General features: G+C 51.3%; 50 protein-coding genes (1 of these 50 running past the window's edge). 20 read left to right on the top strand and 30 right to left on the bottom strand.

The window, feature by feature from the left end:
* The first annotated feature begins 81 nt into the window (after positions 1–81).
* Complete coding sequence (locus tag CCY32_RS06080; RefSeq protein WP_088330118.1) at positions 82–459, top strand: DUF393 domain-containing protein; 378 nt, start codon at positions 82–84, stop codon at positions 457–459.
* A 53-nt stretch (positions 460–512) separates the two neighbouring features.
* On the opposite strand, the gene CCY32_RS06085 is transcribed toward CCY32_RS06080, so the two are convergent.
* Together CCY32_RS06085 and CCY32_RS06090 are read right to left on the bottom strand one after the other, a co-directional pair.
* Positions 513–1,463, bottom strand: a complete 951-nt coding sequence (locus CCY32_RS06085; protein ID WP_088329724.1) for a chemotaxis protein CheV — start codon at positions 1,461–1,463, stop codon at positions 513–515.
* 128 nt (positions 1,464–1,591) lie between these two features.
* The gene (locus tag CCY32_RS06090) at positions 1,592–3,187 is read right to left on the bottom strand and encodes an isocitrate lyase (RefSeq protein WP_088329725.1); all 1,596 of its coding nucleotides are present in this window, start codon (positions 3,185–3,187) and stop codon (positions 1,592–1,594) included.
* Between the two features lie 171 nt (positions 3,188–3,358).
* On the opposite strand from CCY32_RS06090, the gene CCY32_RS06095 reads away from it, so the two are divergent.
* Positions 3,359–4,297 carry a LysR family transcriptional regulator gene (locus tag CCY32_RS06095; protein ID WP_088329726.1) on the top strand — a complete coding sequence of 313 codons (939 nt, stop codon included), beginning with the start codon at positions 3,359–3,361 and terminating at the stop codon, positions 4,295–4,297.
* Here the strand turns inward: CCY32_RS06095 and CCY32_RS06100 are convergent.
* Positions 4,294–5,058 carry a hypothetical protein gene (locus CCY32_RS06100; RefSeq protein ID WP_088329727.1) on the bottom strand — a complete coding sequence of 255 codons (765 nt, stop codon included), beginning with the start codon at positions 5,056–5,058 and terminating at the stop codon, positions 4,294–4,296. The two genes, CCY32_RS06095 and CCY32_RS06100, sit on opposite strands and share 4 nt — an antisense overlap.
* 209 nt (positions 5,059–5,267) lie before the next feature.
* Between CCY32_RS06100 and CCY32_RS06105 the strand changes: the two genes are divergently transcribed.
* Positions 5,268–7,439, top strand: a complete 2,172-nt coding sequence (locus CCY32_RS06105) for a malate synthase G (RefSeq protein ID WP_088329728.1) — start codon at positions 5,268–5,270, stop codon at positions 7,437–7,439.
* Positions 7,440–7,723: 284 nt separating this feature from the next.
* On the opposite strand, the gene CCY32_RS06110 is transcribed toward CCY32_RS06105, so the two are convergent.
* The 3 genes from CCY32_RS06110 to CCY32_RS06120 form a co-directional block, all read right to left on the bottom strand.
* On the bottom strand, positions 7,724–8,155 hold the full coding sequence (locus CCY32_RS06110; RefSeq protein WP_088329729.1) for a universal stress protein: 432 nt from the start codon (positions 8,153–8,155) through the stop codon (positions 7,724–7,726).
* 335 nt (positions 8,156–8,490) lie between these two features.
* Positions 8,491–9,498 carry an AraC family transcriptional regulator gene (locus CCY32_RS06115; RefSeq protein ID WP_168171440.1) on the bottom strand — a complete coding sequence of 336 codons (1,008 nt, stop codon included), beginning with the start codon at positions 9,496–9,498 and terminating at the stop codon, positions 8,491–8,493.
* Positions 9,470–10,405 carry a GGDEF domain-containing protein gene (locus CCY32_RS06120; RefSeq protein WP_088329731.1) on the bottom strand — a complete coding sequence of 312 codons (936 nt, stop codon included), beginning with the start codon at positions 10,403–10,405 and terminating at the stop codon, positions 9,470–9,472. The genes CCY32_RS06115 and CCY32_RS06120 overlap by 29 nt, the downstream gene beginning before the upstream one ends.
* Positions 10,406–10,714: 309 nt before the next feature.
* On the opposite strand from CCY32_RS06120, the gene CCY32_RS06125 reads away from it, so the two are divergent.
* The 3 genes from CCY32_RS06125 to CCY32_RS06135 all read left to right on the top strand — a co-directional run bounded on the left by CCY32_RS06125 (position 10,715) and on the right by CCY32_RS06135 (position 16,410).
* The gene (locus CCY32_RS06125; RefSeq protein WP_088329732.1) at positions 10,715–13,423 is read left to right on the top strand and encodes a TonB-dependent receptor; all 2,709 of its coding nucleotides are present in this window, start codon (positions 10,715–10,717) and stop codon (positions 13,421–13,423) included.
* Positions 13,424–13,569: 146 nt separating this feature from the next.
* Positions 13,570–15,492 (top strand): phytase, encoded by a 1,923-nt coding sequence (locus CCY32_RS06130; RefSeq protein ID WP_088329733.1) that lies wholly within the window; start codon positions 13,570–13,572, stop codon positions 15,490–15,492.
* Positions 15,493–15,546: 54 nt separating this feature from the next.
* The gene (locus CCY32_RS06135; RefSeq protein WP_088329734.1) at positions 15,547–16,410 is read left to right on the top strand and encodes a metallophosphoesterase; all 864 of its coding nucleotides are present in this window, start codon (positions 15,547–15,549) and stop codon (positions 16,408–16,410) included.
* Positions 16,411–16,459: 49 nt separating this feature from the next.
* Here the strand turns inward: CCY32_RS06135 and CCY32_RS06140 are convergent, their stop codons facing one another.
* From CCY32_RS06140 to CCY32_RS06190, 11 genes are all read right to left on the bottom strand, one after another.
* Positions 16,460–17,587: a beta-ketoacyl-ACP synthase III gene (locus CCY32_RS06140; protein WP_088329735.1), complete on the bottom strand. Its 1,128-nt coding sequence runs from the start codon at positions 17,585–17,587 to the stop codon at positions 16,460–16,462.
* Between the two features lie 155 nt (positions 17,588–17,742).
* Positions 17,743–18,669: a hypothetical protein gene (locus CCY32_RS06145; protein ID WP_088329736.1), complete on the bottom strand. Its 927-nt coding sequence runs from the start codon at positions 18,667–18,669 to the stop codon at positions 17,743–17,745.
* A gap of 4 nt (positions 18,670–18,673) precedes the next feature.
* Complete coding sequence (locus CCY32_RS06150; protein ID WP_088329737.1) at positions 18,674–19,333, bottom strand: hypothetical protein; 660 nt, start codon at positions 19,331–19,333, stop codon at positions 18,674–18,676.
* Positions 19,326–19,868: a sigma-70 family RNA polymerase sigma factor gene (locus CCY32_RS06155; RefSeq protein ID WP_088329738.1), complete on the bottom strand. Its 543-nt coding sequence runs from the start codon at positions 19,866–19,868 to the stop codon at positions 19,326–19,328. Before CCY32_RS06155 ends, CCY32_RS06150 begins: the two co-directional genes overlap by 8 nt.
* A gap of 326 nt (positions 19,869–20,194) precedes the next feature.
* A complete protein-coding gene (locus CCY32_RS06160; RefSeq protein ID WP_088329739.1) occupies positions 20,195–21,100 on the bottom strand; it encodes a hydrogen peroxide-inducible genes activator in 906 nt (301 codons plus the stop codon).
* Positions 21,101–21,261: 161 nt separating this feature from the next.
* Positions 21,262–22,527, bottom strand: coding sequence for an inorganic phosphate transporter (locus CCY32_RS06165; protein ID WP_088329740.1), 1,266 nt, complete (start codon positions 22,525–22,527; stop codon positions 21,262–21,264).
* Between the two features lie 11 nt (positions 22,528–22,538).
* Entirely contained in the window at positions 22,539–23,216 is a 678-nt protein-coding gene (locus tag CCY32_RS06170; protein ID WP_088329741.1) for a TIGR00153 family protein, read from the bottom strand.
* Between the two features lie 123 nt (positions 23,217–23,339).
* Positions 23,340–24,062 carry a phosphate signaling complex protein PhoU gene (gene phoU / locus CCY32_RS06175; protein ID WP_088329742.1) on the bottom strand — a complete coding sequence of 241 codons (723 nt, stop codon included), beginning with the start codon at positions 24,060–24,062 and terminating at the stop codon, positions 23,340–23,342.
* 137 nt (positions 24,063–24,199) lie between these two features.
* Positions 24,200–25,012: a phosphate ABC transporter ATP-binding protein PstB gene (pstB, locus tag CCY32_RS06180; RefSeq protein ID WP_088329743.1), complete on the bottom strand. Its 813-nt coding sequence runs from the start codon at positions 25,010–25,012 to the stop codon at positions 24,200–24,202.
* A 28-nt stretch (positions 25,013–25,040) separates the two neighbouring features.
* The gene (gene pstA / locus CCY32_RS06185; RefSeq protein ID WP_246840543.1) at positions 25,041–26,618 is read right to left on the bottom strand and encodes a phosphate ABC transporter permease PstA; all 1,578 of its coding nucleotides are present in this window, start codon (positions 26,616–26,618) and stop codon (positions 25,041–25,043) included.
* Entirely contained in the window at positions 26,611–28,713 is a 2,103-nt protein-coding gene (locus CCY32_RS06190) for an ABC transporter permease subunit (RefSeq protein WP_088329744.1), read from the bottom strand. Before CCY32_RS06190 ends, pstA begins: the two co-directional genes overlap by 8 nt.
* A gap of 317 nt (positions 28,714–29,030) precedes the next feature.
* Here CCY32_RS06190 and CCY32_RS06195 point away from each other — a divergent pair, with 317 nt between their 5' ends.
* The 4 genes from CCY32_RS06195 (at position 29,031) to CCY32_RS06210 (ending at position 33,806) form a co-directional block, all read left to right on the top strand.
* Positions 29,031–29,534 carry an ACT domain-containing protein gene (locus tag CCY32_RS06195; RefSeq protein ID WP_088329745.1) on the top strand — a complete coding sequence of 168 codons (504 nt, stop codon included), beginning with the start codon at positions 29,031–29,033 and terminating at the stop codon, positions 29,532–29,534.
* 132 nt (positions 29,535–29,666) lie between these two features.
* The gene (ppk1, locus tag CCY32_RS06200; RefSeq protein ID WP_088329746.1) at positions 29,667–31,751 is read left to right on the top strand and encodes a polyphosphate kinase 1; all 2,085 of its coding nucleotides are present in this window, start codon (positions 29,667–29,669) and stop codon (positions 31,749–31,751) included.
* On the top strand, positions 31,748–33,277 hold the full coding sequence (gene ppx, locus CCY32_RS06205; RefSeq protein ID WP_088329747.1) for an exopolyphosphatase: 1,530 nt from the start codon (positions 31,748–31,750) through the stop codon (positions 33,275–33,277). Before ppk1 ends, ppx begins: the two co-directional genes overlap by 4 nt.
* A 256-nt stretch (positions 33,278–33,533) precedes the next feature.
* A complete protein-coding gene (locus tag CCY32_RS06210; protein WP_062481643.1) occupies positions 33,534–33,806 on the top strand; it encodes an HU family DNA-binding protein in 273 nt (90 codons plus the stop codon).
* A 69-nt stretch (positions 33,807–33,875) separates the two neighbouring features.
* On the opposite strand, the gene CCY32_RS06215 is transcribed toward CCY32_RS06210, so the two are convergent.
* Entirely contained in the window at positions 33,876–34,985 is a 1,110-nt protein-coding gene (locus CCY32_RS06215; protein ID WP_210401692.1) for a PQQ-dependent sugar dehydrogenase, read from the bottom strand.
* Between the two features lie 48 nt (positions 34,986–35,033).
* Between CCY32_RS06215 and CCY32_RS06220 the strand changes: the two genes are divergently transcribed.
* Positions 35,034–35,528, top strand: coding sequence for a hypothetical protein (locus tag CCY32_RS06220; protein ID WP_088329748.1), 495 nt, complete (start codon positions 35,034–35,036; stop codon positions 35,526–35,528).
* Positions 35,529–35,727: 199 nt separating this feature from the next.
* Complete coding sequence (locus CCY32_RS06225; RefSeq protein WP_088329749.1) at positions 35,728–36,468, top strand: MipA/OmpV family protein; 741 nt, start codon at positions 35,728–35,730, stop codon at positions 36,466–36,468.
* A 16-nt stretch (positions 36,469–36,484) separates the two neighbouring features.
* Here the strand turns inward: CCY32_RS06225 and CCY32_RS06230 are convergent, their stop codons facing one another.
* From CCY32_RS06230 to CCY32_RS06250, 5 genes are all read right to left on the bottom strand, one after another.
* On the bottom strand, positions 36,485–37,384 hold the full coding sequence (locus CCY32_RS06230; RefSeq protein ID WP_088329750.1) for a hypothetical protein: 900 nt from the start codon (positions 37,382–37,384) through the stop codon (positions 36,485–36,487).
* Between the two features lie 80 nt (positions 37,385–37,464).
* Positions 37,465–39,474, bottom strand: a complete 2,010-nt coding sequence (gene asnB, locus CCY32_RS06235) for an asparagine synthase (glutamine-hydrolyzing) (RefSeq protein ID WP_088329751.1) — start codon at positions 39,472–39,474, stop codon at positions 37,465–37,467.
* Positions 39,475–39,538: 64 nt separating this feature from the next.
* Complete coding sequence (locus CCY32_RS06240; protein WP_088329752.1) at positions 39,539–40,612, bottom strand: aspartate carbamoyltransferase; 1,074 nt, start codon at positions 40,610–40,612, stop codon at positions 39,539–39,541.
* Positions 40,613–40,714: 102 nt separating this feature from the next.
* Complete coding sequence (locus CCY32_RS06245) at positions 40,715–42,148, bottom strand: sodium:solute symporter family protein (protein ID WP_246840544.1); 1,434 nt, start codon at positions 42,146–42,148, stop codon at positions 40,715–40,717.
* Entirely contained in the window at positions 42,138–42,566 is a 429-nt protein-coding gene (locus tag CCY32_RS06250) for a hypothetical protein (protein ID WP_088329754.1), read from the bottom strand. Before CCY32_RS06250 ends, CCY32_RS06245 begins: the two co-directional genes overlap by 11 nt.
* Positions 42,567–42,743: 177 nt before the next feature.
* On the opposite strand from CCY32_RS06250, the gene CCY32_RS06255 reads away from it, so the two are divergent.
* From CCY32_RS06255 to CCY32_RS06275, 6 genes are all read left to right on the top strand, one after another.
* The gene (locus tag CCY32_RS06255) at positions 42,744–44,012 is read left to right on the top strand and encodes a Zn-dependent hydrolase (protein WP_088329755.1); all 1,269 of its coding nucleotides are present in this window, start codon (positions 42,744–42,746) and stop codon (positions 44,010–44,012) included.
* 37 nt (positions 44,013–44,049) lie between these two features.
* A complete protein-coding gene (locus CCY32_RS06260) occupies positions 44,050–44,811 on the top strand; it encodes an ABC transporter ATP-binding protein (RefSeq protein ID WP_246840545.1) in 762 nt (253 codons plus the stop codon).
* 3 nt (positions 44,812–44,814) lie between these two features.
* The gene (locus CCY32_RS06265; protein ID WP_088329757.1) at positions 44,815–47,181 is read left to right on the top strand and encodes an ABC transporter permease; all 2,367 of its coding nucleotides are present in this window, start codon (positions 44,815–44,817) and stop codon (positions 47,179–47,181) included.
* Positions 47,182–47,184: 3 nt separating this feature from the next.
* Positions 47,185–48,402 (top strand): HlyD family efflux transporter periplasmic adaptor subunit, encoded by a 1,218-nt coding sequence (locus CCY32_RS06270; RefSeq protein WP_088329758.1) that lies wholly within the window; start codon positions 47,185–47,187, stop codon positions 48,400–48,402.
* Positions 48,403–48,465: 63 nt separating this feature from the next.
* On the top strand, positions 48,466–48,639 hold the full coding sequence (locus CCY32_RS17185; protein ID WP_168171441.1) for a hypothetical protein: 174 nt from the start codon (positions 48,466–48,468) through the stop codon (positions 48,637–48,639).
* Between the two features lie 380 nt (positions 48,640–49,019).
* Positions 49,020–50,309, top strand: a complete 1,290-nt coding sequence (locus CCY32_RS06275) for an NAD(P)/FAD-dependent oxidoreductase (RefSeq protein ID WP_088329759.1) — start codon at positions 49,020–49,022, stop codon at positions 50,307–50,309.
* A 46-nt stretch (positions 50,310–50,355) separates the two neighbouring features.
* Here CCY32_RS06275 and CCY32_RS06280 read toward each other — a convergent pair whose 3' ends face one another.
* A complete protein-coding gene (locus CCY32_RS06280; protein WP_088329760.1) occupies positions 50,356–51,162 on the bottom strand; it encodes a transporter substrate-binding domain-containing protein in 807 nt (268 codons plus the stop codon).
* 247 nt (positions 51,163–51,409) lie between these two features.
* Here CCY32_RS06280 and CCY32_RS06285 point away from each other — a divergent pair, with 247 nt between their 5' ends.
* The gene (locus CCY32_RS06285; RefSeq protein ID WP_210401693.1) at positions 51,410–51,847 is read left to right on the top strand and encodes a CBS domain-containing protein; all 438 of its coding nucleotides are present in this window, start codon (positions 51,410–51,412) and stop codon (positions 51,845–51,847) included.
* Between the two features lie 89 nt (positions 51,848–51,936).
* Here the strand turns inward: CCY32_RS06285 and CCY32_RS06290 are convergent, their stop codons facing one another.
* The gene (locus tag CCY32_RS06290) at positions 51,937–52,548 is read right to left on the bottom strand and encodes a 2-hydroxychromene-2-carboxylate isomerase (RefSeq protein ID WP_088329762.1); all 612 of its coding nucleotides are present in this window, start codon (positions 52,546–52,548) and stop codon (positions 51,937–51,939) included.
* Between the two features lie 470 nt (positions 52,549–53,018).
* Between CCY32_RS06290 and CCY32_RS06300 the strand changes: the two genes are divergently transcribed.
* The gene (locus CCY32_RS06300) at positions 53,019–53,888 is read left to right on the top strand and encodes a transporter substrate-binding domain-containing protein (RefSeq protein WP_088329764.1); all 870 of its coding nucleotides are present in this window, start codon (positions 53,019–53,021) and stop codon (positions 53,886–53,888) included.
* A gap of 180 nt (positions 53,889–54,068) precedes the next feature.
* On the opposite strand, the gene CCY32_RS06305 is transcribed toward CCY32_RS06300, so the two are convergent.
* The 5 genes from CCY32_RS06305 to CCY32_RS06325 all read right to left on the bottom strand — a co-directional run.
* Entirely contained in the window at positions 54,069–55,376 is a 1,308-nt protein-coding gene (locus tag CCY32_RS06305; RefSeq protein ID WP_246840562.1) for a hypothetical protein, read from the bottom strand.
* Positions 55,377–55,391: 15 nt separating this feature from the next.
* On the bottom strand, positions 55,392–56,003 hold the full coding sequence (locus CCY32_RS06310) for an energy transducer TonB (RefSeq protein ID WP_088330122.1): 612 nt from the start codon (positions 56,001–56,003) through the stop codon (positions 55,392–55,394).
* 74 nt (positions 56,004–56,077) lie between these two features.
* Positions 56,078–56,482 carry a biopolymer transporter ExbD gene (locus CCY32_RS06315; RefSeq protein WP_088329765.1) on the bottom strand — a complete coding sequence of 135 codons (405 nt, stop codon included), beginning with the start codon at positions 56,480–56,482 and terminating at the stop codon, positions 56,078–56,080.
* 84 nt (positions 56,483–56,566) lie between these two features.
* Complete coding sequence (locus CCY32_RS06320) at positions 56,567–57,091, bottom strand: MotA/TolQ/ExbB proton channel family protein (protein ID WP_088329766.1); 525 nt, start codon at positions 57,089–57,091, stop codon at positions 56,567–56,569.
* A gap of 4 nt (positions 57,092–57,095) precedes the next feature.
* Positions 57,096–57,671, bottom strand: the end of a protein-coding gene (locus CCY32_RS06325; protein ID WP_088329767.1) for a MotA/TolQ/ExbB proton channel family protein. 786 nt of this gene lie beyond the right edge of the window; only the last 576 of its 1,362 coding nucleotides appear in the window; its start codon lies off the right edge, out of view; its stop codon occupies positions 57,096–57,098.

Here is a 57,671-nt window from a genome sequence, read left to right on the forward strand (position 1 = left end):
ACACAAAGCAGACATTGATTAGCTGCGTTGAGAGTCGTGTTTACCATGAACCGTCAGTCACATTCAGCTATGCTGACGGGTATGGATACCAAACAAACCAATGAAACAGTGCGGGTTTTCTATGACGCGGCCTGCCCGGGCTGTGTCAAAGACCGGGCCTGGTATGAAAAACGTGTTGGTCAGGGTGAACAGCTTGAGTGGGTAGATATTAATACCCACGAGCAGTCGCTTAAAGCCTGTGGCATCGACCCACAGCGGGCACTGCTTGAGCTGCATGTGCAGGATGAACAGGGGAACATCCTCTCAGAAATACCGGCTTATCAGTTGCTGCTACGAAGATTGCCCGGGTATCGCTGGCTGGCCTGGATAATTGGTTTGCCCATTATCCGCCCAATACTCTCATGGCTTTATCGGGTATGGGTGCGCCGACGCCTCAAACTCGAGGGCCGGTTGCCGTAGCATTCTGAGTAACCTAATTGAAGGTGCATTCCTATGATGCATGTGCTCTCGAATCAGCCCTCTTCCATTTTCTGGCGCATCCGCTCCTGCGCCGCGACCACCAGCAAATCTGGCTGGAATTTGGAAATAAACTTGTTGCAGCCTACTTTCTCCACCATCGCATTATTAAAGCTGCCACTGAGTGACGTGTTAAGAGTAATAAAAAGGTCGCTCATGCGCGGATCGGCGCGTACTTCGGCGGTTAAACGGTAACCGTCCATTTCCGGCATTTCGGCATCGGTAAACATCATCAGGATCTCATCGGTAACCTTTTTACCCTCGTCCGCCCAGCTTTTAAGCAGGTTAAGGGCCTGCAAGCCATCCCGACATTCCAGGATTTCCAGATCAAGCTGCTTTAAGGTATCGCGAATTTGTGCCCTGGCAGTGGAGGAGTCATCCACAATCAGTACCTTGTGCCCTCTAAGCCTCTCGGTCACCTCATCTTCAAGCAGTTCTTCTGAGATTTTCACGTCGTAGAAAATGATCTCCGCCAGCACTTTTTCTACGTCTACAATCTCAACGATTTCGCGTACACCATCTTCTTCGTGGTGAGTAATGGCAGTGAGATAATTATTGCGGCCGGCGCTGGAAGGCGGAGGCAGAATATCTCCCCAGGAGGTATTCACGATGTTCATCACTTCGCCAATTAAAAAGCCCTGCACCGAACGGTTATACTCGGTGATAATCACGTTCAGGTCGCACTTATCGGGCTGACGCTTACGAATACCAATGGCCTGGGCCAGATCGATGACAGGAACCGACTTACCGCGGTAATTGGTCACACCGCGCAAATTGTGGTGGCTACCCGGCATCTTGTTCATATCCGGAACCGGGATCACTTCCTTAACTTTAAACACGTTGATCGCGAAGATTTGCCTGGAGCCAAGACGGAACATCAGCAACTCCAGACGGTTCTCACCTACCAGTTTGGTGCGTTGGTCAACAGAGGCAAGTATTTTGGACATAGCTACAGCTCCCCACGATGCGTAAAGCTAGCATAGCAAATGCTTACCATTCTCTCATCCATATTGGTAAGACAAAAAAGCCAGTCAGAAAAACTGACTGGCTTTGGGGTGTAAACCGCGTTCAGGGTTTAGCCAAACTGGTTCATGGTGTTGTTTTCACCTGAGGCCTTCAGGGCCTGTTCGCCGCTGAAGTATTCTTTGTGATCATCACCCAGGTTAGAGCCCGCCATGTCCTGGTGTTTGACACAGGCCAGACCTTCGCGGATCTCACGGCGCTGCACACCTTCAACGTAAGCCAGCATCCCCTGGTCACCGAAGTACCCTTTAGCCAGATTGTCCGTAGACAAGGCTGCCGTGTGATAAGTTGGCAGAGTAATCAGGTGATGGAAGATACCCGCTTCTTTGGCCGCATCGGCCTGGAAGCTGCGGATCTTGGCATCGGCTTCCTGTGCCAGCTCCGACAAGTCATATTCCACACTCATCAGGTTGGCCCGATCGTAGTTGCTCACATCTTTACCCTGCTCGCTCCAGGCATCAAAAATTTGCTGGCGGAAGCTCAGGGTCCAGTTAAATGACGGTGAGTTGTTGTATACCAGCTTGGCATTCGGCACGGCTTCACGAATGCGGTTAACCATACCCGCAATCTGACCAATATGCGGTTTTTCGGTCTCAATCCACAGCAGATCCGCGCCGTTTTGCAAACTGGTAATGCAGTCCAGTACCACACGGTCTTCACCGCTACCGGCTTTAAACTTATACAGGCCATTGGGCAGACGCACGGGCTTCACCAGCTTGCCGCCGATCTTCATGGCCGTATCGCCCTCTGCCAGGTCTTCTACCGAGTTAACCGGTGTGGTTTCTAAAAAGGCCGTGTACTGAGAAGCCAGATCGCCCGGCTCCTGCGACACCGGTACTTTTTGTGTCAGGCCAGCGCCCAGTGAATCGGTACGGGCCACAATCACCCCTTCGTCCACACCCAGTTCTAAGAAGGCATAACGTACGGCGTTGATCTTGGCCAGGAAGTCTTCATGAGGCACGGTCACTTTACCGTCCTGGTGACCACACTGTTTGGCATCGGATACCTGGTTTTCAATCTGAATACAGCAGGCACCGGCTTCAATCATCTTCTTCGCCAGCAAGTAGGTGGCTTCTTCGTTACCAAAACCTGCGTCAATATCGGCAATAATCGGCACCACGTGGGTCTGATAGTTATCAATTTCTTTCTGAATGCCCTGGGCTTTGACCATATCGCCCTTTGCATTGGCATCATCCAGCGCGCCAAACAGATGGCCTAACTCACGGGCATCGGCCTGACGTAAAAAGGTATACAGCTCTTCAATCAAAGCCGGTACCGAGGTTTTTTCGTGCATAGACTGGTCGGGCAACGGACCGAATTCACTGCGCAGCGCGGCGATCATCCAGCCAGACAGGTAAAGGTAACGCTTATCGGTATTGCCATGGTGCTTTTTAATCGACAGCATTTTCTGCTGGCCAATAAAGCCGTGCCAGCATCCCAAAGACTGGGTATAGTTTGCCGGATTGGTATCGTACTCGGCCATGTCACGGCGCATGATGCCTGCGGTGTAGCGGGCAATGTCCAGACCGGTCTTGAAGCGATTCTGAGTTTTCATTCGCGCAGCGTACTCAGGGTTGATCGCGTTCCAGCTCTGACGCTCTTTGAGTAATTGTCTGAACTGTTCGATATCCTGCTGATAAGTTGACATAGGGTTTCTCCGGTATTTAACGCCGCTGGCGTATTGCTTTCAAACTTGTTGTGTAATCAGATTTCTAACTGACCAGGGCTCACAGGCCACTGGCGAATCTGTTGCTGACAAGCATAGCCAGACACCCTATAATTCAACCAATTTATAAAATTCATACTCGGTATTTTATTTGTGAATATATCTAAGATGGACCTGAATTTACTGGTGTACTTTGACGTACTGATGCGCGAGCGCAGCGTAACCAAAGCGGCAAACCAGCTCAGTATTACTCAGCCCGCCATGAGTAATGGCCTCAAACGTCTGCGCGATCTGCTAGCAGACCCGATACTGGTGCGCACCAGTGATGGCATGACGCCAACCCAACGTGCGTTGCAATTGCAGCCTGTGGTCAGAGACGCCCTCTCCAGCCTTGAGTCGGCTATTCAGCCGCAGACTGAATTTGACCCCGCCACGTCGGAACGCACCTTCAGGATCATGGCCAGCGACTATGCGGAATCGACCCTGCTGCTGGAAGTGGTGCGCCAGCTGAATCAAAAAGCCCCCGGCATCACCCTGGATGTGATCACCCCGAGCGACGTGACCTTTCATGATGTGGAGCACGGTAAGGTAGATATGGCCATAAACCGCTTCGAGGAACTACCCCTGTCTTTTCACCAGAAGGTGCTGTGGTACGACACCTTCTCCTGTGTGGTGAACAAGCTCAATCCGGTGGTAAAAAACTTCACTCTGGAAAAATACTTATCCGCGCAGCATATCTGGGTCAGTAAGACCGGTTTTGGTGTGGGCGTGGGCATTGACCCCAATGAGGTGCAAAAACTTGGATGGGTGGATCTGGAACTATCAAAAATCGGTAAGAAGCGCCGTATTCGTGTGTTTACCCGCCACTATCATGTGGCCTTACAACTGGCGCGTGAACAGAACCTGGTGGCGACCCTGCCTACCCGCGCCGCAAGCATTCACAAAGACGATCCCAATATGGTGATCCTGGAGCCGCCTTTCGATATTCCGCCCATCGCCCTGAAAATGGCCTGGAGCGCCTTATTGCAACATGACGCCGGGCATATCTGGCTGCGCCGTTTAATTATTGAGATAGCCAAAGAGCAGGCTTAGTCTAGCCTGTTGATATCGTAAAACCAATTAAACAGCAGGTATCCCCGATCCTCTGGGTTACTGCCTACCGACCCAAGATGTGGCGTCAAGCCAAATTCATGCTCCTTATATTGACTACGTTCGATTGCTTCCGCCAAATCCCAGCGAGGGGCATCGTTACGCTGAAGGAAGGTCAGCATACAGCGCGTGTCACGGCAGAGGACAGAATAGCTTTCGATATCATAGGATGCTGCAAATGGCGCAAAATAAGCCTGAATCCGGGCTTCCAGCTCACCTAACCTGGGGTGTTCAGAGGAAAATAGCTTATGCACCTCCCGCGCAAGGTTGTCAGGCACCCCTTCAGGGAGTTGTTTCAGCCAGTTTATGATGGGCTCTGGCCAGTACTCTAGCGCTGCCTTTAAGTCGATCTGTTCACGCTCTGATGACGCTTCATCCTCTAAATCGAAAGTCGGCGCGTCCGCCTCATCATCTGCTCCAGGTTCAGACGCATGAGTCAGGCTGGTTTCGTTAGATGACATTGGCTGGTGCTTCGTCATCATTGCCTGAGAAAGATCATTGTTAAGGGTATTTTGCGCGGGCACTTGCGGCTTTTCCTGATCTGCACTTATCAGGGCAAAGGGATTATCTGTGTTTGCGGTGGGTATTGTGCCGCCTTGATCTGATGGGCGTTCAGTCGGTGTATCGGCATCAGGTGATGGCTGTTGCTGAGTAAGGAACCAAAGTCCTGTTAACATGCACGCTACCACAAACATCCATTTCATGATTTATCTCAGTATACTGATGCCGGTAGCTGAAAGTTAAACATGCTGCGGTTTGTCGGGCAAGTGGCAGCCACTATAAGCAGTATGAATATCGAAGATAGACTTCATAAACTCAACAAAAGGCACTCGGGTGTCTAGACTGGCTGGACCAGATAGAAAAATACCCGGCTGTATCAGTGATTCGGCCCGCGTAACAAGAGGATGCCCCTATGCCAGCAAGAATTGAAAAAGGCCAGCTCAGTATCGACGCCAGACTGTATGAATTTATCGACCAACAGGCGCTGCCCGGTACCCATGTTGACAAAGAAAGTTTCTGGCAGGGATTTGAAGCGATTTGTGCCGATTTGATTCCCGTCAATCAACAGTTACTGGAAAAACGCGAAAGCCTGCAACAGCAGATTGACGACTATCACCATCAACACAAACAGATTGAACCGGCCCATTATAAGGCGTTTTTGCAGGAAATTGGTTATCTGCAACCTCAGCCTCAAGACAGCACTATTAGCACCACGGATGTGGATGCTGAAATGGCGACCATGGCCGGGCCGCAACTGGTGGTGCCCATCAATAATGCCCGTTATGCCCTGAATGCTGCCAATGCGCGCTGGGGCAGCCTGTACGATGCCGCCTATGGCACCGATGTGATCCCACAAAGTGATGGTGCCGAAAAAGGCGGTGCCTATAATCCGGTGCGTGGTCAGAAAGTGATTGAATGGGCGCGCAAGTGGCTGGACACCATCGCGCCTCTGAACCAGGGTTCACATCAACAGGCGGTCGCTTATGATATTCGCAGCGGCCAGTTGCAGGTGAAAATGCAAGACGGCGGTATCAGTAACCTGAAAGAGCCCGCCACCTATGTGGGCTATCGTGGGCATATCAGCCAGCCTGCGGCGATTTTACTGCAACATCACCAATTACACGCTGAAATCCAGTTTGATAAAGAGCACCCCATCGGCAAAACCGACCCGGCGGCCATCAAAGACATACTGCTTGAGTCAGCACTCACTACTATCATGGACTGCGAAGATTCAGTGGCGGCTGTCGATGGCGAAGATAAAACCCTGGTGTATAAGAACTGGCTGGGGCTGATGCGCGGCGATCTGACCACCGAAGTCGATAAAGGCGGCGAGACCCGTATCCGCGGCATGCACCCAGACAGAGAATATATCCGCTCAACCGGGGATCGCATCAGTCTGCCCGGACGCAGCCTGATGCTGGTGCGCAATGTGGGCCACCTGATGACCAACAGTGCCATCTTGTTCAAGGGGCAGGAAATCCCCGAGGGGATTATGGATGGGGTTATTACCAGCCTGATTGCCAAACATGATCTGCTCAGCTTAGGACGCTATAAAAACAGTCGCACAGGCAGCGTTTACATCGTTAAGCCTAAGATGCACGGCCCGGAAGAAGTGGCCTTTACCAATAACCTTTTTGCACGGGTTGAAGAGTTACTGGGACTCAAAGCCAATACCCTTAAAATGGGTATTATGGATGAAGAAAGACGCACCAGTGTCAATCTTAAAGCCTGCATTGCCGAGGCCCGCGAGCGGGTTATCTTTATCAACACCGGCTTTTTAGACAGAACCGGCGATGAAATTCATACCAGTATGCTGGCCGGCGCCTTTGCGCCAAAAGCAGAACTCAAAGCAATGCCCTGGATCCAGGCCTACGAGAAAGCCAATGTGGCGGCCGGGCTGGTGTCCGGATTATCGGGCAAGGCACAAATCGGTAAAGGCATGTGGCCTATCCCTGACCATATGGCCGATATGATGAAAACCAAAATTGGCCACCCCGAAGCAGGCGCCAACACCGCTTGGGTGCCCTCACCCACTGCGGCCACGTTGCATGCGCTGCATTATCATCAGTGTGACGTGTTTGCCCGCCAGAAAACACTCGCGGCAGAGCCCTTTGAAGGCCTGGATGAGATCTTACAGATCCCACTGATGCCGCAAACCATGGAGTTAAGTGCCGAGCAGATCCAACAGGAACTGGACAACAATGTACAGGGGATCCTCGGTTACGTGGTGCGCTGGGTACATCAGGGCATAGGCTGCTCGAAAGTGCCTGACATCAACAATGTGGGCCTGATGGAAGACAGAGCCACCCTGCGCATCTCCAGTCAGCATATTGCCAACTGGCTCAAGCATGGCATTCTCACCGAAGATCAGGTGCAGGTGTCATTGGAAAAAATGGCAAGACTGGTGGATAAGCAAAATGAAGGCGATCCCGACTACATTGCTATGACGCCGGATACCAGCAACGCCATTGCCTTTCAGGCCGCTGCTGAGCTGATTTTCAAAGGCTGTGAGCAGCCAAGCGGGTATACCGAACCGGTGTTGCATAAGAAACGCCTAGAGATGAAGCAGCGTTTGGCCGGTTAACACCAAAAGACACCGCAGTATTATGGTTGCTGCGGTGTCTTTCCCGTTTTCGGGGATTGTTGCAGGCTCCACTTTCTGCTACATACCATGAAATGGCAAGGCCGAAACGGTCAATGCGCGCACTGCCAATATCGAATCTTCAATTGTTGCTTATGCTATGCCCAGCACTGACTGAATCTTTCAATAATTTGATTTGTTACACCATTTTATGAACGTGAATGGAGCCATCAATAGTACTGAGTCTTCGCCTACCATATACTGAGCATTGGGACGATAAACTGGTTTTATTTGACCACTAACACAGGGCAATCCGCTTTATTGACAATCGCTTCTGCAACACTTTCATGCAAGAAATGAGACAGGCCTGTTCTTCCATGGCTGGCAATAACTACCATACCAATGTCACCACTGTTGGCCTCGGACAAAATCTCTTCTATGGCATCACCGCGTCGAATAACTGTTTCAACCTCTAAATTAGTATTCAGCTGACCTAATAACTCGTGCATTTTATCCGCTGCAGCCTCCTCCATATTTTTAGCTAACTCTTCAGGCGTTATCGAAAGAATCATATAATTCTCATTACCCAAAGGCTGATCTACAACATGTAAAATACGAATGCCCACTTGATACAAGTTCGCCATTTCAATGGCATATCGCAAAGCATGTGACGCAGTATCAGAAAAATCCGTCGGCCATAAAATATTACGTGTTCGCATTTTGTCTTACTCCACAAGGTAAAGTATGTTTTTGCAATGACATTGCCCGCCTCACCTGAACAAACCCAGCTCAATCTCAGCAGGTTAAGCATAGTCAGTATCAGAATGTAGTTTAGTGATCATAATCAAATTTACACCAATCTCATCGTCTACAAGTCATCAAGAGGGGCAGAATCGTTGATGCTAAATTGGCTACCCACTCATACAACTCTCCCCAACCAAACTTCTCAGCCAATGTCCGCTACTCGCTCCATGCTTCCTGTCAGGTAAGGTCTGATAATTCAGGGAAGGAGTCGGTTTCGGATAACGTGTATACGATTGCATAAGCTTTTGGATTAACCCGGTGACAGCGCACGTAGCTGGCTGGGTGTGAGCCCAGTCCAACGTTTACAGGCACGGCGAAAATTAGGGATGTCATTGAATGCCAGTTTCTGTGCAACGGTCTCATTGTTGAGGCCTTTGACAGTGAGCAGGTACAGGGCTTGTTGCATATTGACGCGGTCCTGAAGCTGGGAAAAACTGACCTGATGCTCTTTCAGTCGGCGTTTCATGGTTGCGGGGCTCATGCCCAGAGAGCGTGCGACGTCCTGCAAACCGCTGTGTTGTTGCTGGCGCAGACATGCGCTTACTGCATCGATCAGGGTGTGCTGCATATCGGTTGCCGTAACCTGACGCAGCGCAAGCTGCTGGCGCAGTGCACTGGCCCGGGGTAGCGGATGTGACAGCCAGGCTTCCTGAAAACGGATACACAATGCCGGCCGGTTGAAACTGAGCTTCAATCCCAAATGCTCTTCATACTCCTGAATATGCCGGGGTCTGGGGAACGGAAACTCAAAGTACAGCGGTAGTCGCTGCCCCAGTAAATGGCGACTGGCCGAAACCAGCAAGCAGCAGTACAGTTCTGCCACAAACTGGTACTGGTGTTGCTCCAGTCCTACCGCGTCACTGAGCAACAGGTAACTGAAACCTTGATGGCGATAGCGATAAGCACTTAGCAGCGGGGCGAGCTGCAAACGAAATCGACTGAGTAAGCGCAAGGCCTGCGACAGATTGCGACTGTAGGCGACAGCACTGGCTTCAGCACTCTGATCCGGAAACAGCCGATGTCCTAACTGGAAGGCTGCATCATGACCCGGCATCAGTCTTTGAAACTGGCTGAGCAGCCGAATCAACTGTGACAGGCTAAGGTGGCAATCCGGCTGTAACAGATCTTCCCGAAAAACCCCTGTGCCGCGTAACAGTTTGTGTTGATTCACCTGTCGCTGAGCCGCCAGATCCACCAGGCAAGCTGGCAAGCCACTGGCGTGAATAAATTTATCGTCCCGCGTAACATAGGGTCGCACGTGGAGACTCCTGGCTGACATCTTTCTGTTGCTCTAAAAGCTGGTTCAGACGCGACAACATGGCCTCACAGTTTTCCTGTTGCTTAGCCTCTACCACTGCTGTCGTCAGCGTATGAAAAACTGCCTGATTGGCGGTTTTAAAAGCCAGGTGCCTGACTGCATTCGCAATCTGCTGTACCTGCTGGCTCGCTTTTTTCAGAGAAAGATCAGGCATCATTAAAATAAATCTGTCACCCGCATAGCGGCATACCAGATCCTTCATGCGCACATTCATCAGAATCAGTTCAGCCATTTCACGCAGTAGCCTGTCCCCTTCGGGGTGGCCATAACGACGGTTAAACGCATCGAAATGATCAATATCCACCACTGCCACACAGAATTGCCCAGCGGGCTGTGACAGGTGCTGAGCAATTTGTTCACGCATATAGTCTGCACGGTATAGCCGGGTCACCAAATCGACGTGAGCATGCTCTCGGATATCGCCCTCGCGACGACGTAACTGAGCATTGAGGGTTAATAATTCCTGATGCCACAAATACAGCCCCCAGGTCATCAGAATCATGCCAAAAGGCGCGGGAACCGACTCAAACAAAGGCAAAAGAGCATGCTGTGGATAGTGGATGAATTCATCCAGCGCATCCAGCAGGGTTGAGAACATAAAGCAGCATAAGCCAATGGTCAGCAAGGTAGTGACGCGGCCGGGAGGCCTGCTAATCAGCAGGAAAAATTGCCATACCACCGTCAGCAGCACGATACCGCCCTCACCCACTACATCCAGCCACTCAATCTCGGCGGCGCTTTTGCTGGTACCGATACTGAAACTAAGGACCACCGCCGCCGAGATCACACCCAGGGTCGCCATCAGCATCCGTGGATGCAGTTTTAGCAGGGAAAAACTCATACTCATTCTCTATTCTCCGGCTCAGATGGTGACGAGCATAACGACAACCCATTCATTTCTGCAGGGTCAATTTAGCTCAGCCAGATGACAGCTTGATGACCTGCGCCAGGTGCAATCTGGCCTTTCTCATCCGACACGACCGCCACAGCGCGCCCCCTTGCAGGTCGTTTCAGCTCACAACAGCTAACAATGCACGTGAATATTCACTGCTTGCATGGCCCTGTCGTTTTCGCGCCACAAATCCTTCATAAAAACGTCATCAGTGTTCTTTAGCGTGCCGTCAACCCATTACGACAATGAACAGGAAACGTACCCATGCAATACAAATTATCCAGACTTTCCTCGGCCTGTCTGGCCGCGCTCATCAGCACCGGTGTCTATGCCGAGCAAGGAAACTTTATCGGTAAGCTCAGCGACAGCGCTAAGGAGGTATATTTTCAAGGTGCACAGGTGCGGATCAAGGAGCTGAACCTGACGACTCAGACCCGCCGCGACGGCACCTTCCGTTTCTCCAATCTTCCGGCCGGTACCTATACTCTGGAGATCTCTTACCTGGGTACAAAACCGGTATTGCGTACCATCAGTATCAAAGAAAATGAAACCCTGACCGGTGATTTCACCCTCAGTGATACACGCAATCCCATGGAAGATGTGGTGGTATTTGGGCAACGGGCAGGCCAGGCCGGTGCATTAAATATGCAGCGCAGTGCTGACAGCATCAAATCCATTGTCTCCTCTGACGCCATCGGCCAGTTCCCCGATCAGAACGTCGCCGAAGCACTGCAGCGTTTACCGGGGCTGTCTATCGAACGGGATCAGGGTGAAGGACGCTTTGTGGGCATTCGTGGTCTGGATCCTAACCTCAATAATGTCTCGATAAACGGCGTGAATATTCCCTCCCCGGAAGCCGGTGTGCGCTCAGTGGCACTCGACGTTTTCCCCTCTGAACTGGTGGAAGGACTGGAAGTCACCAAATCTGTCACCCCGGATATGGATGCCGATGCTATCGGCGGCAGTATTGAAGTGAAAAGCTTAAGTGCTTTTGACCGTGCCGGACAGTCTGCCAGCATCACCGTGCAGGGCAGTCAGAATCAGCTCAGGGACGAAATCAGCCCCAAGATCTCAGCCAGCTACACTAACCGCTTTGATGTCGGTACTCAGCATGACGTTCTCGGTGTTGCCGCCGCCGTCTCCTGGTTCGACAGGGACTTTGGTTCTGACAATATTGAGTCCAATGGTGAGGATGAACTGGAACAGCGTCACTATCAGATTAATCGTGAGCGTCTTGGCGCTGCACTTAACCTGGACTATCGCCCTGATTTTAACAACCAGTATTACCTGCGCACCCTGTACAGTGAATTTGCGGATACCGAATTCAGGCAAGCCAATATTTTCACCTTTGATGGCGATGACTCTGAAATCGAGCGAGAGTCCAAGGACCGTTTCGAAGAGCAGCAAATTTTATCCGTTACCGCCGGTGCTGAGCATCAGCTTGATAGCTGGCTCCTGACCTACCAGGGCGGCTATTCAGAGTCCTCGGAAGAAGAGCCTGATGCCTTGTATTATGTTTTTAAAACCGACGGTTTTGCCATCGACTCTGACCTTCAGGGCGAGATCCCCTCTGTACAACAGGAAGCCGGTGTTGCTGAACTGGGCAATTATGAACTGGATGAAATTGAGTTTGCCAATAACCTTGCCGAAGACACCGAATACAGCTTTAAAGTTGACCTCAGTAAAGATTTTCTCATCCAGGAACATCCTGCTCAGATTAAGTTTGGCAGCAAGTATCGCAGTCGCGAAAAGCAGCAGACGACACGCGTTACCTTCTTTGATGGCGATTTCGATGACATCATGCCCCAGAGCTTTGCCACCAGCAGTGTCGATTGGGGCCTGGGTGACTTTGGACAAGGGCTGGATAAAAACGCACTGCGCAGTTTCTTTAACGCCAATCGCAGCAGTCTGGAGATTGCAGAGCTGGATTCAGAACTGGAGTCCAATGGCGAATCTTATCTGAATGAAGAAGACATTTTCGCTGCCTATATGATGGGGAAAATTGACATTGATAACCTCAGGGTCGTGGCAGGCATACGCTATGAACGCACCCAGTTCAATACCAAAGGACAGCGGGTCGAACTGGTTGAAGATGAACAAAATGATGTTGAGCAGGTGGTGAACACGCCCTGGCAGGCTGAGCAGGATTACGATTATTGGCTACCCAGTATCAACGTGCGTTATACCATGAGTGACAACCTGATCGCGCGTTTTGCTTACACCCAGACCATTGCTCGCCCCAAATTTGAAGAGTCTGCGGCATTTCAGATTATCGAGTCCAAAACCGAGGAGAACGATGAGGGCGGCTTTGACACGGAACGTGAGGCAGAAGTGGGTAACCCACTACTGAAGCCCTTTGAATCTGACAATATTGATCTCTCGGTGGAATATTACCCTGGCGGTATTGGTGTCTTGTCTGCCGGTTATTTCTATAAAGACATCAGCAATTTCGTTATTTTTGCCGACGTCGCCGACCAGCCGCAGTGGAACGGCTTTGATGAGGTCATCCAGCCGCTCAACGGTGAAGACGCCAGTCTCCATGGTCTTGAGCTGTCTTGGGTCAAAACCTTTAATAATGGTCTGTTGCTATCTGCCAACGCCACCTTCTCGGATTCAGAAGCCGTGACGCTGCTCGATGGTGAACGCTTTGAGACCTCACTGCCCAATCAATCTGACCGCGTGGGCAACCTGACCCTGGGCTACGAAGATAACCAGTGGAGCCTGCGACTGACCCTGACCCATAAAAGCGAAAACCTTCAGGAGATCGATGGTGAGCGGTTGTTGATGGAGGATAGCCATCAGCAGCTGGATTTCTCCGGTAAGTATTATATCAACCAGGATATGCACCTTTACCTGAATGCCATCAATCTGACCGATGAGCCTTTCTACAGCTACTTCGACCAGCGTAACAACAACGCACAGTACGAAGAATATGGCCGTACTCTGGAGCTCGGTTTTACCTGGAAAATGTAAGCTGAAAACCCGCTCAAATCCCCGTACCAGAAATCGGGGATGTATACAGCGGATAAGACCTGTCTCTTAAGAGGCAGGTCTGGCTTCAAAAACGCCGCCGTCACGTTGCAAATTTAAACCTGACGGCAGCTTAAGTAGGATAATCAATGAAATACATTAATCTCTCCATATTCCTGATGTTGTTGCCTTTATCGGCCAGCAACGCCACGGAGAATATGACATCAGAAACTCTGCTGAGTCAGCCCTTGTACAGCCAGGCTGCTCTGCAGGGAAAGCAGGCGGCAAGACTCAAGGGCGATACGCCAGCCTGGGTACTGACCAGTGAGCGTCAGGGCTTGATTGTTGTGGATCAGCGCGGTGAAAAGCTGTCCCAGTTTTCCGGCAATTATGAAAACCTGAGTCTGCGTCATAAAGTTACCGTGGGCGACAAGCGCTTCAGCCTCATCGCAACGGTTGATAAAGAGCAAGGCAACATCAGGCTGCTCGGTCTGGATCAGGACTATGGATTTTCGTTACTGAAGGCGCTGGCTATGCCAGAAGCGCAGGCTGAAGCCTTGTGCCTTTTCCGCCAGCCACAGGGCCACATCAGCCTGTTTATCGCCGATAATCTGGGCCAGGTGCACGAAACCATTATTTATGATGCCCATCGTAAAATCATCACTGAGCTGCCTGTTCGCAGCTTTACCGGTGTCGCCGAAGTGCAGGGCTGTGTGGTGGATGACCAGCGACAATGGCTATATCTGGCAGAGGGCAATATCGGTGTCTGGCGTTATCAGGCCAGTGCAGAGTCTGATCCCATCCGCGAGATCGTCGATTTGGTTTCTCCCTATGGTGCACTGAATGGCGAGATAACCGGTTTATCGGTCAGTGAAGATGGCTCTGTGTGGGTCACGAATCCTGAGCATCAACAGCTGAATCTGATTCAGCCTGACAATAATATTCGCATGACGTTTAGGTTTGAAGAACTGCAAGAACCCGAAACCATCGCCGTTACTCTGCACCAGGGACGCTTTCATGCAGTGGTTTTTGATGCCGCTACAGATAGCTACCAACAGCTGAGAATAACGCAGGGGGTCCCGCAGGCGGATGTTCCTCAACACGACAATCCAACCCTGTTGGCCAGAGTACAGACTCAGCCCATGCAGCGTTTTGCCGATGCGGCAGATGATCCCGCCTTTTGGCTGAACAAAAAAGATCCTGCAAAAAGCCTTATTCTGGGCACAGACAAGCGCGCCGGATTGATGGTATATAACCTGGAGGGCGCCTTACTGCAAAGCCTGGAGGTGGGTCGGGTCAACAATGTGGATCTGCGCCAGCATGATGCCATATCAACGCCTTCACAGACACTGATTGCCGCCAGTAACAGAACCCACAATAGCATCAGCCTGTTCGACGTTGACGAACAGCAACAGGTACGTCACCTCGGCGAGGTGCAAACCAATCTGAATGAAATCTATGGTTTGTGCATGTATCAGAGTGACCGCCACAGTTATGTCTTTGTTAATGATAAAGACGGTACCTACCAGCAGTACCGGATTGAGCAGGTCTCTCCCACGGTTTCTGCCACCCGGGTCAGACAATTCTCACTTCCCAGTCAACCCGAGGGCTGTAGCGCTGAGGATAACAGCAAGACCTTGTACATGGGCGAGGAAAAACAGGGGATCTGGACAGTGAGTGCTGCCGCAGATGCCATTGAGGAGCCGAAACTGATCATCAGTGTGGGCGATGTTCTGCAAGCCGATGTGGAGGGCATGGATGTCTATCAGGACGGTGAGCGCAGCTATCTGGTGGTTTCCAGTCAGGGCAACAACCGCTTTGTGGTGTTCGGACTCTGGCAGGATTACCCCATACTGACTCATTTTGACATCGGCACGAATCTGCAGCTGGGTATTGACGGGGTTTCAGAAACGGACGGCCTGGCGGTCACCAACGCTGCCCTGCCAGGCTTTCCAGCAGGAATATTGATCGTGCAGGACGGGCGAAACCGCATGCCCCAGCGCCCGCAGAACTTCAAAGTGATTGACTGGCGCGATATACAACAACTTATCCATAAATCTCAGTCATATTAACTCAAACACGAACGGGCCCTGCCTTGTCAGGGCCTTAACACGACAGGAAAAATCATGAGAAATACCTTAATTCTGCTGACAAGCCTGCTTTTCGCTTCACTGGCAGTGGCAGATAGCACCGACTCGCAGCAACCCATTTTACGTTTTGCGGTCATCGGGGACGCCGAACCCAAACCGGAACCCAAATTCCCCCACCTTGCCAGAGCCGTCTCAGACATTAATCACCTGGCCGCCAAAGAAAAGCTGGATTTTGTTACCGGTATTGGTGACCTACCCCACAAAGGTACGATGATTCAGTATCAAAACATCACCCCGGTGCTGCAACAACTTACGCTGCCCTTTTATCCCATCATGGGTAATGAGGAATATAATGCGGAACAGCCGGAAGCCCGCTTTCTTGAGTTTGCCAATCAATGGAATCAGGGCAAGGTAACGCTCACCTCAGGCAAATATGTGCTGGAGTACGATAAGGTCGCCTTGGTGATGGCATCGCCCGACTATGGCAGGGATTTCACCGACGAGGGCATTGACTGGATGTTGCGTCAGCTCGCCCGTCTTGCTCCCAAGCCGGTGCTGCTTTTTGTCCACGGAGCCCAGCTTGGCGCTTATCCTGAACGCGCCGACAAGGGCATCAGCCATCCCGATTTTGATAAGGTGATTTCACAACCGAATCTCAGGGCGGTGATCTCGGGAGACTTACATATGGACATGGACAGGGTGAATCACTCCAAACAAATCGGCGCGGTTCACTATTTGCATATTCCGGCACTGGAGCGCACCAAGATCCCCGATGAACGCAATCATTCGCCTATGTTCAGGGTATTTAGCATAGACAGCGGTGGACAGGTCAAGGTGGAGACCTATGCCGTAGGTGAACGTCATCCGCTGCCACGCCACGCTTACCAGTTTTCGCTATAGCATTGACAGACAAGGCAGGCCTTACGAGCCTGCCGCCGATTTCATCACCTCAGCGCTTTTTAATGACCAGCGAGCCAATAGAATAACCCGCACCAAAAGAGCACAGGACTCCCACATCACCGGCTTTGAGGTCCTGGTGATGCAGATTAAAAGCAATCATGGAGCCCGCAGAGGCGGTATTGGCATACTCATCTAACACAATCGGCGCTTCATCGGCACTGGCGTCACGGCCCAGTAACTTTTTCGCAATCAGAAGGTTCATATTGATATTGGCCTGATGCAGCCACCAGCGACGTACATCGGAGGTGGTATAGCCGTATTGCTCAAGATGTTCCTGTAAATGAGCCGCTGCCATCGGGCAGACTTCTTTAAACACACTGCGACCATTTTGATGAAACAGTTTGTCGGCAGCGAACGGGTCGGCGTCCTGAGCGCGGCTCATAAAACCAAAGTTAGAGCGGATATTGTTAGAAAACTTGGTGACGGCCTTGGTACCCAGAATCTCAAACTGATGCTCACTGGTGGCGGTATCTGCCCCCTCAATGACCATGGCAGTGGCCACGTCACCGAAGATAAAATGACTGTCGCGGTCGCAGTAATTGATCTGTGGGGAAACCAGTTCCGGATTGATCACCAGCACCGCACCTACGGTACCGGCTTTGACCATTTCATAGGCCCGATGCAAACCGAAGGTTGCGGCAGAGCAGGCTACCAGCATATCAAAGCCAAAGCCCTCTATGCCCAGGGCGTCCTGAACTTCAATGGCAATAGCCGGGTAGGCTCGCTGGGTGTAGGCACAGGAAACGATCACGGCACCGATGTCTGATGGTTTTTTATTGGCCGCTTTGAGTGCTTTTTTTGCGGCTTCCAGGGCAATTTCGGCCTGCTGAGATAATTCGTCATCGGCGCGCTCTGCAAACCGGGGCTTCATGCGGTTGATATCCAGCACCCCATCTTTGCTGTACACATAGCGGTTTTTGATGCCCGAGGCTTTTTCAATAAATTCGGCGCTGGACTGGGGTTTAGCGCTCAGCTCTCCCCGTTCAATTTGTGCCTGATGCTGCTGGTTGTATTGCTCCGCCCAGGCGTTATAGCTTTCTACCAATTCGGCGTTACTGATACTGTGCTCTGGGGTCCACAGACCGCTGCCGCTGATCACTATAGGTTGAGATGACATAGAGAATCCGGTTTCGGAAAACGATTAGCGCTTATCCTAACCAGTTATGCGGGGTTTGTCATGGTAGCCTGGTGGATTTCGTCAGCCGTCTGAGTGTTTTTACTCTACAAGGAATAGCCCACCCGCTGACTTCAACGCAGCGGGTGGGCCTGATATCAGAATTGGTACGTGTTCACTTTCGAAAGTAACTTGTCTTTCTCCATTTTGCCGGCAACACAATCACTGATGTCTTTTTGTGAAAAGATATAAATCTTGTCCTGGCGGTGCTTGCTGTCCTGCTGCTGAACAAAGTCTTTTAGTATCACCGATACCTGTTCATCCCTGGGTAACGACTTTAAGCCACTGCCATACTTGCACAGGGTGTCAGCAAGGGTGTCCTCAAACTGCGCCAGGAAACGTTTATACTGCTGTTCACGGGCTTCACGCTTGCGCTCCAGTTGCTCGCGTTTTTCCTGCTCTACCTTTTTTGCCGATGCAGAAAGTTCTTCCTGCTGTTGTTTCAGCTCCCGTAACCTTTTTCTGAGTTCCTCGCTTTCCTGTTCGATCTCAGCCAGTCGCTCCTCATCGGCGTGGCGTTTCTCGAACTTCAAATCTGTAAGCTCTCGCTCGCTCTCGCGCATTTCCCATGCCAGTTCACGAACCTGGCTGCGCAGGTGCTGCGACTGTTCTTCGACCCGCTGCCACACTTCTCTTGCCTGCTCCATGGCATGATTTATGTTTTCTTCGATGCTGTCCTCATCAAAATCGAATCTGATTTCGAATTCTTCTGCCCCGGGTGGAACGGGGGCCGCGGGTGCATGCGGGACCAAATCATCAATCAACTCACCGAAGTTGAAGCGCAAGAGACGATTTGCCGACCCTGCCTGCATTTCAAATACGACGCCATGGCCTTGCAGATAGGTAGCGTCCAGCTCTCGTACTTTGAGGCTTTCACTTTGACGGTTCTGCTCCAGCGCCGTCTGTAAAATGCTCTGCATAATCTGCAACTCCTGATGCAGCTCCTGGTACTTGCCGGAAGCACTCGCGGGTACCGCTAGCAAAGCGGTCAACGTCATGGTTAGTGCTGTGGTTTTCATTTTCATGGTGTTATTCCTGATTCATCATCAATCTGTCTGGGTCAATATTGGCAGGTAAGGTGTTTTCGTAGACCTGCTGCTGAAATTCATTTAACTGACGTGCAAAGTACAACTGATCATCGCTGCGTTGCTCGTTGACAAACTTAATCAGCTCAGCAAAATCCTCACGTCGCTCGGTGCGGCTGGAACTGAGTAAATAATTCGCCAGTTGCATGTTCGATTGCTGCTGTTGCTGTTGCAGGTCCTGCCTGTACTGTGCCAGTTGCACCTGCTGCTGCTCTTCAAATGAGGCCAGCCGAGCAGCAACCTGTGTCGCGATCTCCTGCTCTGTGCCCTGACCGGCAAAACTCAGGGTCACGCCCTGCTCATGCCAGCGTAGCTCTACCTGAAACAACACCATCACTATGGCCAGCATCGACGTGGCAAATGAGAGGGGCGACCAGCCCCACCAGCGCGTCATACCCGATGGCTGCCTTTGCATAATCGGAGGCTGCCATTTTGGCACCGGGCCCAGGTGATAGTCCGTGGCCTGCTGTTGTAACTGACCGGCCAGTTCAACACGCTGTGCAAACTCGCGATCCTGCTCAATCAGTTGTTCAAACTGCTGCTGTTCTGTTTCCGTCAGGTTATGTTCCATCCAACGTGAAAAAAGTTCGTGTTTATCAGTCATGGATATCCTCCAGATGGGTCTTCATCTTACCCAGGGCACTATATAGCCGGGATTTGATGGTATTCACCGAGACCCCCAGCTGGTCAGCAATCTCCTCAAAGGTAAACTGACCAAAAAATTTCAGTTCTACCACTGCCTTTTGCTCCAGCGGCAGGGCCTGCATGGCAGCGATCAGATCCCGGCTCTGAGCCTGGTCAAATACCGGCTGACTGGCACAGGCAGCGTGATCGACTATTTCTTCACCCTCATCCAGGCTTTGATGACTGCGCTTACGACGATAAAACTCAACACAGCGAAAATGCGCGATTCTGAACAACCAGCTCTTAAAGCTTCCATCTCCGCGAAAGCCCGACAGATTGCGAAATACCGAAATAAACACTTCCTGCATCAGATCCATGGCGTCATCGGCGCTACCGGTCATACGCAGACCATAGTGATACACGTTCTTTTCATAGCGCTTAATCAGCTTGAGCCAGGCTTTATTATTGCCATCCAGCGCCTTGCTAATCAGGCTTGCATCCGTCGTTGAAAACACCGATAAGGATTCCTTGATCTTGTCATTTTTTATTCAGCCTGAGTCTATCCTGTGTGTGCGTTGCTGAGTCAGGCTGGTATCTGTTTACGCTATCTATAAAGTCGACAGGCAAGATAAAAAAGTTTGCCGTACTGGGAAAAATATTTTTAACGTCATTAACCATTAAAAACACTGGGTTCCCGCCAACTGCCAGGGGAAAAACCGTTCGTCATGGCCGAATGTTAATCAGTTTTCAACAGCAATTGAATCTGACTCCATGTACTCAGATATAGCCGCTTGTGCTGCTCCCTGATAACTGACGACGGATAACTTGTTTCTTCTGCTGCTCAGAGGGTAGGAATAGGCATTAGTGGTTGTAATAACTCGGCAATGCGACGGAACAGCTTGACCCGGGTCGTGCCGCTTCGCCACACCAGACCAATTTCCCGATAGGCCTTATCCTCAGCCGGGAAAGACACCAGCTGACTGTGGGATAATATGTCGCTTTTCAGTGCCAGCTCTGGCAAAAAGGTCAGTCCTAACTTGCTGTTTGCCAGTTGCACTAAGGTAAACAAACTGCTTGCGGCCAGCGCACTCACCTGCTCTTTGTGCTGAAGACCGCAGGCACTGACCGCATGACCGGTCATGCAATGTTCCTGCTGCAACAAAAACACGCTGTTTTTAGGTAGAGCGGAATAATCCAATGGTGAGGGTAACTGCTTCATCATCTCCGGGTGCGCGACCAAGTGGAAGGGATCGTGACCAATCACCATTTGTTTGCATCCTGGTGTATCCATTGGCAATGCCAGTATGAGCAGATCCAGCTCGCCACTGGTCAACTCTTTGAGCAGATTGGAGGTGGTATTTTCCTGTAATTGCAGGTTCAGTTGCGGCAAGGATTGCCCCACCCTGTCAATGAGGCCTTCGAGTAAAAAGGGTGCAATGGTAGGAATAATGCCCAGTTTCAGCTTACCGGCCTGCCAGTTACCTGCACTTTCTGCATACTCAACCAGTTCATTAGCGGTATTAAGAAGCACTTTACTGCGCTCAACCATCTCCAGTCCGAGTGCAGTGAAAATAAAGGTTTTATGGTCACGTTCTAATAGCTGACAACCGAGTTGTTCTTCAAGATTCTGAATCGCCGTACTCAAGGTAGACTGACTGACAAAGCATCGCTGCGCAGCGCGGTTAAAATGCTGCTCTTCATACAGCGTAACCAGGTAATGCAGGTGTTTAAGATTGGGCCACTTCATCTGTGATTACATCCATTTTTGACGATTAGAACGCGCATTATTAATCAATTTCAATAATATCTCCAGTGGCCGGTTTTCTCATACGCCATAAAAAAATGCCGGTCAGTGTCACTGACCGGCATCTCTTATTGTTCCTGCTAATCAGGGCGATAATTTGTCTGTCAGACAAAGATACCTTTGAGCATAAAGAAGAACATAATCGACAATGCCGCACCGATAGGCAGTGTGACGACCCAGGAAATGACGATATTACGCACCACGCCCAGATTCAGCGCAGCGATACCACGCGCCATACCCACACCCAAAACAGCACCGACCAGAGTCTGTGTGGTAGAGATAGGTAAGCCGGTACCCGAGGCAATGATCACCGTGGTGGCGGCCGCAAGTTCCGCCGCAAAACCCCGGCTTGGCGTCAGATGCGTAATCCCTTTACCAATGGTGGCGATAACGCGGGAGCCAAATAGCGCCAGGCCCATAACAATACCCACTGCACCTAAGGGTAATACCCACCAGGCCAACGCCGCTTTACTGGCAATCTGACCATTGTTTTGTACCACACTGACCACTGCAGCCAAAGGACCGATGGCATTGGCCACGTCATTCGACCCGTGAGCAAAGGCCATACAGCAGGCCGTTACCACCATCAGAATGGCAAACACTTTCTCGACACTGGCAAATTGCATACGACGATTGGCAGCCGCGTCCATTTTGATGCGATTAATCACCATCTTACCAATCACGCCCACGGCGACGGCAAGACCGATTGCCAGAGCGAAACCTTCCGCCGTGCCCATGCCCAAACCGACATGCTTGAGGCCTTTCTTAATGGTAACAAGGGCCATCACAAAACCGGCCAGTGCCATGTAAAACGGTACGTAGCGTTTTGCACTGGCAAAGGGATTATCGGTATCGAAGATCAGCCGTTGGGCACTCATAAAGATGAGAAAGGCGATGATACCGGAAATGGCAGGCGTAATAACCCAGCTTCCGACAACCCCGGCCACTTTACCCCATTCTACGGCATCAGCGCTGACGCCTACCGCGGCAAAGCCGACAATCGCACCGATAATGGAATGGGTGGTCGATACCGGCCAGCCAAGCCACGATGCCACCACCAGCCAGATACCTGCCGCCAGCAATGAGGCAATCATGCCAAATACCAGTAACTCAGGGGTATCCACAAAATAGGCACTGTCAATAATGCCCTTGCGGATGGTGGATGTAACCTCCCCACCAGCCAGATAAGCCCCGGCAAATTCAAACACCATTGCAATAAGAATGGCCTGCTTAATGGTCAGGGCTTTGGAGCCCACTGAGGTACCCATGGCGTTAGCCACGTCATTGGCACCAATGCCCCAGGCCATAAGAAATCCCACTACTGCAGCAGTAGTGATCAGCATAAAACCGTATGTTGTAAGTATATCCATCAATAAGGCCTTTACTTAGCTAGCATGAGTTCCAGGCGTGAACCAACACGCTCAGCGATATCGGCCAAATCGCCGATCCATTCGATGATTTTATATAAAAACATCACATCAACAGGATTGAGCTGGTCTTCCATTTTCCACAATGAACGACGGATACTGATTTGAATCTTATCGGTATCGTCTTCGATCTGATCCAGTTCATTGATCATTTCCTCAACCACTTTCACTTCGCGGCCACGAAAACCGGTTTCCAATAACTCATCCAGCTCATTGGTTACCTTTTTCGCTTGCTTAGTGGCATCCAGGCAGCGCTTCACGTACTGCATGAAGTCTTCCTGCATGGGTTCAGGAATCTGAAGTTCGCGTCCCAGCACCAGGCCAGAAATATCTCTGGAACGGTTGGCGATTTTATCCTGAGTGGTCAGCAAATCGAGTAAATCCTGACGCTGGATAGGCATAAAAATACCTGCAGGAAGATTAACCCGAAGTTCATGTTTGAGGGCATCAGCTTTTCTTTCCAGGTGAGAGATATCGTGCTGACATTTCTCCGCCTGTTTCCAGTCTTTTTTGAAAACCGCCTCGAAAAACGGCTTCAAACCCTGACTGCACTGATGAACGGTATTGATATGTTCTTCCAGAGGTTTTAGCGGTGACTTGGCAAAAACCTCTAAGAATGCACTTGTAGACATAAATGACACAACATTAACCCTTATTTGTGCGGCGCATGATACACCATAGTAGATGACAGAAATATTTCAGTTTTATGACAGTATATATAAAGCCATTTACCCTGCCAGTTCACGACAAAATACTCAACTCTGACGCAGTTCAGCCAACCTTCTTTGTAGCTCCTCCCTGGAGATGTGTCGCACATCTTTACCTTTCACCAGGTAAATAATGTACTCGCACACGTTTTTACATCGGTCTCCCACCCTCTCCAGAGCGCGCATCGCCCAGAGTACCTCAAGCCACTGCGGCAACAATTCAGTATCGCGCTGCATTTCAGTAACCGCGAGTGTCAGAAGTTGTTTGTACTGCTCATCGATTTCCTGATCCCCCATGTGGATCTCTAATGCCGCCTCGGCATCCAGACGGGCAAAGGCGTTGAGGGTCTTCCTGAGCATTTCCATGACATGGTTGCCAGTGGCAATCATGCCATTTTTAATGTCTTCAGACACCGGCAGACTACCCCGAATCAACAGGTTGGCGATGCGCTCGATATCATCCCCCATTCGCTCCAGGTCAGCAGTGGTTTTATTGATGGCCAGCACCAGACGCAGGTCACTGGCAGCAGGATGACGCTTGGCGATAATGCGGGTGCATTCTTCGTCAATCTGCACTTCCATGGAGTTCAGAGTAAAATCATTGACGATGACCTTTTCCGCCAGGGCCAGATGATTATCACGTAACGCCGCAATAGCATCACAGAGCTGCTGCTCCACCATGCCTCCCATGGTCAGCACGGAATTACGCAGGTTTTCCAGCTCCAGATTAAAGCGACCGGAGATGTGGGTGTTGAGTTTTATTTCTTGCATAGAAAAGCTCGAACTCGTCAGAACTTGCCCGGCGAATTTAACATACCGGCTAACATAAGGCCCGAAAAAGAATGATCGGTTAGGAGTGAGAGGTTAGGCGTGTGGGCTTCTGACTCCTCACCCCTGACTCCTCTCTATTATCCATATCTGCCGGTGATGTATTCTTCAGTTTGTTGTTGTCTGGGGCGTGTAAAGAGTTGATTGGTATCTGAATACTCAATCAGGTGGCCCTGGTGCAAGAAGGCCGTAAAGTCTGAGACCCGCGCCGCTTGTTGCATATTATGGGTCACCACCAGTACCGTGTACTTTTCTTTGAGCTGGTAAATCAACTCTTCAATGGTCAGGGTGGAAATCGGGTCCAGCGCTGAGGTAGGTTCATCCAGAAGCAGAATTTCCGGTTGCAGAATGATTGCCCTGGCAATCACCAGGCGCTGCTGTTGGCCGCCGGAAAGGGTGAGGGCAGAATCGAACAAGCGATCTCTGACTTCCTTCCACAGTGCTACGTCAATCAATGCCTGCTCCACTGCATTATCCAGTGTGCGACGATCACGAATACCCTGGATTTTGAGGCCATACACCAAATTATCATAAATCGACATGGGGAACGGATTGGGCCGCTGGAACACCATACCTACCTGGGTTCTGAGCAGCGCCACATCTTGCCGGCGATGATAAATATTGCGGCCATTAATCAGCACTTCTCCTTCAACCTGACACTCCGGCGTCAGGTCATTGAGGCGGTTAAAACATCCGAGCAAGGTGGATTTACCGCAACCGCTGGGACCGATCAGTGAGGTTATCTGGCGTTTTGGAATGCGCATATTAATGTTGTGCAGGGCGCGGGTCTGACCAAATTTTAAGGTTAGCCCGACAACATCAATCGCCACTTGCTCCGCAGGAAGGTTATCCAGAGACACCTGCGGTTTTACTAAATCAAAATAATCAAACATGTCTCACTCATTCCTGGCATAGAATCTGTCATCTGGACAACGCCAGATACTGTCGCCGCAATCGGCCCCTGACCATCACCGCAATAGCATTGAGCGACAATACTACTACCAGCAACAGCAAGCATGATGCAAACATCATTGAGGAACCATGACCGATATTGTTGCTATGAAACGCGCCATCGTAAATCAGCACACCGAGGTGCATAAACTGTCGCTCCAGATGCAGGTAAGGAAACTCTCCATCAACGGGCAAGCTCGGCGCAAATTTGACGGCCCCCACCAATAACAACGGTGCCACTTCCCCCGCGCCGCGCGCAATGGCCAGTATCACCCCGGTCATAATACCCGGGCTGGCCATGGGGATCACGGTACGCCAGATGGTTTCAAATTTGGTAGCGCCCAGCGCAAAACTGCCCTGCCTGAGGGTATTGGGAACACGACGCAGCCCCTCTTCCGTGGCCACAATCACCACCGGCAGGGTCAGCATGGCCATGGTTAATGCTGCCCAGAAGATGCCCGGCGCACCAAAAGTGGGAGCGGGCAGGTGTTCTGAAAAAAACAGCTTGTCGATATTTCCGCCAACCTGATAAACGAAAAAACCCAGTCCGAATACGCCGTATACGATTGACGGTACCCCTGCCAGGTTGTTCACACCGATACGAATCAGGGACGTGAGCATATTCGCCGGGGCATATTCGTTCAGATAAATGGCAGCCAATACACCCAACGGTGTCACAATCACTGTCATCAGCAATACCATGACAACCGTGCCAAAGAGCGCCGGAAAAACCCCACCCACATTGTTTGCCCGCTTGGGCTTTTCACTGACAAAGTGCCACATGGCGTCCAATGCTGCGCCGATTTTTTGCAAGGTGGAGAGCTGATTTAATAACTGGTATTCCTCGATGTCTGCCAGAGGCAACGAATGCTCTCGGCCATCGGCCAGACGCACATGAACCTTAAAGCGATCGTTTTCCTGCTGCAGGGCATTAATCTTCTGGTTAATCTCGGTATAGCGCTGCATTAACCGGACTCTGGCAGGCGCATTGCTTTCCACCTGACGGCGATCCAACTCGGCCAGAGCAATATGCACGGCCGCCAGTTGGTTGCTCGTCAATTCACGGATCAGTGCCTGCTGTTGCGTAACCTGTTGCCACTTTTGTTTAATATCAGCAAAGGCTATGGGCTGCTCACCATAGACAACCTGCTGTAATGCAGCGAACACGCGATTTCCGCTGCGCAAATGTATATCCATAAGTGATTCGGGGGTACTGATTGCAATAATCTGGCTGCGCGGGATGAGGTATTGCTGATCACCAAACTGATCCAGCCTTGCCTCGTTTAACAACCAGCGTTTGTCATTGCCGGTGGTCACAAAATCATCGGCTAACAGAGTGGCATAAAGCGTATGGGTAGACTTGGTCGATGCACTGACCTGTTCATAGGTAACCTGATACAGCGGCTGCGGCCAGAAATGCTGCATTCCCTTCACCAGCATCAGCAATATCACGCCGCCGAGGATAAGCAGTATAACCGCCACCAGCGCTGCACTGGTTACCACTGGCAGACCTTCTTTTTGCGTCTTAACCCAATTTCTGTCAAACACTTTGGTAATGTCTCCTTAACCGGCCCCGGATAAGTTCCGCAAAGGTATTAATGACAAAGGTAAAGGCAAACAATAACAGCGCAGTAAAAAACAATATGCGATAGTGAATACTGCCCACCTCGGCTTCCGGCAGTTCTATGGCCAGGTTAGCGGTCAGCGCTCGCAGCCCTGAAAACGGGTCCCAATCCGCCACCGGGGTATTACCGGTGACCATCAGGACAATCATGGTCTCGCCAAAGGCACGGGACAATCCCAGCATGACCGATGAGAAAATCCCCGGGTACGCGGCCACCAGCACCACGTAACGCAATGTCTGCGAACGTGTTGCGCCAAGGGCAAATGAAGCCTGACGCAAATGTGTCGGCACTTCATAGATTGCGTCTTCAGCCAGTGAGTAAATACTGGGGACAATGGCAATACCCAGCGCCAGCGCCACCACAATGGCATTTTTACTGCTGTAGTTATGGCTGTCCGTCAACCATCCTTGCGGCCAGAGATGCGCCTGTAACTCGCCCCCCAATGCGAATGCCACCCAGCCAAGCACCATCACCAGTGGCACTGCCATTAAAAGCTCCCACCCCGACTGCCATTTGAGACTCAGCCACCTCGATACCGGCTTTTGTAAAAAAGCACTTAAGATCAGGGCTATGGGCAGGCTCCACACAAAAAGAATAATGGCGAGTAAATGATCTTCTACCACAGGAATCAGCCAGATAGCTGCAATAAAGCCGATCACCACAGAAGGCACCGCTTCCAGCATTTCAATGCTGGGCTTAAGCCAGTTACGCAGGCTGTCAGGAACAAAATACGCCGTATACACCGCCGCGCCCAGAGCCAGTGGGATCGCCACGATCAGCGCCACCAGTGCGGCCTTGAGGCTGCCAATCACCAGGGGCACCAGACTGTACTTGGCCTGACTGCTATCGGCAGAGGTTGTCGACTGCCAGATATAATCAGGTTCCGCGTAGCCGTGATACCAGACTTTAGACCACAGTGACTCAAAACTGACAATCGAGCTGGCATGTTCAATCTGCCACTGCTCAATCTGTTTATTGTCATGCAGAAACAGCCTGTTTCCGGTAAGGAAAAAACCTTGTCCCTGCATCCTTAATGGCTGGCGCTTGAGAATTTCACCGGTACTGCCAAGAAAGAGTACCAACTCCTGATTGTCAGTCAGTATGACGCCAAGATCTTTACCACTGACCATCTGCATCTGTCTGACCGATAACGTATCGGGCATGCTATAGACCGGTTGATAAACGAATTGCCCTTGCTGATTAAAACTCGACCACTTCTGCACCTCTCCATCTTTCAGGCCAATCAATACGGCCTTATGATCGGGAAACGCACTGACGGACTCAATAGAGCTTGAGGTTTGGATCTGCTGATTGGACTGAGGGCTGCTGAACACAGCCTGATTATCTTCATACCACAGTGCCGTGGTCACTGAGGGTAACAATAATAACTGACCACTTCCGTCTAATTCCTGGGTGAAATTCTGTAATGGCCTGTCGCGGGAAACCCAGTGAATGTGCCAGGTTTTTTCGGCTTGAATGGCGACCGCCAGCCAACGCTCAGAAAGCGCCACCTGCCACTGCAAAATTTGCTCAGGCAGAGCCGGTCGAACCAGAAAAGACAATTCCTGCATACGTTCGATTCGTGTTGCCACGCGAATCAATCGTTCCATGCGCACCAGGCCATCGGCTCCCAGCTGGAACAGATACCGCTCACCACCATGATGCAGGGCTTTGGTGCTGAGCTGACAGGTCTGAGGGATGGTTTTAAGCAGATTAAGAGCGTTATGACTTTCTTCAGATTGGTAGAGATTCAGCTGGCACGCATCGGTCATGCTCAGTATTGCCCGCCCGGCACTGAGGTCTTCCAGTAACAATAGGTTTTCGTTATCCGGCACCGTCCAGTTTTTAACCGGCTGCAGCGCCGGTGACAACAGCAATGGGGTGGTCACATAAAGCAGGTGCCAAATCAATACCCCCAGCGTGATCAGCACCATCAGTCCCCCGATGGTGATAATGCGCCCGGCAAACCTGTCACGCCAGGCTCGACCTTGATGGGATGGATGTTGGCTCAGCTGCACAGTATATCCAATGAAGAATGACGGGCCTTAAACTAAAGCATGCATTCTAATCATCCTCTGCATGAATTACTAACCCTTTGATCGCGAAGCGCTATTCCTCATCATCATACAGCGATTCCCACGCGTACGGGGCAGACAACATACTCATCACACAACCCGACAGGCGCGAAAAATGCCCGTCGAAGGGCCGCAGTCTATTCAGCACTATGGTCAGAACAGACTGCTTAGTTATTTGAAAAGAATAGGATTATTAGGTCGCCTGGACCCAAAAGGTGGATTATAGTTCTGGTATACCAGAGAAGGAAAAGGTACTGCCCATGAAGTCCATTATTGTTTCGCTACTTGGAAAAGATAAACCCGGTATCGTAGAGCGCATCGCCAAGCAAGTCAGGCTGTTCGAGGGAAACTGGCTGGCCAGTAATTTTGCCCATATGGCCGGACATTTTACCGGTTTTGTGGAAATCCAGCTGCCTCAAAAGAAGATCACGCCTCTGCTGGAACAGCTCGACAGTATGCCAGAGCTGAATATTCGCCTGGTCGAAGGCGAGACTTCACCGGCACAGGCTATCAGAGCCAGTCTGGAAATCATGGGCAACGATAAGCCCGGAATCGTGCAGGAAATTACCTCCGTATTGCACCAGTTTAATATTAATATTCTTCGCTTCAGCTCCAGCTGCGAAGCGGCACCCAACTGGGGCGGACTGTTGTTTAAAGCCAACATTGATATCGACTACCCTGAAGGGTTTGATATCGCACCGCTGAGCCTGGCGCTTGAGCAGATTGCCAATGACCTGGTGGTCGATATTGACTGGCAGGAATAAGGGCGTTATCGCCCTTTTCCATAACAGCCTGAACATCGCTTTCTCACCCACTGGGTTGTCATAAAAGCTTCATCAAGCGGGTGAACACTTATTGTTAGACTCTCGCCAATTTTATGCGGTCAAAGCAAACAGATGAGTATTACAACACTGCCTTACTATCCGAAAGAGCTGAGCTGGCTGGCCTTTAATCAGCGTGTATTACAGGAAGCCGCGGATAAGCGTAATCCGATTGTGGAGCGAATTCGCTTTCTGGGAATCTATTCGAACAACATGGATGAGTTCTACCGGGTAAGAGTGGCCGATGTAAAACGTCAGATCTATATCCATCTGAACGACAAAAACCTCGACGCCGCAGAGCAAACCAAAGCGTTGATGGACAAAATCCAGGAGCGGGTATTGGTAATGACCGATGAATTCGAGCGAATTCACGCTGAGGTGGTTGATCGACTCGCGAAATACCACATTTACCTGATCACACAAAAGCAACTGGACAGTTATCAGATTGACTGGCTGAAAAGCTACTTCCAGAACAAGATCCTGCGTTACATCGCGCCCGTACTCATCAACAACAGAGTGAAACTGGTTGAGCGTCTCAACGATGCCGCCACCTACCTCTTTGTGGCAATTAAAAAAGCTGAGCAAAAAACCCAGTATGCCTTGCTGGAAGTACCAACGGACTATACGTCCAGGTTTGTGCAGATCCCGCCGCAGAAAAGCCGTAAAAAGAAATACATCATCTTACTGGATGACATTATTAACCTGTGTCTGGAGCAGATCTTCGCCGGATTTCTGGAGTTCGATCATCTGGAGGCCTATTCCTTTAAGATGACCCGGGATGCGGAATACTCGATCAATGACGAAATTGACGAGAGTTATGTGGAGAAAATGTCTGAAAGCATGAAGCAGCGTATGATCGCCGAACCCGTGCGTTTTATTTACGACGGAGACATGCCCGATGACATGCTCACTTTTTTGCGCAAACAGCTGAATATCTCCTCCTACGACAGCCTCATTGCCAGCGGGCCCTATCGTAATTTTAAAGATTTCATCGGCTTTCCCAATATCGGCAGAGAGTACCTCGAAAACACCAGACTTCCGGCCATCAATACCCGCCGTTTCGCTGACTACAATACGGTTTTTGACGCCATTAGTCAGGGCGATATTCTGCTCTATTATCCCTATCACCGCTTCTTGCATCTGACAGAGTTTGTGCGTCAGGCGGCTTTCGATCCCAATGTTAAGCATATTCGCTTAAACATTTATCGGGTGGCCCATAAATCCCGCATCATTAACTCCCTGATTGATGCGGTGAATAATGGCAAGCAAGTGACCGTGGTGGTAGAGCTGCGGGCCCGCTTCGATGAACAGGCCAATATTGAATGGTCGAAGATGATGACGGATGCCGGTGTTAAGGTGCTGCTCGGAGTGCCCACCCTCAAAGTCCATTCCAAGCTGTGTGTGATCTCTCGCGAGGAGCATGGCGAACTCATTCACTATGCCCATTTCGGTACCGGCAACTTCAATGAGAAGACGGCAAAAATCTACACTGATTTCAGTCTGTTTACCCGTGACCAGGAACTGGCCAGAGAGGCCATTGAGGTATTTGATTTCATCCAGTATCCCTACCGGCGCTTTAAATTTCAGCACCTGCAAGTGTCGCCCATCAATGCCCGGACACGCCTGCAGATGCATATTCGCCAGGAAACCCAGAATGCCAAAGAAGGCATAAAGGCTCAGATTCTTCTGAAAATTAATAATCTGGTCGACATTGCGTTAATCGACGATCTCTATCGTGCCAGCCAGGCTGGAGTAAAAGTGAAGGCCATCATCCGTGGCATGTGTTCATTGGTTCCCGGAGTCAAGGGGCTCAGTGACAATATACAGATAATCAGCATTGTGGATCGTTTTCTGGAACACCCGCGGGTATTGGTGTTTGAAAATGCCGGTGACCCCAAAGTGTTTATTTCCTCTGCGGACTGGATGACCCGTAATATGGATAACCGTATTGAAGTGGGCTGCCCGATTAACGACCCGGTTCTGAAGCAACGGATACTGGATATTCTCAATATTCAGTTCCAGGACACGATCAAAGCCCGCATCATTGATGCCGAGCAAACCAACAAGTATGTACGCAGAGGCAACCGAAAGAAGTTGCGTTCACAGGTAGAGATCTATCATTATCTGAATGCTCTGGAACATAAAAGCCCCTCATCATGAATCAACTTGATACCGCCTTCAGCGACCTGGATGTCAGGGATACAACCCATGTGGCTGCGCTGGATCTTGGTTCAAACAGTTTTCATCTGGTCGTTGCGCGCATCAATGCCGGAAGTGTGCAAATTCTGCACAAAGTCAAGCAGAAGGTCCGGCTTGCAGAAGGCCTCGACGCTGAGGGCCTGCTAAGTCAGGACGCAATGGATCGGGGTATCGACACCCTGCAACAATTCGCCGACAGCCTGCACGGTTTCAATCCCGACTCTGTGCGCATTGTGGCCACACATACCTTACGCCAGGCCCGCAATGCCAATGTGTTTATCAAGGCAGCCAGAAAAGTCCTGCCCTATCCGGTGGAGATCATTGCCGGCACCGAAGAAGCCAGGCTGATTTATCAGGGGGTTGCCCACACCACAGAAAACAGCGGCCAGAGACTGGTCATTGATATCGGTGGCGGGAGCACCGAATGTGTCATTGGCGAGGGCTTCAACCCGATACTGATGCGCAGTTTGCAAATGGGTTGTGTCAGTTTTACGCAAAGGTTTTTTGCCGATCAACAGCTCAAGCAAAAGGCCTTTAAACGGGCAAGACTGGCGGCCGGACAAGAACTGGAGATGATCCAGCGGCGTTTTCAAAAGCTCGGTTGGGAACACTGCATCGGCACCTCCGGCACGATCAAGACCCTGGTCAGTATTGCCGAGGAAATCGATGCCGATACCCAGCCAGGAACGGTGACCCTCAAACAACTCGAACGCATCATCGCCATTTGCTGTGAAGCCGGGCACTACCAGCAGCTCAGCTTCAAAGCGCTCAGTGAAGAGCGTGCGCCGGTCTTTGCAGCAGGGCTGGCAATACTGGCCGCCTGCTTTGACAGCCTGAATATAAAACAACTGGTGTTCTCACCGGCGGCGCTGCGTGAAGGGGTAATCTATGAAATGGAAGATCGCCTCGAGCATGAGGATATCCGCGAGCGCACCGCAGAGAGTCTGGCAACCCGCTATGATGTGGATCCCGAACATGCCCGGCGCGTACTGCAAACCACCCTTGATCTCTATCAACAGGTGGCCTCAGACTGGCACATCCAGATTACCGAATTGCAGCAGCTGCTGGGATGGGCTGCGCTGTTGCATGAAGTTGGCCTGCAGATCAATTCCCGTCGTGTACAGCATCATTCCGCCTACATTCTTCAGCATGCTGAGTTACCGGGTTTTAATCAGGCGCAACAGGCGTTATTAGCCACCCTGGTGCGTTTTCATCGTAAAAAGATTCGCACCGATGAGTTACCTGAACTGATCGAATACAGTCACGAACAAGTGCTGAAATTAATTTGTCTGCTCCAGTTAGGGGTGTTGCTGAATATCCGCCGTCAGGACGATTTATTACCGAAAATTCGCGCTGAAGCGAAAGAAAATAAGTTGATTCTGGATTTTGGTCAGGACTGGCTGGAGAATTCTCCATTAGTTTCCGCCGACCTGGAGCTCGAAGCAGAGTTCATGCGGGGTTGCGGGATTCGTCTGGTTGTGCGTTAATGTTATTTGCTGCTTGTTCAAGGCAGTAAAAGGTTAACCATTAATCAGGTTATCATCACATTGGCTCAATTTACGGGTTGGCAGATGTGATAACCATTAGGGTGTGATATAAAGTCTGTGCCAGGTGCACGCGGGTAATGTATATTTTTTGGTAACTCTGCGTACCGTCATATACCCGGTAGACATCGCTATAACAATGAGTTTGGAGTAGCTTAGCTTCTGCTCACTATCAACGTAAAACAAAAGGAAGCATTCAATGAATAAAACTGATCTTATTAACCGTATTGCCGAAAGCGCTGATGTCTCTAAAGCGTCCGCTGGTCGTGTAGTTGATGCCTTTACCGGCGCGGTAACTGAAGCTCTGGCCAGCGGTGATGAAGTCGCCATCCTGGGTTTTGGTACTTTTAAAATCTCCGAGCGTGCCGCCCGTACCGGTCGCAACCCACAAACAGGTGCAACGATTCAAATCGCTGCGTCTAAACTGCCTTCTTTCAAAGCAGGTAAAGCACTGAAAGACGCCTGCAACTAAGGTTGTTTTCCCGACAGGGGCGCAGTATTGCTACATCAGTCATTCGATGGAACTGAGCCCCTGATACCCTCACTCTCTCATTCTTACCACTTTTAATAGCCGGCCCGATGCCTCATCGGTCAGCAAATACAAGCCACCGTCTGCAGCCACCGCAATGTCTCTGAGCCTCACATCCAGTTCGCTCAATAATGTCTGCTGAGATTGCAGTTTGATACCATCCAGCACCACCCTACGCACTTCTTTACTCTTAAGTGTGGTGGATAACAAATTGCCCTCCAGTTCCGGGAACATGGCTCCCCGGTATACCACCATCGCAGAGGGAGCAATAGAGGGAGTCCAGTCCACTACTGGCTGGAGCATTCCGGGATATTCACTGAAGGGACTGATATTGGCACCGGAATAATCCTTCCCATGTGTGATCACCGGCCAGCCATAATTACTGCCGCTACGAATAAGGTTAATTTCATCTCCCCCATCGGGACCATGCTCGTTGGCAAAGAGGAGCTTTTTGAACGGATCCCAGGCCAGTCCCTGTGGATTGCGGTGGCCGAGGCTATAGACGCCCTCCGCTCCCCCCTCAATGTGCGGGTTATCTGCCGGGATACTGCCATCATCGTTCAAACGGATAAGCTTACCCAAATGGCTGGCCGGATTCTGCGCCTGTTCCCGATAGTCAAATCCATCTCCACTGCTGAGCACCAACGTGTTGTCGTCCATAAATGCCAGGCGCCCACCATAGTGCACTGGCGTATCTTTCATGGGTTGTGCGCGAAATAACACCTGCTGTTCGACTAATCTGTCATCGACAAGTCGTGCCCGCATCAAACGCAACTGATTGTTGTCATCGGTGCCATGGGCATAGGTCAGATACAGCCAACCGGTAGCGGTATATTGTGGATGCAGAACAACATCCATCAGCCCGCCCTGGCTGTTGTAATACACCTCGGGCACCCCCGAGATGGGCGCTGAAACCTTACCATCAAGAATGCGTCTGAGCTGACCGGATTTTTCGGTCACCAGCAGACTGCCATCCGGCAGTTCCGCAACCGCCCAAGGATAGTGCAGCTGGCTGGCAAGGGTGTGCACCTGATAATCGCTAAAGTCCTCAGCCCCTGCACACAGTGCGCTCAGGGGTAGCGCCATTAAAGCCAATAACAATCGCCGGATTACACAGGGCATAACACCTCCTCTTTTCGTTTCAGACAGTGTGTTAATTATTCATCAACTATGCAATTATTTGTTTTACATAAAATTATTGCTGAGGCGATGATGCCTGATTGGATGCGATTCGTGTTGCGATACCTGGTGGCCACGCTGCTGTGCTTCACCCTGGCCAGCATCGCCCATAGCCAGATGGTTTTATGGGGTCTACAACAACAGGCTATTGTCATTCCTCCATTTGAACGACTGCAAATGACCCTGAGCGACTGGTGGGGACTGCTCCCCACCTATGGCAGTGTCATTGCTGTTGGACTGCTGATTGCCCTACTGGTAGCCACTTGGCTGAGTCGCAAAACAGGTCCTTGGGGTGGCTTAGTCTTCGGCCTTGCCGGGGCCGTGGCCCTTCTCAGTATTTTGCTGGCGATGCAGCCGATTATGGATATCACCCTGATTGCTGGCGCCAGAAGCCACATGGGTTTACTCCTGCAGGTCAGCGCCGGTTTCATCGGCGGACTGGTGTTTTACTGGCTACGTAAAAAGCCAAAACGTCATTTTGACTAAGGCGGGTTACTCATCCCATTGGCATACTGTCCGCTTTGCCGCGGTTACACTGACCCATTTCTGTTCTACCCACGTAAAGACCTTTACCTCTGCATAAGTGGCCTGACCTGAACAGCTAAAGAATACCACCAGGCTGGCAAAGCATTAAGGTTATGGCCATCACAATAAATCAGCATACGACAACGGACGGGGAACCAGAATGAGATTGACAACACTACTTATGGGCGCCGGTCTGTGCAGCGGCCTGTCTGCCCAACCCGCAGAGACTCAATGGGGGGTTGGGGTAGGTGCCATTGTCCAGAATGAGGGATATGTTCAGGCACAAACTGAGACCCACGTTATCCCTTTTGTCACCTATCGCAGCGAGCACTTCTATGTGGTGGGCCCCAAGTTGGGTTATCACCTTTACCGGGACAAACAGAGGCCAGACATCACCGTCATCGGTCAATTCCGCTTTGATGGCTTTGAGATAGAAGACAGCGCCTACTTCAGTGGTATGGAGGAACGCGATGTGGCCTTTGATATGGGGCTTGAAGTGAAATACCGTACATCACTGGGGCAACTGTCTGGCTATTACCTTAAGGATGTAACCGGCGCCCACGAGGGCAGTGAAGCAGGCATCAGCTATGCCTATCCCATTCCGTTTTCCAGGCAGTTACGACTGACGCCCTCCGTTACCCTGTCCAGACTGGATGGCAATCTGGTGGATTATTATTATGGTGTCCGGCAGCAGGAAAGCACGATACAGCGTCCTTTTTATCAGGGCAACCAGACCACCAATGTGTCTGTGGCGCTCAATATGCTTTGGCAGCTAACCAGTAAACATAGCCTCATTGGTAATGTGCAATACAGCCATTTCGGTGACGAGATAAAAAACAGCCCACTGATAGAGGACAATGGCAGCCTGGGTGTCGTGGCGGGGTATATTTACGCATTCTGAGCCGCCGCCGTCAGGTCTATTCAGAGATAGTTGCCGTATCGGCTTTCAGCCACAGGGCCTGGTTCTTGAGTGGCACCCCCTCACAAAGCAATGGATTGCTTAGCTCAATAAGATGACGGTGCCCCAGTTGCAAACGCTCAAGCCTGTCAGCAAAACTGCTGTTAAACAGACGCAGAAAACTGCCATCGGCGAGTGATTGCTGCAAACCGCTAAGCAAGGCATCCGCCAGTTCATCATCTCCTTGGTCGACGAAAAAATAATAGGCGCTGGGATACTGAACCAGAAGATGGGAGTCTATGCGTAAATCCAATGGCATCTGGCGACTCAGGTCCTGTTCGATCTCGAGCACAGAACGCAGGAAGTAATCGATTCGCTGTTTATGCAGCATCTGATATAAGCCCTGAACATCACTGCCACCGAATACCCTCAGACCATTGCTGCGCAGTATTTTAGTGTCGCTCCAGCTGTGAAACTGGCCCACGACTAGCCTGTCCAGATCCTCAATCCGTCTTACCTCACGCAGTATGTCAGCGCGCTGCTCATGTACCAGCGCCACACGCATGCCGTTGCCACCCCGAAACAAGGGAAAATGAACGGGTCTCCCCATTTTTGCCCTGTCTTTGGTACAGGTACCCATTACTACATCCAGTCCATTCTCTTCCCCTAGCAGCGCGAAGCTTCTCTCCTTTGGCAGGTCGGCACCCAGGGCAGAAACCTGATAAGTTGTCTGCTTGGAATAGGATAACGCCTGCTCTAACACAGCAATCAGATAAGAATCACGGGGAAATCCGGGATAGGTAACGGTTCTGGTATTATCGGGTTCGGCCCCTACGTAAAGCGATGCAAGGGCGAGGGACGCCCCGAAACACAATGCGCGTGCCCAAAAGGGTAATAACCTCAGTGTCTGACGATTCATGAGAATATCCCGGCACAAGCCTGTTCTGAAAGAGGAAAACGACGGCTATCTATTGATTTGCCGCCGTTGTTCGTCTCACCTTAAACCACCCAGCCCAGTTGCTGTGCCTTGTCGTGGGCCAGTTGCGGAATGTCCTGCTCGATAAAGTGATGATGCAACAACATCACACCCAGCACGTGATTGAGTACCGCATCGATTTGCACTTTATCCGCAGGATCCGTATCCCGGCTCTCCTGCTTTTGCATCAATGTCTGTACATAATCGGCATCAATAAAGCCGGCGTTTTCCAGCTTTTCCTTAGACGCATAGCGTTCAAACAGGCCTTTGAGCTTCTGCCATTTCTTATCATCGGTATGCGCCGGTGGGGCCATAAAAGCAAACTTCTGGCGTTCATACAGCACCGTGGGCAGCAGCCCTTTCATCGCTTCGCGAAGCACATATTTCTCTTTGCTTCCTTTGATGCGCATTTCAGGTGGAATGGTCGCGGCAAACTCTGCCAGATGATGATCCAGAAACGGCGGTCTGGCTTCCATGGAATTAGCCATATCAACCCTGTCGCCGCCCCAGGTCAGAATTTGCCCTTCCAGCATGGTTTTAATCCAGACATACTGGGCTTTATCCAGGGGATGGCGGTCGGTAAGAAAGTCTTCATCCAGCCTGTCTGCAATAGCAGCGCCGGGTTCATAGTCGGCCAGTTCTTCACGTATCTTGGGTGTCAGCAGGTTGCGGGCCAAATCAGAACATCCCAGCCAGGGTTGCAGACAGCTCGGTGTAAAGCCCACTTTGTCATTGATTTTTTCAGACACATATTCATCTTTGGGCAGCATGGCGCCCTGGAAAAGCTTATTGGATTCTGCCAGTGTCTGTTGCCATTCAGCCGCCTGATCCGCGTTTAGTCCTTCCATGCCGTGTAAGAACATGTCCTTGCGAAAGGCCGGATAACCGGCAAAGAGTTCATCGGAGCCCTCCCCCGTGAGCACCACTTTATAATCATTGTGGGTCACATGCTGACTCATCATCAGTTTCGCCACCGCCAGCGTATTATAGATAGTGCGCTCCGTATGCCAGATGGTGCGCGAGAAATTGTCATACAATAGCTCTGCATTGAGTTTGAGAATATCCTGCTCAGCTCCGGTGGCACGGGCCATTTCAGTAGCAATACTGGCTTCATCGTACTCATCGTTGTCAAAGCTGATGGTAAAGGCCCGAATCGGATCCTGTGCCGCCGCCGAGGCCAGTCCCAGAATGGAACAGGAGTCAATGCCCCCGGACAGGTAACAGCCTACCGGCACATCGGCGGTCAGGCGCAGCTGCACGGCTTCAAGGAGTTGGTCGCGAACGCCTTTGATGTAATAGTCATCATCCATGCGTGGACGCTGTTCCGGGGTCGGAAAATCCATATCCCAGTATTTGGTTTTTTCGATCTTGAATTCCCCGCCCTCACGGGTGATTTTCAGCATATAACCGGGCTCTACCTGATGCACGCCTTTAAAGGCCGTGGTACCCGGCACCATGACCTGAATCAGCTGATGAAACAGACCATGACTGTCAAATTCAGCGGTCACCTCGGGATGCGCCAGCACGGTTTTCACCTCCGAACCAAAGACAATATGGTTCTCTGTTTGCGTCCAGTACAGTGGCTTAATACCAAAACGGTCCCGCACCAGATACAGGGCATCCTGCTGTTCATCGTAAAGCGAGAAGGCAAACTCTCCTCGCAGGTGTTTCAGGGTCTCATCCATTCCCTCGCGAAGGTACAGATGAGGGACGATTTCCGAGTCACTTTTTGTCTCAAAATACTCCCCCTGAGCGGTCAGTTCGCCGCGCAGTCGCTGGTAATCATAAAATTCACCGTTGTGGGCGAATATCACCCGGCCACCATGCAGGAAAAAGGGCTGACGGCCGCGACTCTCATTGAGGTCAATAATAGACAAACGGGCATGGCTCATTCCCACACCCACGTCTTTAGGATTGCAGTAGCCATAATTGTCCGGGCCCCTGTGGTGCATAATTGCCGCCATATTGACCAGGATTTGTGAATCAATTTCGCGCTCAGGGGTGTTGGCAAAAATGCCTGCTATTCCGCACATAAATACTCCTAATTAATCAGTCTGTTGTCATCAGCAACGTGTCGTTCTGTGACTGCCAACGCCTCTAAATCACATCCAGTACCCGTTCGGCGCGCTGCACCAGACAGGTCAACAGTGCCATTCTCAGAAACACCGCGCCTCTGGCCTGAGAGAAATACCAGTTGTGGCTGGTGCCATCCAGACTGGTGCACAATTCCTCTCCCCGTGCCAGCGGGTGAAGTACAATGGCGTCCTCTTTAAGGGGTGAGTCGGCATCAATGTGAAAGACTTTGCCGTACTCCTTAAACGAATTGCCTTCCCAGGATATGGCATTGATATACACCACATCGGCTTTAGGCAGGACACTGTCCAGATCATTAGCGGTATGTATGGTCAGGCCGGCTTCCTGCAATTGCTCCAGCTGTCCGGGCGCAAACATGTCTTCGCTATCGCAATCGTTAACGATAGTGACCGATGCAAAAACTTCCGGGAAATCACAGAAAAGCTTCAGCAAACTGCGCACGGTGCGCATCTTTGAGGGCAAGCCCACCAGACAAAAATTAAGGGGTTTACCTGGCTCATCGGTGACCAGGTCCGGACGCCATTTAAAGATCGTATACAGATCTGCCAGAGCCTGGGTGGGGTGCTCGTCAATACCATTACCCGCATTAATAATGGGAATACGCAGGGCGTTCATCATCTCACGTACAGAGCCTTCCTGAGAGTCACGCAACACCACACAATCACCGTAGTTATTAAACATCTCGGCCACATCGCCCAGTGATTCGCCTTTGGCTATCCCGGTGGTGGAACGATCGGTAATCGACATGATATCGCCGCCTAAGCGGTGCCAGGCACTCTCAAACGACAGACGGGTGCGGGTGCTGGGTTCATAAAACGCCGAGATCAGGATCTGTCCGTTAAGGGAGGTGCTGAAACGTCCCGGATTGGCCTCGTATTTTGCCGCCAGACGAAATAACTGCAGTAAGGTATCCCGGTCGAATTGGTCTGAAGAAAAAATGTGCTGATCGGAAAGCTTGGCCAAATGGTCACCATCTTCTTCAATGGCCCGCAGCAACTTCTTTGGATGCGCATCACCCCGCACATCGGGGCGGGTTCGTTCGAACTGGACTACCTGTTCAATCTTGGGATCTACCATAACGACTTATCCTTCAGGTCGCGCTTATACAGCAATAATAAAATGATCGGAGCCAGTGCTGCGCCTGCGCATGCCACTAACACCAGTAGGGTTAACATTGTTTCACTCAGGTACATTGTCAGGCTCCTTAAAGGTCTGCCAGTCAAACTTGCCCGGAGCAAGCCACAGACCGAGCAGACAAATGGCCAGAGACATCAGGCAGGCGCTGATCGCCGCCACATAAAAACCAATAACAAAGTAAAGCACCAGACCGGTCACTGTGCCCAGCGCCATGGCCGCGGTTGCAAAGTTTCCTGTCAGCCTGGGTTGATATAGTCCGAAAACAATAGGAAAGATCGCCGACGCAACAAAGGCACCGGTAAAATTGAGTAAAGCGCCCAGCGTAGCCACTTTGGGAAGACACAGTAGCCAGGTGAGTACACCCAGCCCGATGACCACGCGCTTACTGACCTTAAGCAGTTTGTCGCTGTCCGCCCTGGGATTGATGAGACGTTTATACCCATCCTGGGTGATCAGATCTGAAGTCGCAGCCAGCAAGGAGTCCATGCTGGAGGCCAGGGCAGAAAAGACCACAATAAAGACGAAGATGGCACCGATGCTGCCAAGCAATTTGGCGGCCACCAGCGGCCCCACCATATCGGCACTGGGAGGAATAATGCCCAGGGAGAGCGCGGCCAGCGCCACAAAGCCGGTAACAATAGGAATTGGAAGCCATAACAGGCCACCGAGCAAAAAGGCGCGTTTGCCGACACCGGTTTTAAAAGCAAAGGCCCGGGACCACCAGACGTTGGAGTGGAAGATCTCACCAATACCAAAAAAGATGTTATTGAACAGAAACATGATTGCTGCAGGAAAAGCGAGGTTGAGTAATTCCGGCTGGAAATCACTGACTTGCGAGTGGATCTGGTCAATACCCACCTTATCAATACAGACCCAGGCGATAATGACCACCCCCGTCAGTATCAGAATGGATTGCACAAAGTCGGTGGCAATAACGGCTTTCAACCCGCCAAGCAAGGTATACAGCACGCAGATGATGAGAATCGCTGACATGCCGGTGTGATAATCCAGATCACTGAGAGAAGAGAGTAAAATCCCGCCGGCCATTCCCAGGCTCACCAACCAGCCCATGGCGTAAAACACAGAAATGACCATAAACATCGCCCAGGCCGACTTACCATAGCGAGTGCGAATAAAATCGCCGCTGGTAAAACCGTGCGGCATCAGCGACTTGATACGTTGGGCCATGGGCGCAAACAAAATCAGTCCTAACGCCGCCATGCTATAGCCCACCATGCCCCAGATCCCAAATTGATAAGCAAGCTGAGGGGCAACCAGAGTCGTATTACTGGTGATCCAGGTGGCCATGGCTGTGGCGGTGGCAAAGGCGAAACCAACATTGCGGCCGGCCAGAGCATAGTCATCGATACTTCGATTATCTCGCCCCAGATACCAGCCAAATGCGACCCAAAGCACACCAAAACCTATCAGGATGGCAATCGCCAGGCCCCAGTCGAGTTGCGCTTCAAGCATCATTCGCCTCCTTGCGGTTAAAGCTAAACAGCAATCCTGCTAACAACAGGAATGCGCCCAAGCCGACGGCAAAAAGCGTCAATGCCTGGGTCAGCGAGCGATGCCTGACGTCAATTTCGGCAATGAGCTTAGGGGATTTAGCACCGCTACTATCGGTGACTCTGGCCTGATAATGCCCGTCCGCAAAACCTGACAGAGTGGCCTGTTGCTGTCCGCTAATATCAAAGCGCTGGGCATTCTCAAAGTCGGCGACTTGCGCCTGCCCTTTCAGCTCTACCACCTCAAGACCATCGTAATCCTGAGCCAATTGATTAAATTCCAGAACAAAATACCCTTCCCGGGATTCAATCTGCTGCACTGCGAGGGCCGGAAAAGCCATCAAAAACACTAACACTAAAGCCAGCTTCAGGATCCTATCCATGCTGTGCTCCTCTGTTAAGTACATGATCCTATTCAGATAAAGATGCGTTACCTTGGATTAACATCTAACCTGATGGTTTCTCATAACATGCTAACATTGATATTACACTATACCGAACTCACCAAGGGCGACAACCGCAGCAGTACCTCACCGTCCAGAATTTGACCAGGAGGCAAGATGCAACAGGATTTATCCATACAACTGTCACGCTTACAGAATGATTTGCTGGAACTCTCTCATATCGGCTATGACCCAGAGACCAAAGGCGTGTTTCGACTCGGCTTCAGCGAGGCCGACATGGAAGCGCGCCGATGGTTAATCAAAAAGTTCAATGATGAGGGCTTCAGTGCCCGCATGGACAAAGCCGGCAATGTCATCGGCAGTATGAATGCCGATGCCAAAGGGCCGGTGATTGCAATTGGCTCGCATATTGATTCAGTCCCCGCTGGCGGCATGTTTGACGGTACCCTGGGTGTTTTGGCAGGCCTTGAGTGCATGCGGGTTATCCGCGATTCGGGTCTGCAATGCCAGTTTCCGCTAGAGGTCTATGCCTTTGCTGAGGAAGAGGGCCGCTTCGGTGGCATGATGGGGGTACAGGCCATTGTCGGCGAACTCAACCCACAATGGCTGGAAAACGCCCATGACCCTAATCATGTTCTGTTAAAAGATGAGATGGAGCGGGCCGGTCTGAAAGCCTTTGAAGCGCTCGATGCACGGGTCGAACCCAAGCATTTTGAAGCCTTCCTGGAACTGCACATTGAGCAGGGACCCGTGCTGGAGCGAATAAAGAAACCCATTGGTGTCGTCGAAGCCATATCCGGTGTGTATAAATGGATTGTGCGGCTGATTGGTGAGGCGAATCACGCCGGCACAGCCCCTATGGATATGCGCAGTGATGCCTTTATGGGCCTGGCCGACTTTGCGCACGAGATTCCGCGTATTATTGATGAGGACGGGTCGGATAAGAGCCGTCTTACCGTAGGCAAAGTGGAGCTAAAACCGGGTTATGCGCATACCGTACCCGGTGAGGCGGAGTTTACTCTCGTGGGCAGAGACACCGACCCGCAAATTATGCGTAATCTGGCGGATTCCTGCCGACGGGTGCTTTCAACCATCGCACGTAAACACAACCTGATGTTTGAGTTTGAACAAATGAGCTGGCTCGAACCTCAGGCGATGTCTGATAAGGTTGTAAAAAGCTTCTCCAAACAGGCAGAAAAAATGGGGCTGGATTATGAAGTGATGCCCAGTGGCGCCGGTCATGATGCCCAGTATATGGCGAAAGTGACCCCCACCGGCATGATCTTTGTGCCCAGTGTAGGCGGTATCAGTCACTCTCCCGATGAGTGGACCCATTGGCAGGATATTGAAACCGGCGCCAACCTGCTTCTGCAAACCGCATTGGAATACGCCAAACCCGCGAGTAAAAAGAAAAACGCAGCCTAAATCTCTGTTTCGACAGGCTGCGAAAAAGCAGGGAACCTTGTATGCTGGTGAGCAAATCGACTTTTTGCTCACCATCACAGTGAATAACGACGACTCTACCACGGCCTTTCGAACACGCTCGCTGAGCAAGGTATATGGACAAGGAGCCAGTGCGGTGTATGCGCTGCGCGGCGTCAACCTGAACATTCCGGCGGGCCAACTGGCCGTGCTGCTGGGCCCCTCTGGCAGTGGTAAGTCTACACTGCTGAACATCCTCGGCGGCCTGGATAGCGCCAGCAGCGGGGATGCCTGGTTTTTTGAACAAAACCTGACACAAATGGATGACGATGAGCTGACCCAATACCGGCGAAAGCATGTGGGCTTTGTTTTCCAGTTTTATAACTTGATGCCCAACCTGACCGCCCGTGAAAATGTTGAGTTAGTCACAGAAATTGCACAGAACCCTATGCCAGCGGAAGAGGCCCTGCAGATGGTGGGACTACAGCAGCGTCTGGATCATTTTCCTGCGCAGCTGTCCGGGGGCGAGCAACAGCGGGTTGCCATTGCCCGGGCCATCGCCAAGAAGCCCAAATTGCTGTTCTGTGACGAGCCTACTGGCGCTCTTGATAGCGTAACCGGCAGAGCCGTACTCAAAGTACTGCAGGATATTAACCGCCAACTGGGCACCACCGTTCTCATCGTCACTCATGCTGTAGCCACTGCGGCCATGGCTGACATGGTGATCCACTTCAGTGATGGAGATATCAGTAAGATAACCCACAATACTCAGGTACAAAATGCCGACACCATCGAGTGGTAAACCATGACCTCAGTACTCCATCGCAAAACCGTCAGAGACCTGTGGCAGATTAAGGGGCAGGCTTTTGCCATTGCTATGGTGGTGGCATTTGGCGTGATGATGTTGATTATGATGGAAGGCCTGATTTCATCACTTTCTGATACCCGCGACGACTATTATCAGCGTTACCGATTGGCAGATGTCTTTGCCCCGCTCAAGCGGGCGCCACAGCAGATACTTCACCGTATCAGCACACTGCCACAAGTATCGGCGGTTCAGGGCAGGGTGAATGGCGGTGCACGGATCGACTTACCACAGATCAGCGCACCTATTCACGCCAGGGCAATCTCTTTACCCGAGTTTGGAGAGCCCAGACTCAACCATGTTTTTCTGGCAGAAGGGCGTCTGCTCTCCCCCTCCCACCAGGAAGAAATTCTGCTGCTTGAAGGCTTTGCCAGGGCTCACGGGCTGACGCCGGGAGACACCCTCGCAACCACCATTCATGGTGTAAAGCGACGCCTGAAGATTGTCGGGCTGGCTCAGGCACCGGAGTTTTTATACACCACGGCACCGGGAGAGCTGGTGCCGGATGACGGTCGTTTTGCGGTCATCTGGATGAACCAGAAAGCGCTCGAAGCGGCTTATGATATGGACGGAGCGGTCAACGAAGTGCTGGTTAAGCTCGCTCCCGGCAGCAATCAGCAGGCCTTTATCAGCAGGCTGGATCAGCTGTTGGCGAAGTATGGTGGGCTGGGAGCCTATGGCCGGGATGAACATATCTCCAATCGCTTTATCAGCGAAGAAATCAATGGTCTGATCATGTCCAGCAAAATTGTACCGCCGCTTTTTCTGGCGGTGGCGGCGTTTTTGCTGAATATTGTCGCGGCCAGAATGGTTCAGGCACAGCGCTCTCAGATAGGCTTACTCAAGGCCTTTGGCTACTCAGATATGGTGGTAGCACTGCATTACCTGAAGTTCGTCATGATCATCGCCATCATTGGCGCTCTTATTGGCTGCATTGCAGGGGTCATGGCCGGGCGCTCGCTCAGTGGCTTTTACCAGCAGTATTATAAATTTCCCTTTCTGGTCTTTGCCATCGAGCCCTTCAGTCTGGTGAAAGGATTTGTGGTGAGTATGCTGGCCGCCGCTGTCGGTTGTGCACTGGTCATGCAACGCATCCTCAGGCTGACGCCGGCCATCGCCATGAGTCCCCCCTCTCCCACGGACTACAGCAAGAGTCTGACATTTGGTACCCGCCTCAGACGCTGGCTTGATCAACCCACCCGCATGGTACTGCGCTCGGCATTTCGCCAGCCGCTGCGGTTAATGCTATCGATCATGGGCATCTCTTTGGGCATGGCATTATCCGTTGCCATGTTGAGCGTGATGACAGCATTTGACCGCACTCTGGATCTCAGTTTCGATAACATTAACCGAAGTGATGTGACGGTCAGTTTTATTGAACCGCTGTCCGTCTCCACGCTTTACGCCTTGCAGGGAATGCCCGGCGTGCATCAGGTAGAAGGCGTCAGAGAGGTGCCGGTAAAGTTTGTACATGGCCGTCATCACTATCGTGGCGCCATTACAGCGCTTCCGGAGGTATCTGAACTGTACCGAGCGCTGAATTCACAACAACAGCCGATTTACCTGCCCAGTGAAGGCATCGTGCTCTCCCATTCTTTGGCCAAGACCCTTGCTGTGAAAACCGGAGAGTACATTCAGGTTGAGGTACAAGAAGGGCAACGCCCTACCCTGGACGTGCCGGTGGTCGCGCTCGCCAATACCCTGCTGGGCTCACCGGCATTTATGCAGCGAAGCAGTTTAAACCGTCTGATGGGACAGCCCTTGCGCGTCTCTTCTGCGTACCTGAAAATTGACCCGGCGGTCAGTGCCACACTGTATGAAAAATTAAAATCTATGCCGGTGGTTGCCGGGGTCAGTCTCAGTGCAGACAGCCGTGCCGCCCTGGCCAAAGTCATGGACAGTGGTGCCGGCGCGATGCGCTTTATCATGATTAGTATCGCAGCACTCATCACCTTCGGGATCATCTATAACACCGCAAGAATCGCTTTCTCGGAACGCACGCGGGAGCTGGCGAGCCTCAGGGTCATAGGTCTGACACGGGCCGAGACCAGCTTCATCCTGCTGGGGGAGATTGCACTGATCACCTTGCTGGCATTGCCCATCGGGGCGGTTATCGGGCATTATTTATCCTATTTGATTGCCATGGGCTTTGATACCGACCTGTATCAGATACCGGTTTCTTTTCAACCCGCCAATCATGCTATTGCAGGCATTGCCGTTATTGTGGCGACCTGCACTTGTGCCATGTTGGTGATGCGGGATATTCACCGCCTCGATTTAGTTTCGTCACTGAAGATCAGGGAGTAAGGCATGCCACTTAAGGGATCACGATTTTGGATAAGCAGCAGCGTGCTGATACTGCTGGTGATGGTGTTTATTTATGCACTGTGGCCCAGGGCTATTCGTGTTGAGGTGGCGGAAGTGATGCGTCAGCCCATGCAAGTCACTGTTGTCGAAGAAGGCCGGACCCGGGTCAAAGATGCTTACGTCATTGCCGCGCCGGTGGCGGGCCGCTTATTGAGAGTTGAACAGGAACCCGGCGATACGGTCAAAAAAGGCGAAACCGTGGTCGCCAGGCTCTTACCCCTCAGCCCTGCATTGTTAGATATTCGTAGCCGAGAACAGGCCCTGGCCGCGGTTGCTTCTGCACAGGCGGCCTTGCGTATGGCTAAGGCCGACCTGAGTCGGGCCCAGACAGACAAAGACCTGGCAGATAAACAACTGTCCCGGACCCAATCACTGTTCGCCAGTGGTATGAGTAATGAGGCAGACAAGGATATTGCTCAGAGCACGGCACGCTCGGCTGCCGCGGCCCTGGATACCGCCCGTGCAGCATTGGCTGTTCGCGAAGCAGAGCTGGATGCCGCCAGAGCCCGACTGATTGACATCAGGGACGCCACCACGGCTACAACCCCACCCACAGATACCAATATCATCGAAATTCGCGCACCGGAATCCGGAAAAGTACTGCAAATTCTGCAAAAAAGTGAGACCACCGTCAGCGCGGGGGCACCCATCATGGAAATTGGTGACACTGAGCATGATCTAGAAATCATTGTCGAGCTGCTCTCCAGTGATGCCGTGCGCGTGAGTAAAGGCGATGCCGTCCTGATTGAAAACTGGGGAGGGACAGAGACACTAACAGGGACGGTCAAACGAATTGAGCCCTGGGGCTTCACAAAATATTCTGCTTTGGGGGTGGAAGAGCAGCGGGTCAATGCCATCATAGCGTTTAACCAAAACGCCAGGGAACATGCCCTGGGTCACGGGTACCGGGTGGAGTGCCAGATTGTCATCTGGTCACAGGACGATGTGCTGAGTCTGCCTTCCAGTGCCCTGTTCAGGCACCAGTCTGAATGGGCAGTATTTACCGTCGACAAGGGCAGAGTCGCACTTAAACCTGTTGTGCTGGGCCATAATAATGGTATGCGGGCTCAGGTTACCGCTGGACTGACGGCCGGAGAACAGGTGATCCTCTACCCCGGACCTGCACTTAAAAATGGCAGCAAGGTGAGCATCCGGGAATAAACGCGATGTTAGCCGGATTTTGGTCTGCTAGACTGCTATTAAAGCGTAAAAAGGAGCATATTGATGACCAATGAACAAATGATCGTGGCACTCAAAGATGCAGAAAATAAGTTCAAACGTAATCAGGACGCCGCTGAAGCGGTCTGGTCACAGGGTTCACCCTTCCTTGAGATAGCCAGACAACAGGCAACCCGGGTTATGGAGCAGGAAATCGCTGCCATTATGGAAGCTGAATAAGACGCCTGCGGATAGGGCCTGAGGGGCAACACTCAGGTCCACTTTCTCATACTGATGAAACAAGCCAGATGCACCAGTAGCACCAGACAGTGCTTGGTGACTTTCAGATATACCTGCCCTTGCAGTATTTTGTTTTCACCCTGTAGGGGCCTTGCACCATTGCCATGGCTCATATTTCAACCACGACTGCTTGAGTGAAAATGGTCTCGTGCCATCACTCCTTACCGATTAGTTTTCCTAACCTAAGCATTAGAATATTCCCCTCTTATTTCTTTTCCCAGCGGCGTATGATGGTGATATTGCGATAATTAATAACGCCACTAACAAACTATGAATAAAGGCGCGCAGACCCGTTTTTTACTTAAAAAATCGGAGCATTTATGCAACACATCGTTATTGTCGGAGGAGGCGCCGGAGGATTAGAGCTGGCCACCAAGCTGGGTAACAAACTCGGCAAAAAGAAAATAGCCAAAATCACATTGGTCGATAAACGTACACGACATATCTGGAAGCCGCTGTTACACGAGGTAGCCAGTGGTTCACTTGACTCTGATATGGACAGCGTGATCTATTCGGCGCATGGTGCCAAGCAAGGCTACCACTTCCAACATGGAGAGTTTACGGATCTCAATGCGAAAGAAAAAACGCTGACATTAGCCACAATCTTTGATGATCAGGGTGAGATCCTGGTTCCAGAGCGACAACTCCATTATGACACTCTGGTTCTGGCCATCGGCAGTGTCTCAAATGACTTTGGCACGCCAGGTGTCAGCGATCACTGTTACTTTCTCGACTCAGTACCTCAGGCCGTGCGCTTTCATAAGGCATTGATCAATAGCTTTGTCAGGATCAACCAACAGGACAACGACAGAACGCTAAATATCGCCATCGTTGGCGGCGGGGCAACCGGTGTGGAGCTCTCCGCAGAGCTGCATCATGTTGCGACCCTTGCAGAGCGCTATGGCATGTCTCGTATGAGTTCGGGCAAACTCAAAGTCCACCTGCTCGAGGCGGGCAAGCGCATACTGCCCGCCCTGCCCGAAAAAATTGCCAATGCGGCCCGTCAGGAACTGCAAAGCCTGGGTGTTGAGGTACTGGAAAATACTAAAGTCAAAGCTGCCACAAAGCAGGGTTTTGAAACTTCTGAATCGACGCTGATCGAAGCCGATATGATGGTGTGGGCCGCCGGTGTCAAAGTCACAGACAAGATTAAAGAAATGGGGCTTTTTTCAGTCAATCGTATGCAACAGATTGAAGTGGAGCCCGATCTCCGGGCCAAAGGCTTTGAACATATTTACGTGATTGGTGACAGCTGCGGATTCGAGCAGAAGGATGGCAGTTGGGTACCACCCAGAGCTCAGTCGGCTCATCAGATGGCATCGGTGGCAGCGACCAACATCATCAATCAAATTAAAGGAAAGGCGCTGAAGTCATTTCAATACAGCGATCATGGCTCGCTGGTAAATCTCAGCCGATATAGCACCGTGGGCAGCCTGATGGGTAACCTCAGCCGTAACAGCATGTTTATCGAGGGACGTGTTGCCCGTTTTGTTTATATGTCGTTATATCGTATGCACCAACTGGCGATTCATGGCTGGCGCAAAGGACTGCTACTGATTCTGGCAGAAAAAATTAATCACGCGGTAAGACCCAAACTTAAACTGCACTAAAAAAAAGAGGCCCACCAAAATGGTGGGCCTGTCACTGATGACATACTTAGTTATTCGGATAGAGCGCGTGCTCAATAACCGGATATTGGCTGATCAGCTGCCGATATTTTTCTGAGTACTTGAGCTGGTTCAGGGCGTCCTGGAGACGATCTTCCACCCATTTGGGCGTGGCACGACTTAATCCAATGTACTGATGTGACTCCTGTAACGTATAAATGATTTCATACTTATTTAAATCTTCACCGATATGGTCCAGGTACCAGAAGGCAGAAATATCATCGTAGGCAATGGCGTTGAGATGATTACGCTTTAGCATCTCAACAATGGTTTTCGGTGAATCCTCACTGACAATGTTACGGACAGAAAAGCCGCTTTCAATCAGTAATTGCTCACCCACGTCCTGGCCGACCGTACCGATCACCAGTCCGGACAAGTCCTCCACCGACTCTGCAGAAAACTCCATATTGCGCTTCGCAATCACCACCACCCGGGTCGGAACCAAAGGCCCAATCCATCGAAATAGCGGGTCCCGGTGCTCGGTGTGGATCAGCGTAAAGAGCATGGTATCGGGCCGTAATAAACCTTGTTGATAGGCACTGGCCCAGGGCAACACCTGCATGTCGGCCCGGCTTTGCGCCGATCCTGTTGCCGCCAGTATTTGCTCCACCACATCGACGGTGAACCCTTTTACCTGTTCCTGTTCAACATAATTAAAAGGGGCAAAGTTTTCGGTTAGCAGGGTTAATGGGGGCAGGGGTTTTTGCATGTCACTACTGCCTTGATCGGTATTTGCCGATCCTATGACACTGAACAACATCAGACTGGTGAATAGCAAAGCAACTCGATAGATCATAGTAAACTCACATTGCAGATGTTAATTAATTGTTAGTGTAGCAAACCCCTCAAAAAGACAAGTGTTAATTTGCGCTGTATCGCTTTCCCACTTTTCTGCTCTGCAAAATAAAGGGAGCCAGAGAAATTTTATGGGTTTTTGCTCTGCATCGCTGGGCTGAAAAGCGACGCCTTTTTGATCCAGCACAATGGCAGATTTACAACTGTAAGCTAGTCTAAGTGACACTCATTCAAGAAGGAGAATGTCCGTGCAGGTTAAAGATATCATGACCACTGATTTACACACTTTAAGCGAAACGGCCACCTTGCAGGATGCCCACAACATGAGCCGTGAATATGGTATCCGCCATATTCCGGTCGTGGACAGTGAAACGGGCAAGCTGCGCAGTGTGGTGACGCAAAAAGCCCTGATCTCCAAAGTCATGAGATTGGCGAGAATTTATGGCGAGGAGGAACTGCCCGAGCAGGAGAAAGCTGTGCCGATACAGGAGGTTGCCATTGCAGATTGCGATACCATCGGACCCGAGCATCCGCTGCTGGACATGGCGGAATATTTTCTGGCCCATAAACATGGTTGCTTACCGGTGGTTGACGAACGAGGTGCCCTGCAAGGCATTATCACTTCCTCAGACTTCGTCAAACTGGCGATTACTCTGCTTAAGCATCAGGCCGCACCGGAATTCTGACGCGCAGTCTGCAAAATGGCGGCCTCAGCAGCAAGAAGGCCAGCTTGTGTGCACCGGCACCTGATGCATCAGAGCGCTAAGCCTTGCAATCAGGCCACGGAATACCGTCGTGACAACTCGCCTGCCCGCGCTACGGCCATCGACAAACGGTGCAAACCGGCGAAGGGTTCCTGTTGGACATGGAAAAAAGGGGCTTCGAAGACACCGGCGCGGATAGCCTGCTGGTTCTGTAAATGTAACCTTGCCCTGGCTTCCATACTGTTTGCCTGATCCATCACCACCAGCGGGTCCTGCCCGGCCAGCGCGATGCAATCAGCCAGCACTTTCTCATCGGCAATATTGCGATCCTGAGCGTAACCTGCCGCAAAAACACTGTGAATAAAATCCGTTATCCAGTCACTGTCACGGTACCAGCAGGCGATTCGTGTTGCCAGCCTGACCCCTTGCCAATGCCGTGAAGGAGGATAAAAGGACAAGCCATATTCACCACACACCCGCTTCATATCCAGCCAGGTGTAAGCCTGCTCGGGCGCTTCCGGTTGAGCCAGCGGCGCTGTCCCAGTGCGGGCTTTATGTGAAGTACCCAGCACACAGGCATACCAGTTAATGGTGACCTGATGACGCTGCGCTTGCTGTTCCAGTTCCAGCGCTGCGGGATAGCAATAGGGGCTGGAGAAATCAAACCAGAAATCTATTTCCATTGGCGATATTCCTTGTCAAACAACGTAAAAAACGGGGCGAACTCTCTGACACAGAAAGATGAATGCGATCGTGTACTGCCCACCGCGTTTACCGGAGCATGTCTGTCCCTTCTGTGCGCCCATCCTGTCGCCACCTGGCCTGCCGGCTATGCGTGGAAAGGGCGAAAAATCGAAGCGATGAAAGACCCACCGACATTAGTCTGTGCAAAAATCCGCCTTAAATAAATCGCACTGCTCATACGGGTTCAAATGCCCTCATACCTAAGCCGAGGAACATTAAGTAAGCCTATGAATATTCGCCCTTTTTGTTCAGTGTTCTATACTGTTATCTGGGCATTGTGTGAAGCAGGCTTGCCACCCTATGGCAACGCCGGTCTGACTCAATCAACACAACACCAACCGGATGACAAATGTTGCTTAGATTTATTGTTTTTTTCGGGCCCGGCCTTCTTTTATTTTGTGCGTCGCTAATGGCCTCACCGCATCTGCTGGTAGAATACCAATACCGAAATAAGGCTTATCAGGTGCAGGGCATTCGCACCGACCGCGGTTACTTGTTTGCCGATGAGACCACCGACAAATCGGTGGTGGTCTCCACCCTCAACTGGCAGCCCTATATCGGTGAAAACCTCTGCAAACAGGGCTGGGTGCAGCAGTTGACTGTGGCGCTGCTACACTCGCAAGGTTACGCCGTGCACGCACAGTTTCGCCCATGGGCACGGGCGGTACAGGAAGTTGAAAGCGGTGAATCCCACATTCTTTACCCGGAATATTATATCGAAGACCGCGCCCCCTCAGACATCTTCCCGGGAACCCGGCGACGCCAGCACCTGGCCCTGTCCGACCCCTTGCCCGGGGGCAGTATTGCTCTGCTCAAACGCAAAGGTGAACCGGATCAGTATCAGGGAGACCTTACGAACCTTAAAGGAGCCCGCATCGCGGTGGTGAGGGGGTATCAGAATACCCCCAGATTTGATGCCCTGATGGACCAGGGATACTTTAAAATCACCGAGGCTACCCATGATCTGCAGATGGCAAAGATGCTGCTGGCCGGTCGTGTCAATCTGATTATCGGTGACCCCAAAGTGATTTTCTATAACATCAGTCAGGCCAACGTTTCTTTCCCTGGTATTACACCCGATGTGAGCAAACTGGAAGTGGTTGAACCAGCTCTGCAGTACAACCATCTCTACTACGCCATCAGCCGTAAGAAAGATAACTGGCAACAACTTTTAGGTGATATTAATACGGCGCTGGCGGAATTTGCTGAGGCGGGCGAACTGGAAAGCATTGTCAGTCATACCACCCGTTATTGCGGTTTTGGCAAGAATCAGGAGTAAGGCAGCAACCCATCCGTCCCTGGACATCGCCGGGGAGTGTTCCCGACCACCCCGGTATACCATCCATCCCTGGATATCGCCGGGGAGTGTTCCCGACTACCCCGGCATACCATCCCTCCCTGGATATAAAAAAGCCACTCAGTGAGTGGCTAATCGGGGAGGGCCGCGTCGCGTTTTTGCTCAGGAAGAAAATTCCTCTTGCAGGCGCTCATAACTGACTTTCTCTGATTGCACATAGCGCCCCCACTGCTGGGCCATGCGTCTGGAGCTGTCATATTCTTCGGCTTTAGCCAGTTGATTGAGAGCATCATTAAAACGCTGTTTGTTAAAATACGCCATCCCCATCACCAGGTGCGACATACCCGGGTTACGCAGTTCCCCTTTATCCAGTGAACGCTGCGCGGCGGCAATAGCCTTATCCCACTGCTCCATATTCAGGTATAACTGACCTAACTGGGCATCCAGCTCACCGTCACTGGAAAGCTCTGCGGCGGCCAGCATCGCGGGAATGGCTTTTTCATTCTCTTTTGCCAGTGACCAGCAATTGGCAAGAAATTTGAGATTACGCAGATTTTTTTCCAGCGTACCATCCTGCATTGCCTGCTCCATCAACCTAGCCCCTTTAACCGGCGCCTGATGGTAGTAGTAAAGCTGAGCCAGGTTAAAAATGTCGGCACTGCTACTGATATAATCCTGCTGATAAGCGGCTTCAAGAATGGCCAGTTGCTTCTTCTCCTCCCCCAACTCTCCGTACATTCCGGCAAGCTGCACCCAATACTGAGGCTGGTTATAGTGACGTACCATTTTAACCAGTACATCACGCACTTTCTCTGGCTGCTTCAGTTCGTAGTACACCGCTCGCTGAAGAACGAACCAGTTTTCTTCAGGCACTTTATCTTCTGCCTCAACCATCTCGACGGCATCATTAATAAAGCGCGAGGCGCGTTCATAGTCTTTCATCTGATACATGGCCTGAGCCTTAATCAGATAATTCTTGGCCGGAATCTCGCCCTTATTGAGCACTTCCCACCGCTCAAGAAATGTCAGCGTCTTATCATAGTTGCCCTGCATCATGTGCAGCTGAGCAAGTGAGAACAAGGTGCTTAGCTCGAAAGTCTCCGGAATGGGCTGTTGCTCCACCACTTGCTCAAAAGCAGCAATGGCTTGGTCATATTTTTCTACATTGTAGAAAATGAAACCATAAAAGTTGTACATCATCGCCAACTCATAGCTGTTCATCGAATCAGCACGATCTTTAACCGAGTCCAGCGCTTCGATAGCTTCCTGAGTTTTATCTTCATCGGCGAGCGACTGAGCCCGTGCCAATTGTTCGTACACCTTAGCGCGAAGCGCGGGTGTGCGTCGGGTCTGACGCTCCTGGGTGTCTTCCTGGGCCTGTGCCACAGACACCGGGGTAACCGCAGGCAGGCCATATACAACCGAGCCAAGTAACGCGGCAATAATGAGCTGACTGACTGACTTTCTGATTACCATCATGCTCCCCTAACCATCAATCTGGAACGTTATACGGTTCTGTACACCGGAGACTTCGGCGGCTTCACCGTTGACGACTCTGGGCTTGTATTTAAACTTCAGCGCCGCATCAATGGCGGCCTGCTCGAAGATACCCTCGGGATTCGCTTCGACCACAAAGGGGTCTTTCACTGAGCCCTGTTTGCCGACGGTAAATTCAACAATAACGTAGCCTTCAATGCCTCGCTGCAAAGCTCGGCGGGGATAAACCGGCGCCACTTTAACAATAGGCAGATACTCACCGTCACCGCCCTCTAATGCCAATCCACCATCAATGGCCATATCACCACCAACATCGGCACTGAAATCCATACCGGCACCGCCCTCCGCATTGGGGGTCGGTGAATCCATCTGCGGCTGCTCCATCGGTGGGGGCGGCTCTTCAGGCTTGGGGGGCTTTTTCGGCTTACGATCTTTTTTCTCTACCGACTCTTCCTCTTTGACCCTGACGAAATCCAGCACGCTACCTTGTGCCGGCTCGGTGAGCGCACTGCCGCCCATCTGAATCAGTGATTGCATCAGGAAAAACAGCCCTAAGGTCACCGCACCAGCCAGTACCAGCGCTATCAGCAATCTTGGAATATTCATGCCAATGCAGACCCTTGTAATACTCTACAAATAAACATAATTCGTCCTCTGTTCAGGGACTGCCCGGTTTAATCCTGAGCAGCAATGGACACGTCATAAACACCGGCAGCCCGCGAAGCATCCATTACCTTAATCAGGGTCTCCGTGGTGGCTTTCTTATCCGCCTGTATGACCACGCTACCCTGCGGGTTTTCGGCGTATAAACGCTCAATATTGGCCTGCACAGCACGCTCATCGATGCGGCGTTTGTTGATCCAAATTTCATTCTTATCGCTGATAGCCACCAGAATATTGGCCCGGTCTTTTTTCACCGCCGTCGCCGCTTCAGGGCGATTTACATCGATACCGGACTCTTTCACAAAAGACGCCGTAACGATGAAGAAGATCAACATGATAAACACCACGTCCAGCATGGGTGTCAGGTCGATATTCGCCTCTTCTTCGTCTACCAGGTTCTGAAAATGCTGTTTCATAACTCTCTCTTACTCTGTTGGTCGGACTGGTGTCCGGCAAATCTTATCTGGTGCCGGGCAATCAGCCCGACCGACACGCGCTATTTAGTGCTCCAGCCCCATGGCATCTTCGATATGGGTTTTTTCCGTTTTACCGATCCGCGCCAGCCAGGTTGACGCAAACACACCAGACAAGGCACCCACCATTCCTGCCATGGTAGGAATGGTGGCTTTAGACACCCCAGATGCCATCGAGCGGGCATTGCCTGAGCCTGATATCGCCATAACGTCGAACACCTCAATCATGCCGGTTACAGTCCCCATCAACCCAAGCAATGGACACAGCGCCACCAGGGCCTGAATAATCGGTACGCTGGCATTGAGCTTTAACATCACCCGTGAAATCTGTGCCTGGCGTATCTGCTCGGCGAACCAGGAGGATTTATCCGCTCGGGCGTTCCAGCTGGCAATCGTCTGCTGCTTCAGTTGCTTATGCCAAATGAAGAAATACAGTGCACGTTCCAGAATCAGCAGCCACATCACGAATATCAGTACCCCGATGACCAGCAGCACCTCGCCGCCGGTCTCGGTAAAATCGCGTATAGCTTCAAAAAACTCTGCAAAGAACATGAACTTAACCTCGCTCGGCGCGTTCTGCTATGACACCGGAAGCCTGCTCCTGAAGGATATAAACGATGTTCTTGCTGCGGGTATTCAGCATCGCATACAGCAGTGTCATTGGAATTGCCACTACCAGACCCAGTACCGTTGTCATCAGTGCAGTTGAAATGCCGCCAGCCATGAGTTTTGGATCGCCGGTACCAAACAGGGTGATGGCCTGGAAGGTATTGATCATGCCGGTCACGGTACCGAGCAGTCCCATCAGCGGGGCTACCACAGAAATGATCTTGATGATGGTCAGATTGCGACCCAGCTTTGGCACTTCACCCAAAATGGCCTCGGTCAATTTAAGCTCAAGGGTTTCGGTGTCGACATCAGGGAACTCTTCACGCACCTTCAAAACCCGGCCCAGCGGGTTATTCGATTTCGCTTGCTTGGCCTTCAGCTGTTTGTTCACCTTGGCACGGATCAGCGTCAGACTAATGAGGCGCTCCAGGGCCAGCAGCAGACCGATCGCACCGACGACCAGAATGATATAGCCGACTACCCCACCTTGTTCGATACGTTCCTGAAAGTTAGGAGCTTGTAC

Source organism: Lacimicrobium sp. SS2-24 (assembly GCF_002201535.1).
Taxonomy (GTDB): domain Bacteria; phylum Pseudomonadota; class Gammaproteobacteria; order Enterobacterales; family Alteromonadaceae; genus Lacimicrobium.

Coding starts and splice junctions, on each gene's coding strand:
- CCY32_RS06245 (WP_246840544.1), bottom strand. CDS start 42,148: ATGATGCTTGAAGCGCAACTCGACTGGGGCCTGGCGATTGCCATCCTG.
- CCY32_RS06160 (WP_088329739.1), bottom strand. CDS start 21,100: ATGAAGTGGCCCAATCTTAAACACCTGCATTACCTGGTTACGCTGTAT.
- phoU (WP_088329742.1), bottom strand. CDS start 24,062: ATGCAAGAAATAAAACTCAACACCCACATCTCCGGTCGCTTTAATCTG.
- CCY32_RS06290 (WP_088329762.1), bottom strand. CDS start 52,548: ATGGAAATAGATTTCTGGTTTGATTTCTCCAGCCCCTATTGCTATCCC.
- CCY32_RS06130 (WP_088329733.1), top strand. CDS start 13,570: ATGAAATACATTAATCTCTCCATATTCCTGATGTTGTTGCCTTTATCG.
- CCY32_RS06300 (WP_088329764.1), top strand. CDS start 53,019: ATGGCCTCACCGCATCTGCTGGTAGAATACCAATACCGAAATAAGGCT.
- CCY32_RS06165 (WP_088329740.1), bottom strand. CDS start 22,527: ATGGATATACTTACAACATACGGTTTTATGCTGATCACTACTGCTGCA.
- pstB (WP_088329743.1), bottom strand. CDS start 25,012: ATGTTTGATTATTTTGATTTAGTAAAACCGCAGGTGTCTCTGGATAAC.
- CCY32_RS06080 (WP_088330118.1), top strand. CDS start 82: ATGGATACCAAACAAACCAATGAAACAGTGCGGGTTTTCTATGACGCG.
- CCY32_RS06125 (WP_088329732.1), top strand. CDS start 10,715: ATGCAATACAAATTATCCAGACTTTCCTCGGCCTGTCTGGCCGCGCTC.
- CCY32_RS06145 (WP_088329736.1), bottom strand. CDS start 18,669: ATGAAAATGAAAACCACAGCACTAACCATGACGTTGACCGCTTTGCTA.
- CCY32_RS06135 (WP_088329734.1), top strand. CDS start 15,547: ATGAGAAATACCTTAATTCTGCTGACAAGCCTGCTTTTCGCTTCACTG.
- CCY32_RS06120 (WP_088329731.1), bottom strand. CDS start 10,405: ATGAGTATGAGTTTTTCCCTGCTAAAACTGCATCCACGGATGCTGATG.
- CCY32_RS06320 (WP_088329766.1), bottom strand. CDS start 57,091: ATGTTCTTTGCAGAGTTTTTTGAAGCTATACGCGATTTTACCGAGACC.
- CCY32_RS06225 (WP_088329749.1), top strand. CDS start 35,728: ATGAGATTGACAACACTACTTATGGGCGCCGGTCTGTGCAGCGGCCTG.
- CCY32_RS06220 (WP_088329748.1), top strand. CDS start 35,034: ATGCAATTATTTGTTTTACATAAAATTATTGCTGAGGCGATGATGCCT.
- CCY32_RS06275 (WP_088329759.1), top strand. CDS start 49,020: ATGCAACACATCGTTATTGTCGGAGGAGGCGCCGGAGGATTAGAGCTG.
- CCY32_RS06270 (WP_088329758.1), top strand. CDS start 47,185: ATGCCACTTAAGGGATCACGATTTTGGATAAGCAGCAGCGTGCTGATA.
- asnB (WP_088329751.1), bottom strand. CDS start 39,474: ATGTGCGGAATAGCAGGCATTTTTGCCAACACCCCTGAGCGCGAAATT.
- CCY32_RS06085 (WP_088329724.1), bottom strand. CDS start 1,463: ATGTCCAAAATACTTGCCTCTGTTGACCAACGCACCAAACTGGTAGGT.
- CCY32_RS06140 (WP_088329735.1), bottom strand. CDS start 17,587: ATGTCATCTCAACCTATAGTGATCAGCGGCAGCGGTCTGTGGACCCCA.
- CCY32_RS06280 (WP_088329760.1), bottom strand. CDS start 51,162: ATGATCTATCGAGTTGCTTTGCTATTCACCAGTCTGATGTTGTTCAGT.
- ppx (WP_088329747.1), top strand. CDS start 31,748: ATGAATCAACTTGATACCGCCTTCAGCGACCTGGATGTCAGGGATACA.
- ppk1 (WP_088329746.1), top strand. CDS start 29,667: ATGAGTATTACAACACTGCCTTACTATCCGAAAGAGCTGAGCTGGCTG.
- CCY32_RS06100 (WP_088329727.1), bottom strand. CDS start 5,058: ATGAAATGGATGTTTGTGGTAGCGTGCATGTTAACAGGACTTTGGTTC.
- CCY32_RS06265 (WP_088329757.1), top strand. CDS start 44,815: ATGACCTCAGTACTCCATCGCAAAACCGTCAGAGACCTGTGGCAGATT.
- CCY32_RS06150 (WP_088329737.1), bottom strand. CDS start 19,333: ATGACTGATAAACACGAACTTTTTTCACGTTGGATGGAACATAACCTG.
- CCY32_RS06240 (WP_088329752.1), bottom strand. CDS start 40,612: ATGGTAGATCCCAAGATTGAACAGGTAGTCCAGTTCGAACGAACCCGC.
- CCY32_RS06105 (WP_088329728.1), top strand. CDS start 5,268: ATGCCAGCAAGAATTGAAAAAGGCCAGCTCAGTATCGACGCCAGACTG.
- CCY32_RS06195 (WP_088329745.1), top strand. CDS start 29,031: ATGAAGTCCATTATTGTTTCGCTACTTGGAAAAGATAAACCCGGTATC.
- CCY32_RS06110 (WP_088329729.1), bottom strand. CDS start 8,155: ATGCGAACACGTAATATTTTATGGCCGACGGATTTTTCTGATACTGCG.
- CCY32_RS06090 (WP_088329725.1), bottom strand. CDS start 3,187: ATGTCAACTTATCAGCAGGATATCGAACAGTTCAGACAATTACTCAAA.
- CCY32_RS06255 (WP_088329755.1), top strand. CDS start 42,744: ATGCAACAGGATTTATCCATACAACTGTCACGCTTACAGAATGATTTG.
- CCY32_RS06230 (WP_088329750.1), bottom strand. CDS start 37,384: ATGAATCGTCAGACACTGAGGTTATTACCCTTTTGGGCACGCGCATTG.
- CCY32_RS06170 (WP_088329741.1), bottom strand. CDS start 23,216: ATGTCTACAAGTGCATTCTTAGAGGTTTTTGCCAAGTCACCGCTAAAA.
- CCY32_RS06250 (WP_088329754.1), bottom strand. CDS start 42,566: ATGGATAGGATCCTGAAGCTGGCTTTAGTGTTAGTGTTTTTGATGGCT.
- CCY32_RS06315 (WP_088329765.1), bottom strand. CDS start 56,482: ATGAAACAGCATTTTCAGAACCTGGTAGACGAAGAAGAGGCGAATATC.
- CCY32_RS06215 (WP_210401692.1), bottom strand. CDS start 34,985: ATGCCCTGTGTAATCCGGCGATTGTTATTGGCTTTAATGGCGCTACCC.
- CCY32_RS06210 (WP_062481643.1), top strand. CDS start 33,534: ATGAATAAAACTGATCTTATTAACCGTATTGCCGAAAGCGCTGATGTC.
- CCY32_RS17185 (WP_168171441.1), top strand. CDS start 48,466: ATGACCAATGAACAAATGATCGTGGCACTCAAAGATGCAGAAAATAAG.